Genomic DNA, 56,614 nt, shown 5'->3' on the forward strand with positions numbered 1-56,614 from the left:
TCGTACTGGTCGCGCAGGCGGACCCAGTCCATCGGATAGGGCAGGCCTTCCTCGTGACGGCCGAGCGGGGTGAGATCGAGATATTGATAAGCGGCGTTCATCATGTCGAGGCCGCGGGCGAAGCAGGAATAAGTGTGGAAGATCGCGCCGGCCTCGTCGCGGTAGAACACGCTGATGCCGGGCAGCTCGGGGCCGTAGAGCGGCGTGGTCCCGAAATTGTACATCGGCTTGCCGGTCGCGACCTCCTCCGGCGAGAACGTCACGCCGTAATCGCGGTTGAAATCGTTGCGGCCCGAGGAAACCCAGTCGAAGGTCCAGCCCATCCGCTTCTTGAAGGCCTCGAGCTTTGCGCTCGGCGCCAGCGAGACCGCAACCATGGTGGTGTCGCGCGCGGCCAGGTGCGGCACCATGCGCTCGAACCCGTCGGCCCAGAACGAGCAGCTCTTGCAGGCCGCGTCCCAATCGAGTGCGAACATCACGTGCTGCACGATGAGCTGCGGCCGGCCCTTGAACAGATCGCCCAAGGACACAATACCGTTCGGCCCTTCGAATTCGTACGCCTTGTCGACCTTGACCCAGGGGAGCCGGCGGCGCTCGTCGGCGAGCCGTTCGCGGGCCTGGGTCAACTCCTTCTCATGGGCCAGAAGGGCCTTGCGCGCGACGATCCATTGCTCGCGCGAGACGATCTGATGCTGCTGCATGGCGTACTCCTTGGGGTCAGGTGACGAAGGCATCGAGCTTGTCGAAGAACGAGCTCCAGCCGCGCTGGTGGTTGTCGCGTGCGGTCTCGTCGAAGAACTGGGCGTGGTGGAAGATCATCAAAGTGCCGGCGCCATCAGGCTTCAGCGAGATCGTCACCAGCGATTCACGCTCCGGCGTCGAGTGCCAGGCCCAGGTGAAGACGAGAAGCTGGTTCGGCACCACCTCGCGATAGCGGCCGCCGGCCTCGAAATACTCGCCGTCGTCGCGGGTGAAGCTGATGCGAAACCGGCCGCCGAGGCGAACGTCGAGCTCGGCTTGAAGCGTCGCCGGCTTCATGTTCGGCGGCCCGAACCATTGCGCTAGCTGCGCGGCTTGCGTCCAGGCGGCGTAGACCTTTTGCGGCGGCGCGCGGAGCCGGCGCGTGAGCGTGAGGCTTGGTCGTTCTGCCGGGCGTTCGGCGTTGGCGGCGGCGTTGGCCATGTCTCTTCCTCCACGAAGGCGGCAAGGCGATCGAGATTGTGGGACCAGAACTGCGCATAGCGATTGAGCCAGTTCATCGCCTGCTCCATCGGCTGCGCGGTCAACCGGCAGGCAACCGTGCGCCCGGTCTTCTCGCGCACGATCAGGCCGGCATCCGTGAGCACGTCGAGATGCTTCATGATCGCCGGCAGCGATACCGCAAACGGTGCCGCCAGCTCGCTCACCGACAGGCCGTCCTGCTCGCCGAGGCGCGCCAGCAAGGCGCGCCGCGTCGGGTCTGACAGTGCCGCAAAAGTCCGGTCCAGCGTCTCGTCCTGATACTTAACCATATGGTTTAGTATAGGCGCGCGCGCGACACCGTCAAGCCGGAAGGCGCAGGCGCGGATCCGCACGAGTGCGTGATCGGGTTGCCGGCTCTGGGCTACACCAACCAAGCAGCGCAAAGAAAAAAGCCCTGCCGAACGGCAGGGCTCTCTCCCTCGTCATCACGAGATTTCTACTCGACCTTCAGGCCGGCGAACTCGACGACCTTCTTCCACTTCTCGGTCTCGGCCTTGATCTCCTCGCCGAACGCCTCGGGCGTCTGCACCCGTGGCTCGCCGCCGAGCTCGACCAGGCGCTTGGCCATGTCGGGCTCCTTCAGCACCGCGTTGACCTCGGCGTTGAGCTTGGCGATGATTTCCTTGGGCGTGTTCTTCGGCGCGCCCATGCCGAACAGCGCGCTCGCCTCATAGCCCTTGACGGTGTCGGCGATCGGCTGCACGTCGGGCAGCTGCGGCGATCGTTCCGTGGTGGTGACGCCGATGGCGCGCAAGCTGCCGGAGCGAATGTGTTGGATGATCGAGGGCATGTTGTCGAAGATCACCTGCACCTGACCGGCGAGCATGTCGGTGATCGCGGGCGCGGCGCCGCGATAGGGCACGTGCTGCATCTTGCAGCCGGTCATTGCCATGAACATCTCGCCGGACAGATGCACCGAGGTGCCGTTGCCAGACGAGGCCATGTTCACCTTGCCGGGATTGGCCTTCACGTACTCGATGAACTCGGCGACGTTCTTGGCGGGCACGTCCTTGTTGACGGTCATCACGTTCGGCACGCGCTGGAACGAGGCGACCGGCGCGATGTCGCGCACGAAGTTGAACTTCAGATTGGGATAGAGCGAAGCGTTGATGTAGTTGGCCGGATTGACGAGCTGCAGCGTGTAGCCGTCGGGCTCGGCATTGATGACCGATTCGGTCGCGATGTTGTTCCCGGCACCCGGCTTGTTCTCGATCACGAATTGCTGGCCGAGCTTTTCCGACAGCCGCTGGCCGATCAGCCGTGCCAGGATGTCGGTGGCGCCGCCCGGCGGATAGCCCACCACCCATTTCACCGGACGGGCCGGATAATCGGCGGCAAGGGCCTTCGACAGCGGGGTGGCTGCAAGCGGACTGGCGGCGAGCAGGCCAAGCGCGGTACGGCGAGTGATCATCTCAAGGGTTCTCCCAGTGTTGTTCTTGAAAGTCGGATGGCTTGAAGGCCGCGTCGTTGCGGTTGTAACAAAGCTTGCCGCGTGCGGAAAGTGCGCGGGGCACATCACGACGAAAGGATGAGAACATGCCGGTCAAGGTTCATGCCCTGGATCATCTCGTGATCAATGTCAGCGACGTCGCGGCAAGTGCTGCGTGGTACGGCAAGATTCTCGGCATGGATGTCAAGGTGTTCGATCCCGGCGGCGGCAAAGCGCCGCGGACTTTCCTTGAATTCGGTAACCAGAGGATCAACGTCCGACAGCGCGACGCCGACAAGGTGGAGTGGTTCACCGCGAACCATCCGACGGCGGGCAGCGAAGACCTGTGCTTTCTCACCTCGGCTACGCCAGACGAGGTGGTGGCGCATTTGCGAGCACATGGCGTCGCGATCGAGGAAGGCCCGGGCCCGAGGCAAGGTGCCCGCGGCACGCTGCGCTCGGTCTATTGCCGGGATCCCGATGGCAGCCTGATCGAGATATCGTCGTACGAGGATTGAGGCGATCTGGCTCTGGCGCCAGCCCACCGTCATTGCGAGCGGAGCGAAGCAATCCAGACTGTGTCCGCGGAACCAGTCTGGATTGCTTCGTCGCAAGGGCTCCTCGCAATGACGGAAGGGAGAGCGCGAGCTTCCGGATACTGCCCGATTTGCGTCCCGCGTCATCCAATGGCAGGAAGACGCAATAATCAAAAGGCAGCCGCCAGCAGGATGCAGGCTGCTCGGGAGGTCGCCATGCCACTTCAACAGACCACAGCTGGAATCGTCGGCCCGTTCGACGGGCTCGACGTGCCCTGGCTCTTGAGGATGCGCGCCGAGGTCCGGCGTGATCATCCGTTCCTGATCTGGGCGCCTTTCGACGCGCCGGCGCGGCGCTGGAGCTACGGCGAATTTCACGAGCGCGTCGGCGCACTCGCGGCCGGGCTCGCCAGGCGCGGCATCAAGCCCGGCGAATATGTGCTCATCCATCTCGACAATTGCATCGAGGCAATGCTGGCCTGGTTCGCCTGCGTCGAGCTCGGGGCCGTCGCGGTCACCACCAATACGCGTTCGGCGCCGGCCGAGGTCGCGTATTTCGCCGATCATTGCGGCGCGGTCGCCGCGATCACGCAGCCGGCCTATGCGGAAGCCGTCGCGCAGAACTGCCGCAACATAAGCTGGCTGGCGGTGACCTCGCACGATGCGGGCGCGGCGCCCGCGCGGGGCGTCTCGCGCGGCGACAGCTTCGAATCCCTGTTCGCCGACAGTGCCGATCGCCCCAAGCGCGCGACCGATCCGCTCGCGCCGTGCAGCGTGCAATATACCTCGGGCACGACGTCGCGGCCGAAGGCGGTGCTGTGGACCCACGCCAACGCGCTGTGGGGCGCCAAGATCAACGCCGCGCACGAGGACCTTCACGCCGGCGACGTGCACCAGGCGTACCTGCCGCTGTTCCACACCAATGCCCTCGCCTACTCCATGCTGGCGACGCTGTGGGTCGGGGCGACTTGCGTGATCCAGCCGCGCTTCTCCGCGAGCAGATTCTGGGGCGTCGCGCGCGAGCATGGCGCGACCTGGACCTCGACCATCCCGTTCTGCATGAAGGCGCTGCTCGAGCAGGAGATCCCGAAGGACCACAAGTTCCGCCTGTGGGGCACCGCCATCAACGAGCCGCCGGCCTTTGCCGCCTTCGGCGTCAAGATGATCGGCTGGTGGGGCATGACCGAGACCATCACCCACGGCATCGTCGGCGAGGTCGATCAGCCCAACATCCCGATGTCGATCGGCCGCGCCGCGCCCGAATACCAGATCCGCATCACCGACGACGAGGGACGGCCGACGGAGGTCGGCGACACCGGCAATCTCGCGATCAAGGGCATCCCCGGCCTGTCGCTGTTCGCCGAGTACCTGCACAACGAGAAGGCGACGCGCGAGAGCTTCGACGAGCACGGCTTCTTCCTCACCGGCGACCGCGTCGAGCGGCTTCAGAACGGCTTCATCAAGTTCGGCGACCGCGCCAAGGACATGCTGAAGGTGGGCGGCGAGAACGTTGCGGCCTCCGAGATCGAGCAGGTGATCGCGCTCGTGCCGGGCGTGCGCGAGGCCGCGGTGGTGGCGAAGAAGCATCCGATGCTGGACGAGGTGCCGGTGGTCTTCATCATCCCGCAGGGCGGCGTCGCGGGCGCTGCGCCCGACCTGCATGATCGCGTGATGGAAGCCTGCCGCAAGGGCCTCGCCGACTTCAAGCTGCCGCGCGAGATCAGGCTCGTCGACGACATGCCGCGCTCGACGCTGGAGAAGGTAGCGAAGGCGGAATTGCGGAAAATGGTGGGGTAGCCACAGTCGTTCCGGGGCGGTGCAAAGCACCGAACCCGGAACCTCGAGATTCCGGGTTCGCGCTTCGCGCGCCCCGGAATGACGGCGAGATTGCTAGAACGACCCCAGCGCCACCGGGCGGAACGCCTGCAGCAGCTGCTGGTCGAGCTTGCCGCCCATGCCTTCCATCATCGTGAAGGCGCGGGAGTGGGTGAAGGGCATGCGGTAGGCGCGCTTCTCGACGAGCGCGGCGTAGATGTCGACGATCGTCGTCAGGCGCACGATGTCGCTGATCTGGTTCGACGACAAGCCGTTCGGATAGCCGGAGCCGTCGAGGAATTCGTGGTGATGCAGCACCACGTCCAGCATCTCCGGCGGGAAGCCGCCTTGGGCGGCGAGCGCCTCGTAGCCGCGGCGCGGATGCTGGCGGACCTCCGCCATCTCCTCGTCGGTGAGCCTGCCGGGCTTGTCGAGCAGCCAGGCCGGAACGAAGGCCTTGCCGACATCGTGCAGCAGCGCGGCGCGAGTCAGACGGCGCTGGTCGTCCTCGCGCATGCCGAGATGCTGGGCGAAGGCGACGGCGAAGCCGGTGACGAACAGGCAATGGCGGTAGCTGCCGACATGATGACAGCCGACCGTGGTGAGCCATTCGCGCAGCGAGGAATGCTTGATCGCCTTCAGGATCTTGCTCTCGGCGGCGATGACGTCGTCGAAGGTCAGGGGCACGCCGAGCGGCAGCTTCTCGAACATCTTGGTCAGCACCGCATGCGCCGCCTCGACGCCGCGGTTGAGCGTCTTGCCGCGATCGGTCGCGTCATAGGCCGCGGTGTCCGGGAAGGCGGCGCGAATGCGCTGCAGGATGGCCTCGGCCTGGAGCGGCCGTGAGATGGTATCGGTAGCACCGAGCGCCCAGGCCTGCATGGTGCCGTGATGCAGGGCGTCCGCGAGCACGAACAGCCGCGGCATCGAACGATAGGCATCGCCGCGCAGCTTGTTGCGGACCCGCTGCACGCTCTCGGGCGAGCGCAGGTTGATGTCGACCACGAGCCCGGAGAGATCGCGCGACGGCTGGGCGGGGATCTCCTCCGTCTTCACCGTGGAGACGTCGCCGACTGCCTTCAAGATGCTGGCGAGCTCGCTGCTCCCGTCGCTCCGATCGGAGGCGAGCAGAAGCCGGCGTTTGGCGACGGGTTTGGCTGAGGCGTTCATGGCTTCCCCACAAGTACCGGGAACTCGGGCGTATTGGCCCGTCAGCCTAAGCCGGTTCAGGTTCTCTGGCCCTTAAGAGGCGTACTCAATGGAGCCTTGGGGAATTGCACGCAATTTTAGAGATGCGGCTTCGGGGAGGGGAACTTCAAAATCGGCGAAAACAACCCCATGCACAGTAGAATGGGCATTGATCAATAAGGGGAATTTTGGACGCTTCCCCTCCGTTGTCGTCGCCCGGCTTGACCGGGCGACCCATTACCACGAGACGGCGCGGCCAGGGCTGAGAAGCCGCGGCGTACTGGATGCCCCGGTCAAGCCGGGGCATGACAAGTGGGGTGTGGGAGATGGCTTCCCAAACAAATCCGCCGGAGGTTGCTCTCCGGCGGATCGGCTCATTTGGCAATCGCGGCTCGGCTTACGCCTTCATGCTCGCCTTCACGGCCTCCGCCGTGATCGGCAGGGCGCGGACGCGGGCGCCGCAGGCATTGAAGATGGCGTTGCCGATGGCCGGCGCGACCACGGTGACCGCCGGCTCGCCGACGCCGGTGGCCTTCTCGCCATTGGCGATCACGGCGATCGCGACCTCGGGCGTCTGGCTCATGCGCAAGGGCGTGTAGCTGTCGAAGTTGGTCTGCTCGATGCCACCGTCCTTCAGCGTCGCCTTCTCGTACATCGCCAGCGACAGGCCCCACAGCGCCGCACCCTCGACCTGGGCGCGGATATTGTCGGGATGCACCTGCGTGCCGACGTCGGTAGCGACCGTCAGCTTCTTCACGGTCACCTCCCCCGATGGCGCGACGGCGACGTGAGCCACACACGCCGTCCAGCTCGCGGTCGCGCGCTCCTGCGACGACACGCAGGCGACGCCCATGCCCTCGCCTTTCGGCAATTGCTTAGTGCCGTAGCCCGACAGTCCCATCGCGGCGAGCAGCGTGTTGCGCAAGCGCTGCGCGCCGCCATCGTTCTTGCCGGCGCCGTCGAGCAGCGAGATGCGGAACTGCGCGGGATCCTTGCCCGTCGCCGCCGCGATCTCGTCGATCATGCTTTCGACCGCCCAGAAGGTCCAGCCCGGCGCCACCGAGCGAAGCTGGCCGGAGGGCGTAGCGTTGTGCGCGAGCTCGTTCTTGATCGCGCGCACATAATGGTTGGGCACGGTGTAGAAGAAGTCCGCCCCGTTCACCGTGAAGGAATCGAGCGGGCCCTTCTTGTCGACCGAGGGCGTCAGGAAATCGGGGATTCCCCAGCGCGCGGTCGGCCAGGCCGAGACCACGTCGTGGCTGATCGCAATGAGCTTGCCATCGCCGTCCACGCCGGCCTTGACCTTCTGATAGGTGAGCGGACGCGAGAAATCCATCGTCATGTCGTTCTCGCGCGAATAGATCACTTTCACCGGCTTGCCGACGGCCTTGGCCGCCTGCACCGCCGGAATCATCATGTCGGCATCGAGACGCCGGCCGAAGCCGCCGCCCAGCCACATCTGGTGCATGACCACGAACTTCGGATCGATCCCGGCCGCGCCTGCCGCGATCGCGCCGGAGCGCGTCGCGAACTGGTTGCCGGAATAGATGTGCAGGATGTCGCCCTTGAACTCCGCGGTGGCGTTCATCGGCTCCAGCGGCGCGTGGATGTTGATGCTGGTGGTGTATTCCGCCTCCACCACCTTGGCCGCCGAGCCGAAGGCCGCATTGGGATCGCCGTCCTTGACGAAGAACTGGCCGGAATCCTCCAGGCCCTGGAGCCGCTTGGCCTCGTCGAGCAGCGATTGACTCGACAGCTTCGCGTTCGGACCCGAATCATAGGCGATCTTCAGCGCCTGTGCCGCCTTCTTGGCGTTGGCATAGGTGCTGGCGACGGCGACGACCCAGCCCGACGTCGTTGCGGTCTTGTCATCGAGCGTGACGGCCTTGATGAAGCCCGGCACCTTTTTTGCCGCGCTGTCATCGACCGATTTCACCGTGGCGCCGAAGCGCACCGGCGGTGTGACGATCGCGCCATAGACCATGCCCGGCAACATCACGTCGATGCCGTACTTGGCCGTGCCGTTGGTCTTGGAGGGGATGTCGAGCTGCGGCACCGAGACGCCGATCATCGTGTATTGATCGGGCGTTTTCAGCGTGATCGCCTTGAGCTCGTCAGGCGTGAAGGTTTTCGTCGCCTTGCCACTTTTCACGACATCGGCGAACGACATCAGCTTCTTCGACTTCGGATGCACGATCATGGAATCGCGCACCACCAGCTCCGATGCCGGCACGCCCATGGCGGCGGCGGCACCTTCGGTCAATGCGATCCGCCCGGCCGCACCGGCCCGGCTCATCGCCTCGAAGTTCATCATGGTCGACCAGCTGCCGCCGGTGATCTGCGCGCCGAGCACGGGATCGTTGAACTTGGGATCGTTGGAGGCGAGCTGCACGCGCATGTCGCTCCATTTCGCGCCCAGTTCCTCGCAGACGATCTGCGCCATGGTGGAGGCGATGTGCTGGCCCATGTCGGCCTTGCCGCAAGTCACGGTGACGAGCCCGTCCGGCGAGATCGCGTACCAGACGCTCGGCTCGAAATTGGCGGGTGCGGCGGCTGCCGATCCGATGCCGGGCACGCCTGCATAGCCGAGCACGAGGCCGGTCGCGGCGGTGCCGACGAGGAAGGAGCGGCGGCTGAGATCCGTCGTCTCAGGTGTCACGTTCTTCACATGCTCGTTCATGTGGGCCTCCGCTCGCTGGAGGTGGCCGAGGCGGTACGCATCTCGGATGCGGCGCGCATGATCGCCTTCTGGATCCGCGAATAGGTCATGCAACGGCAGAGATTGCCGTCCATATGTGCGACCACTTCTTCCTTGGTCGGATTGGGATTCTTGGCGAGCAGCGACGCCGCCTGCATGATCTGCCCGGACTGGCAATAGCCGCATTGCGGCACCTGCTCGGCGATCCAGGCCTTCTGCAAGGGATGATCGCCCTTGGCGGAAAGGCCTTCGATCGTGGTGATCTTCTTGCCGGCGACTTCGCCGACCATGGTCTGGCACGAGCGCACGGCTTCGCCGTTGACGTGCACGGTGCAGGCACCGCACAGCCCGGCACCGCAACCGAACTTGGTGCCGGTCATCTGCAATTGCTCGCGGATCGCCCAGAGGAGCGGCGTGTCGTTCGCCGCATCCACGGACAGACTCCGCCCGTTGATGGTGAGTGTTGGCATAGGCGTCTTCCCCTGCCGGTGCATGAAGCCGCTTACGGCGGCAACTTGAATGGCGGACGCCCACCGGGCTGGCGTCAGCCTTGCCGGCGAGAATGATCGCGTTCCGGCGCGGAGGCAAATGCAATTTGGAACGAGTCGAAAAAACGATCGCCACACTCGCTCGTTGTGCGCCGCGCCAAGGGCGGCGCCGCAGCCACTGGACGCAACAGCGCGTGCGTCCGGCATGCGTGCCATTGCATTCAGGCAGTTTCTTCGAGGTAACTTGGCGAGCTAAGGTGCAGGCGCACGGAAACCCTCAACCCTCCCCTCGGGGGGTCGATCGCGCGCAGCGCGAGCGGGGTGGGGTGATCTCTGCGCACGGACATTGTTGGACGATGATGGACCGTCACCCCACCCCGTCTCACATTGCGCTTCGCTTCATGTGAGCCGACCCACGGGCGAGCTACGCTCGTCCCGACCCCTCCAGGGGAGGGTGAAGCACCGAGTTAGCGGCAAGAAGAAAGAAAGGGTGGGAACAATGCCGAAGATCGACCGGGACGGCGTCAACATCTACTACGAAGTTCATGGCAACGGGCCGCCGCTGCTGCTCACGCACGGCTATTCCTCGACGTCGGCGATGTGGCATGGACAGGTCGACGCGCTGGCGAAGGACCACAGGCTGATCCTGTGGGACATGCGCGGCCATGGCCAGTCCGATTACCCCGACGATCCCAAGGCCTATAGCGAAGACCTCACGGTCGGCGACATGGCGGCGATCCTCGATGCGGTCGGCGCGGAGCGCGCCATCATCGGCGGGCTTTCGCTCGGCGGCTACATGTCGCTCGCGTTCTATCGCGCACATCCGGAGCGGGCCCGCGCGCTGCTGATCATCGACACCGGCCCCGGTTTCAAGAAGGACGATGCGCGCGAAGCCTGGAACGCGCGGGCGCTTGCCACCGCCGACCGGCTCGACCGCGAAGGCCTCGATGTCTTGAAATCGGCGACGCGCGAGCGCGCCACCGCGAGCCATCGCAACGCCAGAGGGCTGGCGCTCGCCGCGCGCGGCATGCTGACCCAGCGCGATGCGCGCGTGATGGAGCTGTTGCCCGAGATCAAGGTGCCCAGCCTGATCGTGGTCGGCGCCGACGACACGCCGTTCCTCGCGGCGTCCGACTACATGGCGGCAAAGATCCCCGGCGCACAAAAGGTCGTGATCCCCGCGGCCGGACACGCCGTCAACATCGATCAGCCCCAGGCTTTTGTTGACGCGGTCGCGCCTTTCCTGAAGAACTTGCCGGTATAGGCTGATCGAGCAGGGACACAGGCGATGAAGATAGTGCTGGCTGCGGGCACGATGTTGCTGTCGCTATCCGCGCAGGCCGAGCCGATCGGCGCCGTGCCGCCGCGCCAGCCCTTCGTCGCGACCTTGTCGAACAACATTCCGCTCGCCTTCGGCATGGATGCCGAACAGACCGCGCGCGCGCTCGGGCAGCCGCTGCAATATGTGCGGGGCCGTCCCGGCCACGAGATCTATCTCGCTTTGCGCAACATCGGCGGCAGCGGCCTGATCCCCTATCGCCACCGCCTGTTCCTGCAATTCCGTCACGGACGGCTGGCCGGATGGAAGGAGGATTACGGCGAGAACTGGATGTGGGAATGAGGGCAGTTCTTCGTGACGCAAAGTGATCGGATCTACGCCGTCAAGCGCTGATATTGCCAAGATCGTCATGGCCGGGCTTGTCCCGGCCATCCACGATCTTTCGGGCGGCACCAAGAACGTGGATGCCCGGGACAAGCCCGGGCATGACGAGTTTGTGGAGCGAGCAGAATTCCCAATCAAATAGCAACCAAGAAGGACAACCCGCGTGGGACAAGACATCAAGCTGACGGCCTCGGACAATTTCCAGCTCGGCGCCTATCGCGCTGACCCCACCGGCACGCCGAAGGGCGCGGTGGTGGTGATCCAGGAGATCTTTGGGGTCAATCACCACATCCGCTCGGTCTGCGACCGCCTGGCCGGGGAAGGCTATGTCGCGATCGCGCCGTCGATCTTCGACCGGACGACGCCGAACTTCCAGTCGGGCTATTCGCCCGACGAGATCGCGGAAGCGCGCAAGTTCGTGGCCAATCCGGACTGGGCCGCGATGCTGCGCGACACGCAAGCTGCGATCGGTGCGGTGAAGAGCATCGGGCCCGTGGGCATCATCGGCTTTTGCTTAGGCGGCAGCATCGCTTTCGTCGCGGCGACGCGATTGACCGGCCTGAAGGCGGCGATCGGCTATTACGGCGGCGCCGTGGTGCGCTTCGCCGACGAGACGCCGAAGGTGCCGACCCAGCTGCATTTCGGCGAGAAGGATGCCGGCATTCCGCTCGCCGACGTCGAGACCATCAAGGCCAAGCGGCCCGAGGTCGAAATCCATATTTATCCGGGTGCCCAGCACGGCTTCCATTGCGACGAGCGCGCCAGCTACGACAAGGCCAGCGCCGAGATCGCCTGGCCGCGCAGCATGGCGTTCTTCGCGAAGCATTTGGCCTGACGGCATAGGCGTCATTCCGGGGCGACGCGGCAGCGTCGAGCCCGGAATCCATCGGGCAGCTGTCCGTGAAGCGAAATGGATTCCGGGTTCGCGCTACGCGCGCCCCGGAATGACAAGTGACGAGAGCAGGAATCGGGTGGCTGCATTCCACCGCCCGGCGATAGAGCAGGCCGGTCACGCCAACTCACGCCGGGAGATCGCCATGCAGCAGGCCATCACGCACCTCATCATCCGCAATCCGTTCGGAACCATGGATGTTCCCTCCCCCAACGATTCCGAGGTGAAGGATTATGCCGCATCGGCGTCGCTGTCCGGCGATGCTGCCGATGTCAACGCGCCGGCATGGGCATCCATCGCGGCGCCCTCCGATCCGCTCGAAGGCGAGTGGCAGAGCCGCTGGAATGGCGGCGCCGATCCCACCATCGCCGGCGATACGCCGGACAAGTGGAAGCAGGGCCGCGCGGAGATCCGCGCCTCGGGCGGCCGGATCTATCTGCGCTTCGACTGGGACAATGGCCGCCGGCATGGATTGATCGACGCGGCGCGCGACGGCTTAGATCGCCTGGTCGGAAAATACATCAACCTGACCACACCGGCGATCACCCGGCCCTGGGTCGGGCGCGTGGTCGATGCGAACAGGATCGACGGATGTTTTCCGAACGGGCGGCTGGATTTTCGAAGGTGATCCGCCGTCATTCCGGGGCGCGCGTAGCGCGAGCCCCGAATCCATCGTGCGTCAGCGTTGGTGGATGAATGGATTCTCAGGTGCGCAATTGCGCACCATAGCTCGCGACTTCGTCGCGCCCCGGAATGACAGAAGGAGAGAGCCTCAGAACCAGCGCTCGCCGACGAACACGGTGTCGCCGGGCGCGAGCGGCGTGCCGAGCGGCACCACGGCGCGCATGGCGCCGCCGTTCTCGCTGTGCGTGACGGTGACGAGGTCGCGCTTGGCGCGCGGGGAGAAGCCGCCGGCGATGGCGACCGCGCTCTCGACCGTCATGTTCGGCACGTAAGGATATTGGCCGGGCGCGAGGACCTCGCCGAGGATGAAGAACGGACGATAGGTCTCGATCTCGACCGCCACCGAAGGCTCGCGGATGTAGCCGTTGCGCAGGCGTGCGGCGATCTCGCCGGCCAGTCCCGCCGTGGTGCGGCCGCGGGCCGGCACCGCGCCGATCAGCGGCATGGTGATGGAGCCGCCGGCGTCGATCGCATAGCTGTTGGTGAGACCTTCCTGGCCGTAGACCACGACGCGAAGCTTGTCGCCGGCGTCGAGATGGTAGGAGGCGCCGTTGCGCACCGGCACCGCCATCGGCGCGGCGTAGCCGACCGGCATCGGCGCGGGCGAAGCAGCGAAGGAATTGCTGAGCGCCGCGATGGCACCGCCGCCATTGTTGGCCACGACGACCGGCTGCGGCGCATTATAGGGCTGGCCATAGGCCATGGAATCGAGATCGGGACGAGGCTGCACCATCGCGACGGGGGTTGCGGTCTGCATGCAGCCGCCCAGGGCGAGCGCGGCGGACGCTGCCAAGGACGCCAAGTTCGACCATCGAAACGCGCGTGCAACCGGCACCGGACCCATCCCTCGAAACGAGACAGCTCCTGTGATGCACCCGTTATGGTTAATAAAGCGTTGAGTGTCTTACCCTCCCCTGGAGGGGTCCGGGACGAGCGTAGCTCGCCCGTGGTCGATCGCGCGCAGCGCGAGCGGGGTGGGGTGACGGCCCCTCCGCGGCGAACAGTGCCCGAGTGGAGAGATCACCCCACCCCGTCACGCAATCTCGCTTCGCTCGATCGCGTGCCGTCCCTCCCCCTCCAGGGGAGGGTAAGCGAGACCTCGTCTGCGGCGAACTTACGCGCTCACGCCGACCTCAATCCCGGGAATAGCCGATCAAGGGCTTGCGCGGGCGGAACAGGATCATCAGGAGGATGCCCAGAATGCCGAGGACGGCGAAGACCGGCTGCTCCAGCACCAGGCGGATCACCGAGGTCCAGAGCCAGGGCGCCTTGGCTTCGACCCAGGTGCGGAAGGCCGATTGGCTGGCCTGATTGATGTCGTTCCAGAACTGGCCGAAGCGGGTGAATTTGAGGGTCTGGTCGGCCACCCAGCGGGCGCCGTCATAGACCATGAAGATGAACCCGCCGGCGAGCAGCAACAGCCCAATCAGTCGGAAAAAGCCGCGGATCATGCCTCACCTACGATGGCCGTCCGAGCGGACGACCTTGCGGAACGATGCCAGCCAATAGCCGGGCGACGGCAGAAATTCAACCTCTTCAGGGCGTTACGGCACAAATCCAGGCTGCCAAAGGCGCGTTTCCGCCCCCGAAAGCGTTGACGGTGCGAAAGACCGTCTCTATAAGGGCGCCAACTGGCGGTGGGCGCAATCCCGCCGCCGCTGTTCTTTGAGCAGTTGCAGGCACCCTGGGCTTCAGGACTCGTTCGAGCCTGAAAGCACCGTGGAGCCTCAGAGACAGCCGCAAGGCGGTCGCTCATGCTCCGGGAACGGCCCAGTAACCGAACACCCTAAATCCGAGCGTCGATTACGCGGTCAAGCAAGCCGGCGCTACCCGACCAAGACGCGACCGGTACCCGCAAAGGACATTGAGACCATGGCCAATACCACTTCCGCCAAGAAAGCGACGCGCAAGATCGCCCGCCGCACCGCCATCAACAAGTCGCGCCGCACCCAGATGCGTGGCGCCGTGCGCAACGTCGAGGAAGCCATCAAGAGCGGCGATCGCGCCGCTGCCGTGAAGGCGCTCGCGACTGCCGAGCCCGCCCTGATGCGCGCCGCCCAGCGCAACATCATTCACAAGAACAACGCCAGCCGCAAAGTCTCGCGCCTCACCGCGCAGATCGCCAAGCTCGCGAAGTAATCTTAGCGACATCGTCAGATCGGTCGATCCGGTCAGCGCATCAAAAGCCCGGCTTCGCGTCGGGCTTTTTTGTTGGCTGTCATATTCACGCAAGCAATCGCGCGAGGCTCACGCGTCGCTTGGACGATTTGTATCGTCTGCATTAGTCTTCGTTCCGTAGTTCTACCTGCCGATGTTTTGCAACGGAGGACACTCTTCACCGCGTTGCAAAAAACCCCTGTGAGGCGGGCGCGAATTGAATCGGTGGCGGACGAGAGTTCTGCACACCGTAGATTCACAGGAATGCGTGTGGCGGTGGAGTTACCCTGTGAAACGAGACTCAAAAAACGATGTCTCGATAATCACTTATCGACATAGCGACCGCAAGCATTTGGAAAATTCGGCCCGCGCGTCGAACGCGTGACAAATTTGTAAAAAAAATCGGCGGTGGCGAAGAATTGTCACATGAGGCCCGGCATTTTCGATTCTGTGCGCGAATCCAAAAACTTGCTCCGAGCCTGTGCACAACCCACGTGCGACGTTAACTGACGTCAAGTTTTTTTGCTGGCTCAAGTGTGAATCAATTCGTTGCGAGTCTTTCCGCTTAGTGTATTCCTTAGGTCGTCAGCGGCGCCCACGATCTTGAGACCAGCGCGGTATCGGAAACGGGGCGAGCGTGCAAATCGGCGGCGATGTGCACGTAGGCGACGCTTCAACAAGTGATTGTCGGACGGACCTACAGCAATGTGGGAACGGTAGCTCTTTGTCTGAATGTCTCCAAGCGGGATCTTATCCATCCCGTCGCGCCAAGGCGTACAAGAGAGATGTGGCGAAGCTATCCCGACGCGCATGAGGGCGAAGTCGAGCGGACACTAGTAAGAGGGCGGGCATCCGGGACGTCAGTTGTCACGGTTGTTATTTGGACACGCAGGACCTTGTCGTGGGCGATCACGGCAGGACGGGGAGGTATCATGTCTTACGGACTCAACGCGGTATTGCAGCACGTTTCCTTTTCCAACGATGCCGTTTCAGCTCCGTCCGATCTCCAGCCTCCCGCGCGTTATAGAGCGCCGAGTACGCGCTGACCTCGCGACCCATCCATCTCTGACATCGCTGATCTGACCCGCGGCGTTCGCGCCGAACGGTCGAGCCATGCCCGACGATGGACTCGCTCGAGGTCGCGCCACTTCAGGGACAGTGGCAGGAACCCTGCATGGCGCTCACAAACGCAACTATATCTCTCAAGAGAAGTTTTCTGACGATGACAATGGAACAGGATCGCTGGTCACGCGTGAAGGGTCGGCTGCGCTCGAGCGTTGGCGAGGACGTTTACACGAGCTGGTTTGCACGCATGGATCTGGAAGGCGTGCAGGACGAGAGCGTGCGGCTCTCGGTGCCGACGCGGTTCCTGAAGAGCTGGATCCAGGCCCATTATGCCGAGCGCGTGCTGTCGTGCTGGCAGGCCGAGATGCCGGAAGTGCATCGCATCGACCTCACGGTGCGGTCCGCCGTGCGCCCCTCGGCGCAGCCGAAGGAAGCGCCCGCGCCAGTCGAGGCGCGCCGCGCGCCCACGCCGGAATTGCGCTCGACCGCGACCGCGCCGGTCTCGGCCAGCCACGACGCGCTCGGCGGCTCGCCGCTCGATCCGCGCCTGACCTTCGCGAGCTTCGTCGTCGGCCGCTCGAACACGCTGGCTCATGCGGCCGCGCGCCAGGTCGCCGAAGGGCGTCGCGGCGATCCCGTGATGTTCAACCCGCTCTACATCCATGCCGGCGTCGGCCTCGGCAAGACGCATCTGCTCCAGGCGGTGACCTGGGCCGGCAATTCCGGCAACGAGCGCAAGGTGCTGTATCTCACGGCCGAAAAATTCATGTACGGCTTCGTCGCCGCGCTCAAGACGCAGACGGCGCTGGCCTTCAAGGAAGCGCTGCGCGGCATCGACGTGCTGGTCATCGACGACCTCCAGTTCCTGCAGGGCAAGTCGACCCAGGCCGAGTTCTGCCACACGCTGAACGCGCTGATCGACGCCGGCCGCCAGGTCGTGATCGCGGCGGACCGTCCGCCGTCGGACCTCGAAAGCCTCGACGATCGCGTGCGCTCGCGGCTCGCCGGCGGGCTCGTGGTCGAGATGGGATCGCTCGGCGAGGAGCTGCGCCACGGCATCCTGAAGTCGCGCGTCGCGGCGGCCCGCGCCCATCACGCCACCTTCGAGGTGCCCGAGGAGGTGCTGCATTATCTGGCGCGCACCATCACCCATAACGGCCGCGATCTCGAAGGCGCGATCAACCGCCTGCTCGCGCATTCCAAGCTCAACAACCGGCCGGTGACGCTGGAGATGGCCGAGCACGAGGTCCGCGACCTGGTGCGGCCGCAGGAGCCCAAGCGGATCAAGATCGAGGACATCCAGCGCGTGGTGGCGCGGCAGTATAATGTCAGCCGCTCCGACCTCTTGTCCTCGCGCCGCACGGCCAACGTGGTGCGCCCGCGCCAGGTGGCGATGTATCTCGCCAAGACGCTGACGCTGCGCTCGCTGCCCGAGATCGGCCGCCGCTTCGGCGGGCGCGACCACACCACGGTGCTGCACGCGGTGCGCAAGATCGAGGCGCTGGTCTCCAAGGACACCGCACTGTCGGAGGAAGTGGAATCGCTGAAGCGCCAGCTTCAGGAATAAAGGCCTAGGGCTTCCTTTCACCTCTCCCCGCTTGCGGGGAGAGGTCGAATTCGATCGCAGATCGAATTCGGGTGAGGGGGTACAGGTCCAACGGCAGGCTCACCCGCGGAGAGAGGCCCCTCACCCCAACCCTCTCAGGGCGAGCGAAGCTCGTCCCGGCCCCGTAAGAACGGGGCGAGGGAGCGCACCTGTGCCGGGGGGCGGCGGTCTTCGTTTTGGGCGGTAAATCGTGGGGAACTGGCTCCAATCCCTTGAATCCGGGGGCCATCCGCGCCACCTTGCGCGACCCAGGCGGCTTTGGTCATATCGGCAGGAATGATCCGGCCTTGCGGGGTCTTCGGTGCCGTGGCGCGCGTCCCGCCGCCCGGCCTTCTCAACGCTGTGTTTTCCTAAGGGATCGGGCGAGTAGTGCAATGAAGGTTACGGTCGAACGCGCGCAATTGCTGAAGTCGCTGGGCCATGTCCACCGCGTGGTCGAGCGCCGCAACACGATCCCGATCCTCGGCAACGTGCTGGTGCGCGCCGAGAACGCGAAATTGTCGCTGAAGGCGACCGACCTCGACCTCGAAGTGACCGAGACGCTGCCGGCGGAAACCGCGACTGCCGGCTCCACCACCGTGCCGGCGCACATGTTCTACGACATCGTGCGCAAGCTGCCGGACGGCTCGCAGATCGTGCTGGAGGCCGACGGCGACCGTGCCGTGCTCGCCATCCGCGCCGGCCGCTCGCGCTTCACGCTGCAGACGCTCCCCGAGAATGATTTCCCCGATCTGGCGGCCGGCGACATGTCGCATTCGTTCTCGCTCGCCGCCAAGGACGTCAAGCGGCTGATCGACCGCACCCAGTTCGCGATCTCGACCGAGGAGACGCGCTATTACCTCAACGGCATCTATCTGCATGCCGCCGGCACGCCCAAGGCCGCCACCTTGCGCGGTGTCGCCACCGACGGCCACCGCCTCGCCCAGCTCGACCTGGTGCAGCCCAAGGGCGCCGAAGGCATGCCCGGCGTGATCGTGCCGCGCAAGACGGTCGGCGAGGTGCAGCGCCTGATCGAGGACACCGAGGCTGAGATGACGATCGAGCTGTCGCAGGCCAAGATCCGCTTCACTATCGGCAACGTCGTGCTGACCTCGAAGCTGATCGACGGCACCTTCCCCGATTACGGCCGCGTCATTCCGCAGAACAACGACAAGGAGCTCGTCGTCGACAAGAAGGATTTCGAGAACGCGGTCGACCGCGTCTCCACCATCTCCAGCGAACGCGGCCGCGCGGTCAAACTGTCGCTGTCGGCGGGCAAGCTGGTGCTCTCGGTGACCAACCCGGATTCCGGCAGCGCGACCGAGGAGCTCGAGGTCGAATACGCCTCCGATGCGCTCGATATCGGCTTCAACTCCCGCTATCTGCTCGACATCGCCGCCCAGATCGAAGGCGACGTCGCAACGCTCCGCCTCGCCGACCCCGGCTCGCCGACGCTGGTGCAGGACCGCGACGACAAGAGCGCGCTCTACGTGCTGATGCCGATGCGGGTGTGAGGGGCGTGGTCCCTCGCCAGCGCACCCCGCTTCTTGTGCCAAACGCGATGCCCGTTGCTGCGCCCTCTCCCCTTGCGGGAGAGGGCAGCTCCGCTAGCAGCCACAACCTCACTCGGGTGAGGGGTCCTCTCGCCGCACCTTCACTGTGGAGACAACCCCTCACCCGCCGCCGCTACGCGTCGGCACCCTCTCCCGCAAGGGGAGAGGGTGAAAGCACCGCGCGTCAACGACATTCGGAATGAACGCCGATGCCGCAAGATCCGCACCATCGGCCAACGGCCAGGCATCTTCGCCAGTTCGCCAAGAAAATGCGACACGAGCCGACCGATGCTGAAGCTGCGATGTGGCGCTTGCTGAGGGATCGCCGTCTGTCCGCGTTCAAGTTCCGCCGGCAGGTCCCATTCAAGAATTTCATTCTCGATTTCGTCTGCTTCGAGAAGCGTCTGGTGATCGAGATCGACGGAAGCCAGCACGCGTAATCGCGGCGTGACGCAGTTCGCGAAGCCGCGCTATCCGCAGAGGGGTTTTCGATCGCGCGCTACTGGAACAATGACGTGCTGCAGCAGCCCACCTCTGTGTTGGAGGATATCCTTGCAAAGCTTGCAGGGCGGTAAGATACCCCTCACCCGTCGCCTCACTTCGTGAGGCGCCACCCTCTCCCACAGGGGGAGAGGGGAAGAACCGCGTCCATGACAAAGAACTGATGACCCCCTCGCGCATTCATCGCCTGACGCTGACGCATTTTCGCAATTACCGGGCGGCTGGGCTCGAGACGGCGGCTGATCTGGTGGTGCTGGTCGGGCCGAATGGGGCGGGTAAGACCAATTGCATCGAGGCGATCTCGTTTCTGTCGCCGGGCCGCGGCCTGCGTCGGGCGACGCTGGAGGATGTCGCCGACAACCAGGGCGACGGCTCCTGGGCGGTGTCGGCGCAGGTCGAGGGCGCGCTGGGGCTGGCCACGCTCGGCACCGGCATCGATGCGCCGCGCGCGGACGCCGCCGTCACCCGGCGCTGCCGCATCGACCGCGAGCCGGTGGGCTCGGCGGCAGCGTTCGGCGATCACATCCGGATGGTGTGGCTGACGCCGGCCATGGACGGGCTGTTCATGGGCGCGGCCTCGGAGCGCCGGCGCTTCTTCGATCGTCTCGTGCTCGCCATCGACAGCGAGCATTCCAGCCGGATCAACGCGCTCGAGCGCTCCTTGCGCTCCCGCAACCGCCTCTTGGAGACGCGCAATTACGACGACCATTGGTGCGACGCGATCGAGCGCGAGACGGCCGAGCTCGCAGTCGCGGTGGCGGCCACGCGCGGCCAGACCGCGGCAAGGCTCACCGGCATGCTCAACGCGCGCGCGCAAGGATCCGCATTTCCGTCCGCTCAAATCGCGCTCGACGGCTGGATGGAGAATGCGCTGCTCGAGGAGACCGCAACCTCGGTCGAGGACCGCTATCGCCAGATCCTGCGCGACAACCGCCCGCGCGATGCGATCGCCGGCCGCACCACCGACGGCCCGCATCTCACCGACCTTGCGGTCGTCTACGCGCCGAAGAGCATGCCGGCGCGCGATGCCTCGACGGGCGAGCAGAAGGCGCTGCTGATCGGCCTCGTGCTGGCGCATGCGAGCCTGGTCGCCGAGATGACGGGCATCGTGCCGCTGTTGCTGCTCGACGAGGTGGTTGCGCATCTCGATCCGAACCGCCGGGCGGCGCTGTTCGACGAGCTGAAGACGCTCGGCGCGCAGGTGTGGCTGACCGGCGCCGATCCTGCCGCCTTCGCCGAGATCGGCGCGGGGGGCGAAGTGTTTGACGTCGAGAGCGGACGAGTCTCGGCCCGCAGCTAGGCCGCCGCATTGAACCCGCTTGTTTGCGGCCACGACTAGCTGCTTGTGGCCGCAAGAGGCGGCCATCGCGCGGGATTTCACAACTGGCGCGATATCCTTGGAGCATGAGCATGGCGAGTGTGGGGCGCAGGGCACAAGCTCCGGCACGATGGCAGTTGTTTGCGTGCGGCTTCGCCCTGCTTGCGATGTGCATGCTCGCGGCCAGCGCCGGTGCCTCGCTGCCGCATCTGTTTCCGACGACGCTCACGCTGGATTCCGATGCCAAGCTGCCCGCACCGACCCGCTACACTTACAGAGGGATCCACACCACGCTGATGCAGGGCGTCGACGCGCCGCTCCGCGTCAGGCTGGAGACCACCGTGCCCGCGGGGCTCAGCGACGTGCTCGCCTTCTACCGGACCGAGCTTCGCAAGCTCGGCTGGCAAGAGCAGCATGATGGCGCCGTGATCAACGCCGATCACGTCCGGCTCGCCTTCGTCTCGCCGCTGGGGCCGGCCGCGCTGAGGCTCGACCGCAAGGATTCCGGCACCTCGGTTCATCTGGTGCAGAAGAACACGGACACGGCGACCAGAGCGAACGTGCTGCCCGAGCCCGGCCAGGCGAAGCTGGTGTTCAGCAATATCGGCGACAAGGAAGCGGTCCTCACCATCAACGAGCGGACCATCCCGCGCCCGGCCGGCGCGAATGCCGTCGCGCTGGACCTCGCGCCGGGCGAATATTCGTACAGGCTGGGCGTCCCGGGCCAACCCGCCACCACGAACATCCTCACCGTCGCCGCCGGCGACACTTGGGAGCTCACGGTCGGGCGCGACGGTGACGCCTGGCCGCCGCTCCAGCTGTACTGAGCCTGTTGAACCTCTCCGGTTCCCGGCGCGACTTCTCGTCTGAAGCCGCGCCGACGGCGCCGCAGCCCGCCAATGCGCAAGGGCATGACGATCCGCGCGACATCCAGGAGTTTTTTGACGATGCCGATGATCCGGCGCGGGGCGCAAGTCCCGGCAAGATGGCTGCTGCTTGCCTGCGGCATTCTCGCAATAGTGATCCCCTCGCGTCCCGCCGGCGCGGCAGACGATGGCATCGTCGACGTCCATACGCTGCCGCGGCTCGACGGCGCGGTGGAGGACACTTCGCGTCCCGACACCTATCGCGTGATCTACACCGTGCCGACCCCGCTTGCCGCCACGTCGGACGCCACCAGGAAGCTGCTGAGCGCCGACGGCTGGGTGCCCTATGTGTATCCGCTGGATGAGAAAAGCACAGCGTTGACTTTCAAGAAGGGACGGCAGGGGCTGCGCGTTTCCTTCACACAGGCGCGCGGGCGACCCGATCAGTCCGCGGTGTTCTACACGCCGAACCGGATCTACGCGAACGTGCCCTTTCCGGGAGACGCGATCGATCTCGTGTTCGACGAAACCCGGCCCTATCTCAGCTGCATTGCGCCCGGCGTGCTCGATGCGACCGCAGCATTCTTTACGAAGGACATGGCGGCGATGGGATGGCGCAAGCTTAACCCCGATACGGCATCGCGCTGGCCGAACGCCGATCTTGCCGCGGCCGTTCCGAACGGCGTTCGCATCTTCTACGACCACCCCGATCGCGACGCGACGCACGTCTACCAGAAGCCGGTGATGCTGACCCTGACGCGCCGCGACGATGGCCGCACCAATGTCGAGATCCGGGTGGCGCCGTTCGCACTTCCGGAGGTGCTCGAGGCCGACAGCGAGATGGCCGGCCTGCCGCGGCCAAAGCCGACCAAATCTGCGCGGAGCCTCGGCAGCGCCGACTCCAACAAGCGCGAGATCTCGGCGGCCGCAATGGCCGAGCTCCCCGCCGTGCTCGCCTTCTACCAGCGCGAGCTCGCCGCGCGCGGCTGGCAGGAGGATGGCCGCGCGCCGCTCCTGCCCGGCGACGAGATCGCGATCAAGATCTCCAACACTGATGAAACCGGTGTGCTGCGGCTCGGCCGCAAATATGATTTCACCATGGTCAGCCTGGCCACGCAGGTGAAGGAATCCGCACTCGCCGCCCGCGCCAAGGCGAAGAAGGAAGCCGACGCGAGATTCCTGAGCGATGCCTTGGGTACGGCTCAGCAGCTCATTGCTGCCGATGATATCAGGCGCAAGACGCAGGCCGCCTCTCTGTCGGACGCCCCGCTCAATGCGCTCGCTGACAGCAAGACGCCGGTGCCGCTGCCCGAAAACGCCGAAGGCGTGACATTCGAAGGTGGCGACGGCCGGCTGGAATTCTCGTCGGCATCGAGCGTGAAGGCGCTCAGCAGCTTCTATCGGACCGCGCTGAAGAGCTCGGGCTGGAAGGAGCAGCGCTCCGTCATCAACCAGCCGAACATGGCGGTGATGGCGTTCTCGAAAGGCGGCAAGTCGATCTCGATGACCGTGATGCAGATGGGCCCGAAGGTGAATGTCCGCGCCGACGGATCGGGCCTGGTGACGGAAGCGGCCAAGCCTGCGGCCGGCGCGGAGGTCGAGGTTCAGGCCAAATCCGCCGAGCCGCTCAAGCCCGATCCTGAGTCGCCGCTGCCAGTGCCGACGCAGCGTTCGTCGAAATCGCTCGCCACCACGAAGATGCCCGGGGGCGAAGCGCCGCTCCGCCGCGAGCTGGAGGCCAGCATCCCCGCTTCGCTCGAGGAGGTCCTCGCCTTCTACCGGGCCGAGCTTGCAAAGCTGGGCTGGCAGGAGAGGGCCGACGGCGCGGCCGTGTCCGCGGAACGCGCGCAGATCGACTTCACCTCGCCGCAAGGTCCCGCCGTGCTCAAGCTCGGCCGCGCCAAGGGCGAGACCACGGTCAGCCTGGCGCAGAAGAATGCCGATGCCGCGGCCAAGGCCGAGATCATGCCGAAGGCGGGACAAGCGCGGCTCATGCTCGGAAACATGGCAGCGAACGAGGTCGCGCTGACGATCAACAAGCAGACGGTGAAGATTGCAGCCGGCGCCGGCGGCCCGCAATCACCGAAAGGCCCGATGCTCGATCTGCCGCCCGGCAAATACGAGTACGCGTTGCGCCTGCCCGGCCGCCCTGCGCGTAGCGAGTCCCTGACCGTTGCCGCCGGCGAGGCCTGGGGTCTCCTGGTGGGCCCGCGCGGCGACGTGCTGCCGCTGCAGATGTACTGATCTCATGTCCGCGGGTGTATCGGCCTGGTTGAACCCGTCCAGTTCGCGGGGCGACTAGTCGTCGAGAAGGCGGCGGCCCTGTCGCAGCCGCTGCATCGCGCGAAGGCCGCGGTATTCCTGGAGAGTAGACATGACGACGGCATGGCGCGGGACGAAGGTCCCGTCACGGTGGTGGCTGTTGATGTGCGGCCTTACTCTTCTTGCAGGCTGCTCGCCGGAGCCACTTACCGCAGCAGATCCCCGCGCCGACATGCCCGTGCCGACGCGAGCCAGTCACGCAAGCTTCGGCACCACGCACGCCTCCGGCATCGATGTCCCGTTCCGGCTCGAACTCAAAGCCCATGTACCCGCAGAGCTCAGCGACGTACTGGCCTTCTACCGCGCGGAACTCGGAAAGCGCGGCTGGCAGGAGAAGCCTGATGGCGCGATGGTCGAGGCCGATCACGCGCTGCTCGTCTTCGCCTCCCCGAAGGGGCCGGGCATGCTGACACTCGACCGCGCCAATGGCGAGACCACAGTCGACCTCGTGCAACGAAATACCGCGGTCGCGGCCAAGGCCAACTTCCTGCCGAGAGCAGGACACGCGCGGCTGATCTTCGGTTATCTTGTACCTGATGTCGCCTCGCTCGCGATCAACGACCAGACCATCGAGATCGCGGGCGGCGTCAACCATCCACAAATGCTGGATCTGCCGCCCGGCACGTACTCCTACGCGCTGCTCGTGTCGGGCCGTCGGATGCGCACCGACACCATTACTGTGGCTGCCGGCGAAACGTGGAGCCTCAGGTTGGATGACGACGACAGGAAGCCGGATCAGATCTACTGACCAGCGGCCGTTTCCGAGCGCCGCGGTGCCTCGGAACAGGCATCCACATCACCGCAAAAACCACGCCTTAGAAGGCCCCAAGCAGCCCCTCGAATCACGCTTTTTGCAGCGCCCAAAAACGCCCTGCAAGAGCCTTGAAAGCCGGCCAAAAAACCCTATCTTCTCAAGAGGTTGTCGGAGGATACTTTGCGCTAGGCGCAAGCGGTCTTTCATGGCACAAATAGCCCCGCAAATCAGCGCCTTTGCGCCGCTGATTCGGGCGACATCTCGAAGGCCTCTCATGACAGAACCTGCTCGGCAGCACGCTGCCGAAAACGAGCCCTCCAACGCGAGCGATTACGGCGCGGAATCGATCCGCGTGCTCAAGGGACTCGATGCCGTCCGCAAGCGCCCCGGCATGTATATCGGCGACACCGACGACGGCTCGGGCCTGCACCACATGGTCTACGAGGTCGTCGACAACGCCATCGACGAGGCGCTCGCCGGCCATGCCACGCGCGTCGACGTCATCCTCAATCCCGACAATTCCGTCACTGTGCGCGACGACGGCCGCGGCATTCCCGTCGACATCCACAAGGGCGAGGGCATCTCGGCGGCCGAGGTCATCATGACCCAGCTGCACGCGGGCGGAAAGTTCGACCAGAACTCCTACAAGGTCTCCGGCGGCCTGCACGGCGTCGGCGTCTCCGTGGTCAACGCGCTGTCGAGCAAGCTGATGCTTCGCATCTGGCGCGACAACAAGGAGCATTATATCGAGTTCGCGCATGGCGATGCCGTCGCACCGCTGAAGGTCGTCGGCGATGCCCCGGGCAAGCGCGGCACCGAAGTGACGTTCCTGGCCTCGACCGAGACCTTCAAGAATGTCGAATACGACTTCGCCACGCTCGAGCACCGGCTGCGCGAGCTCGCCTTCCTCAATTCAGGCGTCAACATCGTGCTCTCCGACATGCGCCACGCGGTCGAGAAGCGCGAGGAGATGCACTATTCCGGCGGCGTCGAGGAATTCGTCAAATATCTCGACCGCAACAAGAAGGCCCTGGTGCCGGCGCCGATCATGGTACGTTCGGAAGCCAATGGCATCGGCGTCGAGGCGGCGCTGTGGTGGAACGACAGCTACCACGAGAACGTGCTGTGCTTCACCAACAACATCCCGCAGCGTGACGGCGGCACCCACCTCGCCGGCTTCCGCGGCGCGTTGACGCGCCAGGTCAACGGCTATGCCGAGGCGAATGCCAAGAAGGAAAAGATCGCGCTGACTGGCGACGATTGCCGCGAAGGTCTCACCGCCGTTCTCTCGGTGAAGGTTCCCGATCCGAAATTTTCGTCGCAGACCAAGGACAAGCTGGTGTCCTCGGAAGTGCGCCCGGCGGTGGAGAACGTCCTCAACGAGGCGCTCCAAGCCTGGTTCGAGGAGCACCCGAGCGAAGCCAAGATGATCGTCGGCAAGGTGATCCAGGCCGCGGCGGCCCGTGAAGCTGCGCGAAAGGCGCGCGAGCTGACACGCAAGAGCCCGCTCTCGGTCTCCTCGCTGCCGGGCAAGCTCGCGGACTGCCAGGAAAAGGATCCGGCCAAGTCCGAGCTCTTCATCGTCGAGGGCGACTCGGCAGGTGGCAGCGCCAAGCAGGGCCGCAACCGCGAATTCCAGGCCGTCTTGCCGCTCCGTGGCAAGATCCTGAACGTCGAGCGCGTGCGTCCCGACAAGATGCTGTCGTCAGAGCAGATCGGCACGCTGATCACCGCGCTCGGCACCGGCATCAGCGACGAGTTCTCGGTCGAGAAGCTGCGCTATCACAAGATCATCGTGATGACGGACGCCGACGTCGACGGCGCCCACATCCGCACGCTGCTGCTGACGTTCTTCTATCGGCAGATGCGCGACATCATCGACGGCGGCTATCTCTATATCGCCCAGCCGCCGCTCTATAAGGTCTCACGCGGAAAGTCCGAGCAGTACCTGAAAGACGAGCGGGCGCTGGAAGACTATCTCATCGACGCTGGCCTCGATGATTGCGTGTACATGCCCGGCACCGGCGGCGACCGCTCCGGACGCGATCTGCGCGCGCTCGTCGACGATGCCCGCGTGGTCCGCAGCATCCTGCGCAACCTGCACAGCCGCTATAACCGCAAGGTGGTCGAACAGGCCGCCATCACCGGCGTGCTGAACAAGGAGATCTACGGCGATCCCGAGAAGGCGGCGGCCGCTGCGCAATATATCGCGAGCCGGCTGGACAACCAGGCCGAGGAGGTCGAGCGCGGCTGGGTCGGACAATTCGTCGAGGGCCAGGGCTTCCTGTTCGAGCGCACCGTGCGCGGCGTCAAGGAAGCCGCTGTCATCGACGACGCGCTGCTCGGCTCGGCCGAGGCCCGCAAGCTCGACGAGTACACGACCAGGCTCCAGGACGTTTACGCCCGCTCCGGCAAGCTGCGGCGCAAGGATTCAGAGCACGTGGTCCACGGCCCGGTCGACCTGTTCGAGGCCGTGACCGACGCGGGCCGCAAGGGCATCACCCTGCAGCGCTACAAAGGCCTCGGCGAGATGAACCCGGAGCAGCTCTGGGAGACGACGCTGGACACCGAGGCGCGCTCGCTGCTGCAAGTGAAGGTCAAGGAGGTCGACGAGGCCGACGACATCTTCACCAAGCTGATGGGCGACGTGGTCGAGCCGCGCCGCGATTTCATCCAGGAACACTCGCTGAGCGCGACGATCGATATTTGAGGCCGGCGTCGCATTGGGGCCGATCGGCCAGCCAAGCACTCGCTGCACTTCTCCCGCTTGCGAGGTCGTCACGCTCGCAGATCGTGACGGGTGAGGGCTTTTTCCTTGGGGGATTGTCCCATTGCGGAGATAGCCCTCTCCCCCGCCCTCCCCCGCAAGCGGGGGAGGGAGCGCACCACCATCTTGGCGACACCGCCCTGAACCTCTCCGCTCTTGATCACGACGAAACGGCATGAACCCGTTGGCCCACTCCGACCGGGAAGCCTCGCGTCATGACCGCTACTGCAACGCCTCCCTCCGCTGCGCCCTCACGCCGCCTCGGCATCATCGGCAGCATTGTCGGCGTGCTGGCGCTGATGGCGGCGGTGTTGCCGCATTGGGTCGTGCCGATCGTGTTTCCGCCGCCGCCGGCGGACAAGGTGATCGTCGACACCGGACATCGCATCAAGGACCGCATCGTCGCGAAGGTAAAGGGCGTGGAGTATCAGGCTCCGAGGCCAGAGAAGTCGGCTGGACGAAGCTGGAGTGAAACCGCATCGGTTACGGCAATCTCGCTCGGCCTGCTCGCCATCCTGTTCTCGGTGCTCTCCCTGATCTTCCGGGAGGAACGGCTCCTTGCCGCTGTTGCCGCCACACTCGGCACCGGCGCCATCGCCATCGAAATCTCCTTCTTCATGATGGGGGTTCTGATCCTGATCGCGATCCTCTACGTGATCGGGAATATCATCGGGCTGTTCTAAGGTCGGTTTCCTGCCACAAGCACCGGACGGACGGGTGAGAGCCCGCCCACTACAATTGCTCCCGCGCTCAAATCTCTGTAGTTTCCGCCCGAAACAGGCCCTCCCACTCAACAGGACAGCGAGAACCCCGTGGCGCCCATCCAATACATCGTCGAGGGCGGTCACCGGCTCTCGGGCTCGATCGAGCCGTCCGGCAACAAGAATTCGGCGTTGCCGATCATCGCCGCCGCGCTGCTGACCGAACATCCGGTCGTGCTGGAGAACGTTCCGCGGATCCGTGACACCGAGACACTGGTCGAGCTGGTCCGCTCGGTCGGCGCGTCGGCCGAATGGTCCGCGCGCAACACGCTTCACATCCACGCCAAGAGCATCCGCGCCGCCGACCTCGACCCCGAGCTGTGCGTGCGCATTCGCGCTTCGATCCTGCTCGCCGGGCCCCTGCTCGCCCGCTGCGGCGAGGTGATGCTGCCGCCGCCCGGCGGCGACGTCATCGGCCGCCGCCGGCTGGACACGCATGTGCTCGCGCTGGAGCAGCTCGGCGCCAAGGTCATCGCAACCGACCGGCTCGAATTCCGCGCGCCAAAGCTCGCGGGCGCGGACGTGTTCCTGGACGAGCCGAGCGTCACCGCCACCGAGAACGCGCTGGTCGCGGCGGTCGCCGCCGACGGCGTCACCTATTTGCGCAACGCGGCCTCCGAGCCGCATGTGCAGGACCTCGCCAATTTCCTGGTCGCGCTCGGCGCCAGGATCGAAGGCATCGGCACCAACACCATGATCATCCATGGTCAAGCCGCGCTCGGCGGGACGACGTACCGGATCCAGCCCGACCATATCGAGGTCGGCTCGCTGATCGGGCTGGCTGCGGTGACGCGCTCTCCCTTGCGCATCGCCCGCGCGGGCGTCGAGCATCTGCGCTCGATCCGCATGGGCTTCGAGCGGCTTGGCATCGTCTGCCGGATCGAGGGCGACGACCTCATCGTGCCCTCCAACCAGACATTGAAGATCCAGGACGATTTCGGCGGCCATGTGCCGAAGCTGGAGGACCAGCCCTGGCCGGCCTTCCCCGCCGACCTGATGTCGATCGCAATCGTCACCGCGACGCAATGTGAGGGCGTGATCCTGATGTTCGAGAAGATGTTCGAATCCAGGATGTTCTTCGTCGACAAGCTGATCGCGATGGGCGCGCGCATCGTGCTGTGCGATCCGCACCGCGCCATCATCGCCGGCCCCAGCCGCCTGCACGGCGCGACGATGACCTCGCCCGACATCCGCGCCGGCATGGCGATGCTGCTCGCGGCCGTCTGCGCCGAGGGCACATCGACCATCAACAACGCCGACCAGATCGAGCGCGGCTACGAGCGCATCGAGGAGCGGCTGAACGCGCTGGGGGCCAGGATCAAGCGCGTGCCGGAGAGGAAGGGCTGAGGCACTTCTTCCAAGCCTCTCGATCGAACATCGATCTCGTGCCCCGGACGCAGTATCGTAGGGTGGGCAAAACGAAGCGTGCCCACCGCTTCTGTCGCGGTGTTGGACGGATGGTGGGCACGGCGCAAATGCGCCTTTGCCCACCCTAGGATTCTGGGTCCCGGCTCGCGCTTCGCGCGTCCGGGACACTTGGCCATGTTTTCGTCGCCCGGCTGTGCTAATGAGCCGCCATGCTCGACACCGTCCAACATCATGCGCAGCCGCAAGCCGGCGTGCCGCAGAACCGCCTTGCCGAAGAATTCGTCGAGACACTGCGGCTCGCCGTGCCGATGATGCTGACCCAGCTCGGGCAGATCGCGATGATCACGACCGATCTCGCGATGATCGGGCGGCTCGGCGAGGAGGCGGTGGCCGCGGCGGCGCTGGCCCATACTGTCTATTTCGTCAGCTTCACGTTCGGGCTCGGATTGACGTCCGCAGTGTCGCCGCTGGCGGCGCAGGCGTTCGGCGCCGGCGACGTCAGGCGCATTCGCCGCTCGTTGCGCGTCGGGCTGTGGGCCGCCCTGCTGATCTCGCTGCCGATGATGGCCTCGCCGCTCTATGGCGAGCAGATCCTGCTCGCGCTCGGTCAAATGCCGCGAGCGGCCGCGCTGGCGCAGCACTATCTGAATGGCCTTGCCTGGGGCATCGCGCCGGCGCTCGGATTCATCGCGCTGCGCGGCATGATGAGCGCGGTGAACCGGCCGCAGGCCCCGCTGTGGATCACGCTGGCGGCGATCCCGGTCAATGCCGCGCTGGTCTATGCCCTGATCCACGGCCTGTTCGGCCTGCCCGAGCTCGGCCTGTTCGGCGCAGGGCTTGCGACCACGCTGGTCAATCTCGGCACCTTCCTCGCCGCGCTCGCGATTGCCGGGCTGCGCAAGCCGTTCGCGGACTATCATCCGCTCGCCCGCCTCTGGCGGATCGACTGGCCCTTGATGCGCCAGCTGGTCGCGATCGGCGCGCCGATTTCGTTCTCGCTGCTGCTGGAATACGGCCTGTTCTCCTCGGCCGCACTGCTGATGGGCTTGATCTCGACCACCGCGATTGCCGCGCATCAGATCGCGCTCCAGGTCACCGCCGTGCTGTTCATGGTGCCGCTCGGCATTGGCATGGCGGCGACGGTGCGGGTCGGTCATGCCTTCGGCCGTAATGATCCGGCGGCGGTGAAGCGCGCAGGGCTCGTTGCAGCCGTGCTCGGACTCGCGCTGGTCTCCGCGCTGACGATCGCTATCGTGATCGGCCGCTACGAGCTCGGTCGGCTGTTCTTCGGCGCGGGCAGCGAAAGCACCGCGACCGTCGAGCTGACCGGAACGCTGCTGCTGGTCGGGGCCAGCTTCTTCATCGCCGACGGCCTGCAGACTATCATGGGCGGCGCGCTGCGCGGCATCAACGACACCCGAATGACGCTGCTGTTCGCCGCGATCGGCTATTGGGGCGTCGCCTTTCCCATCGGCTGGATGCTGGCGTTCCACACAGGACTAGGCGCGGTCGGCGTCTGGATCGGATTCTCGATCGGCACATTCGTCTATGCCGGGCTCCTGATCTTGCGCTTCCGGATGCTGACGCGCAAAATGGCGGGATGAGAGCAAATGTCCACGAAGTCGCGCCTGAGATCGATCCGCGTGCAGTGCTCGCGGGCGCGCAGTTCGCCGATGCGTTTCGCGTGGAGATCGGCACCGCGGCGGTGAATGCCCGCGAGGCCTGCACCAGGATGGTGCTGCACGGGCCGCGCTGGATCGACGCGCTGCTGCACCTGCGCAACATTCTGGTGAGGCCGTTCGGGCTGAAGACATCGGGCGAAGGCGCGCCGGCGCCGGGCGGCATGATCGGCCTGTTTCCGGTGCTGAGCGAGACGCCGGAGCAGCTGGTCGCAGGCTTCGACGATTCGCACCTCGACTTCCGGATCGTGGTCGACGTTTCAGGCGATGCCGCGAGCCGCCATGTGACCTCGACCACGCTGGTGCGCACGCACAACCTGCTCGGCCGGACCTATCTCGCACTGATCATGCCCTTCCACAAGCTCGTCGTCCGCAACATGATGGGACGGATCGTGGAGCCGGCCCGATGACGCTGTTCGTCGACCTCTTCTACTCCTACCGGAGCCCTTACAGCTATCTGGCGCTGCCCAAGACACTGAAGCTGGTCGAACAGTATGACCTCGCAGTGAACCTTCGTCCGGTCTATCCGCTGGCAATCCGCGAGCCGGGCTTCTTCAAGAAAGCCAATCCGCAATTCATTCGTTATGTGGTGCTCGACAGCACGCGCGTAGCGGAGCACGAGGGCATTCCGTTCCGCTTTCCCCGGCCCAATCCGATCGTGCAGGATCTGACCACGCTCGAGGTCGCGGCGGAGCAGCCTTACATCCATCGCCTCACTCGCCTCGGCGCCATGGCGCAGCTCGAAGGGCGATCGCTTGCATTCACCTACGCGATCGCGCGCGTGTTGTGGGACGGCTCGGTCTCGGGGTGGAACGAAGGCGATCATCTGGCACAGGCCGCCGAACGAGCCGGCTTCGACCTTGCCGCGATGGATGAAGCGATCACCGCTGAGCCGGATCGCTACGAGCAGGTGATTGCAGCGAACGAGAAAGATCACGCCGCGTCAGGCCATTGGGGCGTGCCGACCTTCGTGTTTGAAAACGAGCCGTTCTTCGGCCAGGACCGCATCGATCTCCTGGTCTGGCGCATGCAGGGCAAAGGGCTGACGAAGCGATAGCTCACTCCGCCACCCGCACCGACTTGTCGCTTGCTGCCTCCGACCATTCGCCGACGACGCGATCGAGATCGCCGAGATTCTGGTGCATCTGCTCCAGGGAGAAGCCGAGCGCGAAGAAGCGCTCGGCGGTGTCGCCGGGCTGGCCGCGGATCAGGCCATCCTGACGGACGGACGCCACCGCCTCAGCATAGTGATGGAGCGCGACATGGACAGGATGGATCGGCGGCGCGCCGGCGCCCTCGCGCAAGGCGCTAGCGGCCGAGCGCAGAAAGCGCGCGATCACGGTGGACACTTCCGTCAGCGGAGCAGCCAGCCGCAGCTGCACCTCGACCGGCAACGGCAACACCGTGGCACGGCCGATCATCACGACGTCATGCCGCAGCCGCAGGATCGTTCGCAGCAACGGGCCGGTATCCGGACCGCTCGACAGGCGCGCCGCGCGCTCGCGCTCGGCTTCGGAGCCGATCGCATTCAGGTTGACCATCGCGGTGCCGATGCCGTCCTGGATCCGGTGCAGCGCGTCGTTGTCGCGGCCGCGCGTGAGGCCTGCCAGCAGCTCGGCGAGGGCATCGGCGATCAGCTCGAGAAGAACCGCCGCGCTGGCGCGGATCTGCCGCACCGCGCGCGAGGGCAGCACCAGGAAGGAGACCAGCAATCCCGTGACGGCACCGACACCGACCTCGCTGACCCGATCGATCGCCGAGGTCATGGGATCGGCATGATGCAGGGTCGGAACCAGGAGCACGATCACGGCAGTGACCGTGGCGGCGCTGAGGCTCGGATTGATCGCGGCGATGAAGGCGAGCGGGCCGACGGAGAGGACCAGCAGGCCGAGCAGGCCCGCCTCGCTGGAATAGGGAATCAGGATGGCAATGGCGCCGCCATAGACGGCTCCGCCGATGGTGCCGAGCATGTAATCGCGCGTCGCCTTCAGCGAGCGGCCGACGCTCATCTGGGTCACGATCAGCGAGGTCAGCACCGCCCAGAGCGGCAACAACAGGTGCAGCGCGGTTGCGATCGCGTAAGCCGCGGTCGCGGCGACCGTGACCCGGATCGCCAGCCCCAATTGCGTCCGCCGCGCTCGAACCTGCTCAAACAGCTGCCTTGCGCGCGTCATACGGAATATCCCGATCCACTGGCGCCGAGCAAAAGCATGGCTGATCCCCGCCGGCGCAAGGCCGCTTGAAAGGCCAAATCAGCCCGCCTAACTTGCGCGCCAAAACGAGGAAACACGATGGCTCACGAAACCGCAACGCTCGCCGCCTATGTCTTCTATCTGAAATACCAGGATATTCCGGCGGAAGTGCTGGAGCGCGCCAAGGTGCTGACGCTGGACTTCCTCGGCAGCGCGATCAGGGCGCGGCGCGAGGCGGAATCGACCCCGTCGATGCTGAAGATGCTGGAGGCGCTGGCCCTCGACACCAGGGGCGAATCCACCGTGTTCGGCGATAGCAAAACCTGGACGCCAGCCGTCGCGGCACTGCTCAACGGCGCGCTTGGCCACTCCCTCGATTTCGACGACACCCATGCCGATTCCTCGCTGCATCCGAGCGCACCGGTGGTGCCGGCCGCCTTCGCCGTCGGCGAGATGGTCGGCGCCTCCGGGCGCGACGTGCTGACGGCGATCGTTGCCGGTTACGAGGTGTGCTGCCGGCTCGGCAATGCGCTCGACCCGACCTCGCATTATGCGCGTGGCTTCCACCCGACGGCGACGGCCGGCACCTATGGCGCGACTGCGGCGGCGGGCAAGCTGTTCGGCCTGACCGAGAAGCAGCTGATTGCAGCATTCGGCGTCTCCGGCAGCCAGGCCGCGGGCTCGCTGCAATTCCTGGTCAACGGCGCCTGGAACAAGCGCTACCAGGTCGGCGCCGCCGCGATGAACGGGGTGATCGCCGCGACGCTGGCGCGCAACGATTTCGTCGGTGCGACCGAGTCGGTCGAGGGCAAGCACGGCCTGCTCGCCGGCTACACCGACGATGCGCATCCGGACAAGGCGGTGGCCGAGCTCGGCAAGACCTATGAGACGATGAAGATCGGCGTGAAGCCGTATCCAAGCTGCCGCTACACCCATGCCGCGATCGACGCGCTGATCGCGATGCGGCGCGAGCACAATCTGACGCCGGACCAGGTCAAGCGGGTCGAGATCGGCCTGCACCGCAACGGCATCACGCTGACCGGCGACGCCGCGACCAAGCGGCATCCGCGCTCGATCGTCGGCGGCCAGTTTTCGATGTTCTTCACCGGCGCGCTCGCACTCGACCAAGGTTCATTCGGCTGGGACGATTACAACCGGCTCGGCGACGCCGCCATCGACGCGCTCGCCGACAAGTTCGACGTGGTGCAGGACGATCGCCTCGAGATCGGCCGCAGCCATCCGTTCGGTGCCCGCGTCAGCATCACCACGGACGACGGCGTGCATGAGCGGCTCTATGCCGATCCGTCCGGCGAGCCGAATTCCTTCCCGGACACGAAGGCGATGCAGCAGAAGTTTTTGACGCTGGCCCGTCCCGTGCTGAATGCGCGCGCGGAAAAGTTCGCGGATGCGATCATGACGCTGGAGCGGTTCGACCGCGTGGCGCAGGCGACGGAATTGGGGCGCTAACAGCTCTCGCATGAGAATGCTGCGCCCTCTCCCCTTGTGGGAGAGGTTCGCTTCGCGAAGCGAAGCGGGGTGAGGGGTTCTCTCCGCGAGTCCAACTCTCATTTGAATGCACCGATAGAGACCCCTCATCCGGCGCTTCGCGCCACCTTCTCCCACAAGGAGAGAAGGGAAGAGGAGCTCGCGTTTCATTCCCGTCCCGCCATCTTCCCCTTCTCGCGCGTTGCGGCCACTACATCCCGCACCAGATCGAACACGCCGTCGGCTTGCGGCGGCGCGTTCGGCGAGCGGCCGAGGCGCACGATCACCAGTTGCTCCGACGGGATCACGATGGTGTACTGCCCGATCGTGCCCTTGGCGAAGAAGGCATCGCGCGGCCAGCCGTGCTCCACGCGAAAGTTTGCGCCAAAGCTATCGCCCTGGTTGGTCCAGAAGCCGGCGCCGATGCCGACCCACGCATTCGGCGTGGCTGTCGCCGAATAGTTCACCCACCCTTCCGGCAAGATGCGCTTGCCGCCGGCGACGCCGTCATTGAGGTAGAGCTGGCCGAAGCGCGCCCAGCCGCGGGCGGAGGCGAGCATCTCGCTCGACCCCTCGATCGTGCCGACACCGTCGAGCTGGAGCAGCACATGGCGCATGCCGAGCGGAGCGAACAATTCGCGGCGGGCAAGGCGTAGCGCGTCTAGCGGTGTGCCGCCGGCCGCATCGCGGATCAGATGCGAGAGAATGAGGGTGTTGCCGTCGTGATAATTCCACGCGGTGCCGGGCGCGGTCTGAAGCGGAATGCTCTCGGCATAGGCGGCCATATCCTTTTCCGCGAACTTCATCCGGTTGACCGGCTCGAAGGCGGAGAGAAGCGAAGCCTGCAGCGAGCTGCCGAGCGCAAGGCCCGCGGTGTGACGCAGCAGCTGGTCGACGGTGATGGCATGGCGCGGGTCGTCGGGATCCTTCCAGGCGGCGACCGGTGCGCGACCGTCGAGCTTCAGCTTGCCCTGGCGCACCAGCACGCCGATCAGGGCCGAGATCACCGACTTCGTCATGGAGAAGCCGAGCAGTGGCGTCTCGGGGCCGATGCCGTCGGCGTAGCGTTCGGCGACGACGCGGCCGGCCTTCATCACGACGATGGCGCGGGTGCGGCGGTAAGGCGGCTGCGCGGGCTCGGCGAAGGCCCGGTCGAGCGCGGCGGCGAGCGCGGGGCTCTGCGGCGGCACGATTGCGGGTCCGGCGATCTCGGGCAGCAACGCGGGTCGTTTCTCGTCAGGCGGCAGCTCGACGGCGACGATGCCATCGCCGTGCTCGAGCGTGCAGCCGAGGCCCTCGCGATACACGGCGTGGCTGCGGCCGATGCCGAACAGCGTCACCGTGACATCCTTGCGGACGCGGTCGACCCTGTAGTCCATCGCCCAGCTGATCAGGCTCGCTCCAGGCATGGCATCGGTGGTCTGGGCGAAGTTGCGGCTGGGATCGAGGCCGGAAACGAACGTCTCGGCGCACAGGATGTCGGCGACGAAGCCGGTCGCGACCTTCGGGATGTCGCGGGCCCGGGCCGCGCCGAGCGCGAGGCCGGCTGCGGCGATGGCGGTAGCGAGAAGGACGATTTTGCGGCGGCGAGTCACTTGCTTTCTCCTGATGGGGCCCTTGTCGGGAGGAAGCGGGAGAAGCTGCAGGCGCGCTCGCCGGATTTGAAAGATGGTCTAGCCGAATTCGGACAGCGCTGGTCGATTTCGAAATAATGCTGTAATTACAGCAGCTTGAAATCTAGGCCGCGTTCACCTTGAGCCGCCGATATTCCGTCGGCGTGACGCCGGTGACCGCCTTGAAGGCGCGGTTGAAGGGGCCGAGTGACTGGAAGCCGGCGTCCATGGCGATGGTGATGACGGGGACCTCGGCCTGGCTGGGATCGGCGAGCGCGGCCTTGGCTTCCTCGATGCGGTGGTTGTTCAGGAACACATTGAAGTTGCGATAGCCGAGCCGCTGGTTGATCAGCCGGCGCAGGCGGTATTCGGGGATCTTCAGCCGGGTTGCCAGGACGCCGATGGTGATGTTCTCGTGGCGATAGATCCGCTCGTCCGCCATCAGGCGCATCAGGGCGTCGATGAGCTTCTGGTCGGAGTCCTCGGCCACAGGCTGGACCGGCGCGATCGCCGGTGCGGGCTCTGGCGCAATCGGAAACAGATCGGCGCCATCGACGCGCAACATTGCGTAGGCGATCGCGGCAACGATGCAGGCGAGCACACCTGTGTTGATCGTGTCGACGACATCGCCCGCGCTGAAGGCAACGAGGATCTGCAGAAGCGCATTCAACCCGCCATAGAGTGCGGCGGCGCAGACGATGAAGACGCGCAGGCGGCGGCGACGCTCGACCAGATCGGCGGACCACGATCCAATCGTCTGCGCCACTGCGAGCGCGATGAAGCCGAGCACGATCAGGTTCACTGCCGTCACGGAAAACCGCGCGTTGCCGCCGGGCGCGATCCAGAGACATCCGACCAGGCTGAAGGCGGTCACCGCGGCCCAGATCAAACCATGCCACCAGCGCAACCGAAATTCGTCGTCGAACAGAGCGCGCGTGAACAGCCAGAACACGACGATGTTGCCGGTCGACAGCGCAATCAGCGGCGCGTGCCAGGCCGGAACGAGCGACGACACGCCGATGGAATAGCTCGCGGCGTGCGCCGCCGAGCCGAGCGCGAAGGCCGCGCCGAGGCGGGCCGCGAGCACATTGCGGAACTCGGAGACGAGCGAGGCCGCGAGCACCAGCAGCAGCGCGACGCTGGCGGCGCGGAAGGCGAGCTCGGTTGCGGCAAGGGTCATCGGATGGCCGAACGGTCGCGGTTGAAGGCGTCCGAACATCGTTGGTTGCCGCCATTTTTTCAAGGACCATCCGCGCCACAGGTGTCATCGCCCGGCCTTGACCGGGCGATCCAGTACTCCGAGACGGTTGTGATTGAATCGATGGGCCGCGGAGTACTGGATGCCCCGCTTATGCGGGGCACGACAGCGGAATTTGTCGCGCCGCCTTCGTCGCGACGGCGATGGGAAATCCTGCTACGATCGTACTCAACAAAGCTAAAAGGAGTCCCCCATGAGCTGGCAGCCCTCGAACGATCCCGTGCTCGGCGATCCCATGTCCTGCGATGCGCTCGATCTCGTCATCGTGCCGCGCACGCGCGATCTCGGTGACGGGTTCGCGGTGCGGCGGGCGTTGCCGCACGGCAAGCGGCAGATGGTCGGGCCTTTCATCTTCTTCGACCATTTCGGCCCGGTACAGTTCGTCTCCGGCAAGGGCATGGACGTGCGGCCGCATCCGCATATCGGGCTCGCCACCGTCACCTATCTGTTCGACGGCGCCATCATGCATCGCGACAGCGAGGGCAATGTCCAGGAGATCGCGCCCGGCGCGATGAACCTGATGACGGCCGGACGGGGCATTGCCCATTCCGAGCGCACGCCGGACGCGCAGCGCGCCTCGGGCCAGAAGATGCTCGGCCTGCAAAGCTGGATCGCGCTGCCGGCGGGCTCCGAAGAGATCGCGCCGTCGTTTCAGCATTATGCGGCGGGCGACCTGCCGATGATCTCCGAGCGCGACTTCACCGCGCGGGTGATCGCGGGCTCCACCTTCGGCATCACCTCGCCCGTCTCGATGGTCTCGCCCTGGTTCTACACCGAGGTCACGGCGGCCGCGGGCGCGACTGTGCCGCTCGACCCCGATCATGAGGAGCGGGCGATCTACCTGGTCGACGGCGAGGTCGAGATCGCTAACGAGCACTACGAGGGGCCGCGCCTGCTGATCTTCCGGCCCGGCGACCGCATCACCGTGAAGGCGCTTCAAGCCACGCGGATGATGTTTCTCGGGGGCGATGCGCTGGAAGGCCCGCGCCACATCTGGTGGAATTTCGTCTCGTCCAGCAAGGAGCGGATCGAGCAGGCCAAGCAGGACTGGAAAACCGGGCGCTTCGCGCCAGTTCCGCAGGAGCACGAGTTCATTCCGCTGCCGGAATAGGCTAATCCGGTGTCCGGCCGCGCAACCGAATGCGGCTGGATTCCTTGTGCGAAGGCTTTGCCGATGACCACCATGCTCTCCAGCGACCTGCCGCTCCCCAAGATCGGACGCGGCAAGGTGCGCGATATCTATGCCGTCGACGACGACCGCCTGCTGCTCGTCACCACCGACCGCATCAGCGCCTTCGACGTCGTGATGGGCGAGACCATCCCGATGAAGGGCGCGGTGCTGACGCAGATCAGCGCGTGGTGGTTCAATGAGCTGGAAGGCGTGGTGCCGCACCACATGATCAGCGCGGATAGCGACGAGATCGTTGCGGCCGTACCGGCACTGAAGGCTCATCGCGACCAGATCCTCGGCCGCGCCATGCTGTGCAAACGCACCACTGTGTTTCCGATCGAATGCGTGATCCGCGGCTATCTCTCAGGCTCCGCCTGGAAGGAATATGCCGCGAGTGGCACGCTCGCGGGCGAGAAGCTGAAGCCAGGCCTTGTCGAGAGCGAGAAGCTGGAGCCTGCGATCTTCAGCCCGGCGACCAAGGCCGAGAGCGGCCATGACGAGAACATCACCATCGCGAAGATGCGCGCGGTGGTCGGCGACGACGTCGCCTACACGCTGGAAAGCATGACGCGCGCGATCTACACGCTCGGCGAGGAGCTCGCCCGCGAGCAGGGCATCATCATCGCCGACACCAAGTTCGAGTTCGGTCGCGACAAGGACGGCCGCATCATCCTGATCGACGAGGTGATGACGCCGGATTCGTCGCGCTTCTGGGCAGTGGACGCCTACAAGCCGGGCCAGCCGCAGGCGAGCTTCGACAAGCAGCCCCTGCGCGACTATCTCGACGCCGAGCGCCGCGCCGGCCGCTGGAACGGCGACGCCCCGCCGCCGCCGCTGCCGGCCAGCGTGGTGGACGCGACCAGCAAGCGGTATCTCGAGGCGTATCGGCGCGTGACGGGGAATGAGCTGAAGATTTAGGGTTCGCTACCCCTGCGCGCTCCGTCGTTGCGAGCGTAGCGAAGCAATCCAGAGTCGTTCCGCGGAGGGATTCTGGATTGCTTCGCTGCGCTCGCAATGACGGGGAGAGGCCGGTGGGCCTCTCCGACATCTCCACCTGGCTCACATCGCCAGACAACGGCGGCTCTCACACCCCCGCCATCATCACGTATTTGATCTCGACATATTCTTCCATGCCGTGACGCGAACCTTCGCGGCCGAGGCCACTTTCCTTGACGCCGCCGAAGGGCGCGACCTCGGTGGTGATGAGGCCGGTGTTGACGCCGACCATGCCTGATTCCAGCGCTTCGGCGACGCGCCAGACGCGGCCGATATCGCGGGAATAGAAATACGAGGCAAGGCCGAACGGCGAGGCGTTGCACATCGCGATGACGTCGGCCTCGTCCTTGAAGCGGATCACGGGCGCGAGCGGTCCGAAGGTCTCCTCCTGCGACACCAGCGAGTCCGGCTTGACGTCGGCCAGCACCGTCGGCTCGAAGAAGGAGCGGCCGAGCTCGCTGCGCTTGCCGCCGGTAACCACCTTGGCGCCGCGCTTCACCGCGTCGGCGATGTGCCGCTCGACCTTGTCGACCGCCTTCATGTTGATCAGCGGACCCTGCGTGACGCCACTCTCGGTGCCGTCGCCGAGCTTCATCGCCGCGACCTTCTTCGATAGCTTCTGCACGAACTCGTCGTAGATCTTGTCCTGGGCGTAGATGCGGTTGGCGCAGACGCAGGTCTGGCCCATGTTGCGGTATTTCGAGACGATCGCGCCTTCGACCGCCGCATCGATGTCGGCATCGTCGAACACGATGAAGGGCGCGTTGCCGCCGAGCTCGAGGCCGAGCCGCTTCACGCCGACCGAGGCCTGCTGATAGAGGATCTTGCCAACCGCGGTGGAGCCGGTGAAGCCGACGAAGCGCACCGCCGGATGCTCGCACAGCACCTTGCCGATCGGCGGCGCGTCACCCGTGATGATGTTGAGCACGCCCTTGGGAATGCCGGCCCTCTCGGCGAGCACGGCCAGCGCCAGCGCCGACAACGGCGTCTCGTTGGCGGGCTTGAGCACCACGGTGCAGCCGGCCGCCAGCGCCGGGGACACTTTGCGCGTGATCATCGAGTTCGGGAAATTCCACGGCGTGATCGCACCGCAGACGCCGATCGGCTGCTTGATCGCGAGCAGGCGCGCATCGGCGCGCTGGGTCGGGATGGTCTCGCCATAGACGCGGCGGGCTTCTTCGGCAAAAAACTCGATATAGGCGGCGCCGATATCGACCTCCCCGAGCGCCTCGGTGAGCGGCTTGCCTTGCTCGGAGGTGAGGATCAGCGCGAGATCCTCGCGGTTCGCGGTGATCAGCTCGAACCATTTGCGCAGGATGTTGGAGCGCTGCTTGGCCGTGTGCTTGGCCCAGCCCGGGAACGCGCGCTCGGCGGCTTCGACCGCCCGGGTGGTGTCATGTGCACCAAGCTGCGGCACCTTGGCGAGCTCGACGCCGGTGGCGGGATTGTTGACGGCGAAGACCGGCGTGCCGACCCAGGCGCCGTCGATGTAGCAGGCCTCCTTCAAGAGCGACGGGTCCTTCAACCGGTCGCGCAGGGTGGCGGTGGCTTGCGGGGCGCGTGCGGCGGCGGTCGGTGTCATGGCGTACTCCCTGGGGCGATCGGATCGGCCCGGAATATAGGAGCAAGCGATGTCCAATGCACCGCCCCACAACGCACATCTGCTGGGAGTAAGCCGGGAGCCTCAGGTTACTCACCTCTCCCGACGGGGAGAGGTTGGCCTCGCGATCAAGGAACGGTCAGGCCGCGCCGCTCATATAGGTCTCGCGGCGGCCGATCATGCGCTCGGCCGCGGCCTTGGCGTCCGCCTTGGTGGACGTCGCGCAGGTCCGGTATTCGAGATCGGGAACGTGGGAGGTGTCGCGACGGCCGAACCACGATTTCGAGCCGACTGGCAGCAGCGCCAGCGCCTGCGCCAGATTGTCGACGGCGCCGAAGGAATAGAGAGCGCCGGTACCGGCGACGCGAACCTCGTAAATGCCGGGCGAAATCGGCGCCTCCAGGTTCTCGCCCCGTCCGGGACGGGGATAGCGCTTCCATTCGCTCCAGGTCGAAATCATCTGAGGTCCCCCTCGCGGCCGGCAGCAGCCGCCCATTGGCGTCACGTCTGAACGTCATCGGCCGATTTGGCCGCGTGCTGAAACGCCGCAACGCACAAAATGTTTCAAGTGAATCAAACACGCAAAACATACCGTCGAGGCTTGTCCACGGTCACGGTGGGCTGCGTTCGTCCACCGCAGATTGTGACGGAGTGTTGCAGTTCAGCCGCCCTGTCGTCCTGCGCCGGCCGCAGACCGTCAAGTCACGACATCGCGACCATGGCGGGCATCCGAACGCGCTTGCCGCGCAGGACATGCCGGAGGACAATCGAGCACTTCCAATAATAATCAAACCCGAGGAAACGCCATGCAAAGCCAAGCCCAGATCGATGAGATTCTGCGTCAGAAGTGCGAGACCAAGGAGATTCCGGGCGTCGTCGCCATCGCGGCCAGCGGCCGCGACGTGCTGTATCAGGGCGCGTTCGGCAAGCGCGACCTGTCCAGGCCCGATGCGATGAGTGTTGACAGCGTGTTCTGGATCGCGTCGATGACGAAGGCAGTGACAACAGCGGGCGCGATGCAGCTGGTCGAGCAGGGCAAGCTGTCGCTGGATGCGCCGATCAGCGATGTCTTGCCCGATCTCGCCAATCCGCAAGTGCTCGAAGGCTTTGATGCCAAGGGCGAGGCGAAGCTGCGGCCGGCCAAGGGGCCGATCACGCTGCGCCAGCTCATGACCCACACCGCCGGCTTCTGCTACAACATGTGGAACGGCGATCTCGCGGTCTATCTGGACAAAAACGGCATCCCCGCCATCACCACCTGCCAGAACGCGGCATTGAAGACGCCGATCATGTCCGACCCCGGCACGCGTTGGGAATACGGCACCAATATCGATTTCGTCGGCAAAGCCGTGGAGGCCGCCAGCGGCAAGCGGCTCGACGCGTACCTGCGCGACAATCTGTTCGCGCCGCTCGGCATGCGCGACACCGCTTTCAAGATCACCGACGACATGCGCAAGCGCCTGGTCGGCATGCATGCCCGGGGCGAGGACGGCCAGCTGGCAGCGATCCCGTTCGAGCTGGAGCAGGAGCCGGAATTCCACATGGGCGGCGGCGGCCTCTATTCGACCGCGGGCGACTACATCAAGTTCACCCAGATGATCCTGAACAAGGGCCACGGCAACGGCAACCAGGTGCTGAAAGCCGAGACGGTCGCGACGATGGGACAGAACCACATCGGCGATCTCGCCATGGGCAAGATGACGACGGCGGCGCCGATGTACACCAACGACGTCGATCTCTACCCGGAGCAGGTGAAGAAGTGGGGCCTCAGCTTCATGATCAACACGCAAAAGACCGCCGAGGGCCGCAGCGCCGGCAGCCTCGCCTGGGCGGGCCTCGCGAACACCTATTACTGGATCGACCCGGCGCGCGACGTCACCGGCGTGATCCTGATGCAGCTGCTGCCGTTCGCGGATGCAAAATGCCTGGAGGCGTTCGCTGGCTTCGAGCGCGGCGTTTATGCCGGGCTCGATGCTGCCGGAAGCGGGCAGAAGGCGGCGTGAGGGGGCGCATGGCTCTCACATCCTCAGCCGTATCGCGGTAAGCGACGGCCGAGACACGAACTCCCATCCTCCCCTGGAGGGGAGGATCGGTTCGCATGCAGCGAAGCGGCATGCGAACCGAGGTGGGGTGAAGCCGCGGCAAAGGTCTGGATCGCGAAGCGATGCGGTTTCAGAGAACGCAGAGGCCCCATAAGCACTGAATGTGCCGAGAGACCGTCACCCCACCCCGCTCGCGCTGCGCGCGATCGACCCTCCCCCTCCAGGGGAGGGTAAGAGCTAAGCGGTCAACCCGCGCTGCTCGGCGAGCTCCTTCAGCGACACCAGCGGGCGGGCGCCGATGTGCTGGATGACTTCGGCGGCGGCGAGCGCGCCGAGCTCGCCGCACTGCTTGTAGCCGAAGTTGCGCGCGAGGCCGTAGAGGAAGCCGGCGGCGAAGAGGTCGCCGGCGCCGGTGGTGTCGACCACCTTCTCGACCGGGAAGGCCGGCGCTGCGACGGCGTCTTCCGACGACACCACCATGCAGCCCTTCTCGCTACGGGTGACGACGCCAAGATTGACGTCGTTGCGCAGCTGCTTCAGCGCGGTGTCGAAGTCCGAGGTCATGTAGAGCGAGTGCAGCTCGGATTCGTTGGCGAACACGATGTCGACGGTGCCGCTCCGCATCAATGAGAGAAACTCGTCGCGATAGCGATCGACGCAGAAGGAATCCGATAGCGTCAGCGCCACCTTGCGCTTGGCGTCATGGGCGATCTTGGCCGCCTTGACGAAGGCCTCCTTGGCGTTCTTGGGGTCCCAGAGATAGCCTTCGAGATAGACGATGCCAGCGCCCGCAATCTCGGCCGGGTCGATGTCTGCCGGCGACAGGTCCTGCGCCGCGCCGAGATAGGTGTTCATGGTGCGCTCGCCATCGCCGGTGACCAGGATGTAGGAGCAGCCGGTGGCGGGGCCGTCCTTGGCGGCGGGCGTGTTGAAGACAACGCCGGCGGCGCGGATGTCATGGGCGTAGAGCTTGCCGATCTGGTCATCCTTGACCTTGCCGACATAGGCGGCGCGCGCCCCCAGGCTGCCGATGCCGACGATGGTGTTGGCCGCCGAGCCGCCCGAGACCTCGGTCGCCGGACCCATGTCCTTGTAGATGGCGGCGGCGCGCGCCTCGTCGATCAGCGACATGCTGCCCTTGGTCATGCCATGCTTGGCCAGAAAAGCCTCGTCGGTCCGAACCAGCACGTCGAACAGCGCGTTGCCGATGCCGAGAACGTCATATTTCACGTCAGCCATTCACTTTGATCCTGTTTGCCGGATTGCGATCTAACCGGAAATCCGCTTCCTGTCGGCCTGAAATCCAAGCTCGCGGCCTATCACGACCGGGCCTCGGCGGGCAAGCAACGGTATTTTCGAGAGTAATGATCCGCTCCTTCCTGACCGTCTCGACGGGAACGCTGGCGTCGCGCCTCCTGGGTTTTGCCCGCGATTCCCTGATTGCGGCGCTGCTCGGCACCGGCGCCGTGGCGGACGCGTTTCTGGCGGCGTTCCAGCTCGTCAACGTGGTGCGGCGGCTGCTCAGCGAGGGCGCGCTGAACGCGGCGCTGATCCCGGCCTGGCTGGGTGTGCGGGACCGCGACGGGGGTGCGGAAGCCGCCGCGTTCGCCGGACGCGTGCTCGGCACGGTCAGCGCGGCCCTGATCGCGATCTCGCTCCTGATCGCATTGTTGATGCCGCTGATCATGACGGTGATCGCGCCGGGATTCCTCGGCAGCGGCACGCTCGATCTTGCGGTTCAGAACGCGCGGCTGATGCTGCCTTACCTCGCCTTCGCCGGTCCCGTCACCGTGCTGATGGGGCTGCTCAACGCGCAGGGACGCTTCGCGCTGACGGCCTTCTCGCCGCTATTGTTCAACATTGCGCTGATCGCCGCGATCGCGGTGCTGCTCGTCTGGCGGGCAGAGGCCGGCTTCGCGGCGTGGATCCTGGCGGCAACAATCGGCCTCGCCGGCCTGCTGCAATTGCTGATGCTGCTGTCGCAGCGAAGTGCGCGCCTTGCGACACCGCTGCGCGCCAGTTTCGACAAGGAGATGCGCGGCTTCTTCGCCAAGGCGATCCCCGGCATGATCGCAAGCTCGGGGCCGCAATGGCTCATGGTGGCCGGCACGATCATCGCGTCCGCGACGCCGTCCGCGGTGTCCTGGCTCTATTTCGCCAACCGCCTGATCGAGCTGCCGCTCGGCATCGCCGGCGTCGCCATGGGCACGGTGCTGGTGCCGGAGCTGACGCGCGCCGTCGCTAGCTCCGATCGCGACGCGGTGGCGCATGCTGAATCCCGCGCGCTGGAGCTTGCGACCGGGCTGGCGCTGCCGGCCACATTCGGCCTGATCGTGTTGGCCGAGCCGATCGTGCGCCTATTGTTCGAGCATGGCGCGTTCGGCGCGGAGGACAGCACTGCCACTGCGCGCGCGCTGATGTGGCTGGCGCTGGGGCTGCCGGCGCATGTGCTGATCAAGGCGCTGTCGCCGGCGTTCTATGCCCGCAGCGACACGATGACGCCACTCAAGGCCACCGCCAAAGGTGTTGTGGTCGCGGTCGCCCTCGCGGTTCTGCTCGGACATTTTTTCGGCGCGAGCGGGATCGCGGCGAGCATCGCGGCCGGCGCCTGGAGCAGTGCGCTCTCGCTGCTCCGAAAGGGCGCGGGCGAATTCGGCTTCTCGATCGACGCCAGCGCCCGCACGCGATTGCCGCGGATCGTGCTGGCCGCGATCGCCATGGGCGCCTTGCTCTGGCTGACCACGGGACTGGTGCCGGCCGAGACCCATGACTTCAAGATCCATGGCTTGATCAAATTCGTCGTGCTGGCTTTGCAGATCGCGGCCGGGATCGCCGTCTACGGCCTGCTGCTGCAGATCCTCGGCGCCGCCTCCTGGCGCGAGGCGGTTAACGCGTTGAAACGGCCCGGCTGAACCGCCGGCCCAGCGAAAGACCCTTGACGGGGCAGCGCCGCTGTTGGAAACGACGGCCGAATACCTTTGGGAAGGCTGACCATGCCATTCGTTGAACGGGTCTTTTCGGGCGTCCAGCCGACGGGCAATCTGCACCTCGGCAATTACCTCGGCGCCATCGTCAACTTCGTAAAGATGCAGGAAACCCACAATTGCATCTATTGCGTCGTCGACATGCATGCGATCACGCAGGGGGTGGACGTCTGGGGCGGGCCGGTCGAGCTCGCGCGCAACACCCGCGAGGTGACCGCCGCGTTCATCGCGGCCGGCATCGACCCGAAGAAGCACATCGTGTTCAACCAGAGCCAGGTCTCCGGTCATGCCGAGCTCGCCTGGATCTTCAACTGTGTCGCACGCATGGGCTGGCTCGGCCGCATGACCCAGTTCAAGGAGAAGGCCGGCAAGGACCGCGAGAACGCCTCGGTCGGCCTGTTCGATTATCCCGTGCTGATGGCCGCCGACATTCTGCTCTATCGTGCCACCCACGTTCCCGTGGGCGAGGACCAGAAGCAGCATCTCGAACTCTCGCGCGACATCGCGCAGAAGTTCAACAACGACTTCGGCGACTCGATCCGCGCGCAGGGCACCACTGACGGGCTGTTCTTCCCGCTGCCGGAACCCTTGATCACCGGCCCCGCGACGCGCGTGATGAGCCTGCGCGACGGCACTAAGAAGATGTCGAAGTCGGACGCCTCCGACAATTCGCGCATCAATCTCACCGACGATGCCGACACCATCGCGCAGAAGATCCGCAAGGCGAAGACCGATCCTGAGCCGCTGCCGACCGAAGAGAAGGGCCTGGAAGCGCGGCCCGAGGCCGACAATCTCGTCGGCATCTTCGCGGCGCTCTCCGGCCGTTCCAAGGCGGACGTGCTGCGCGATTTTGGCGGCGGCCAGTTCTCCAGCTTCAAGAACGCGCTGGCGGAGCTGTGCGTGACAAAACTCGCGCCGATCGCCGGCGAGATGAAGCGCCTCGTCGCCGACCCCGGCCATATCGACGCGATCCTGAACGAGGGATCCGACCGGGCGCGCGCGATCGCCGACGAGACGATGAAGCTCTCCAAGGACATCGTCGGCTTCATCCGCCGGCGCTAAGGCGCGCTTCGCAAGACCGGCTGGCGCGACAGCGCCGGCCGCTTCGCCTCTCCCAAACATCGCGGGAGTGTGGCAGCATGCTTCCCGTGCACAATCCGGGACATGCATGACCAGCAAGCGACTTTGCTACGAGCCGGGTCACAAGCCCAAATGCCTCGTCATCGTCGACGACAGCGCCGAATGGGATCGCGCCGTCTATTATGCCAGCCGCTGGGCGATCCGCGCCGGCGGCGGCGTGGTGATGCTGCGCATCATCGAGCCGGAACAGCAGAGCCAGGAATGGCTCGGCGTCGCCGACATCATGCGCGCCGAGGCGCAGGAAGCTGCCGAAGCCGCGCTCGACCGCGCCGCGGGCAGAGCCAACGGCATCGCCGCCATCACGCCGGAGCGGGTGATCCGCGAAGGCGAAGCGTTGGAGCAGCTGCTCGCCGTGATCGACGAGGACGCTGACATCGCCATGCTGGTGCTCGCCGCCAATCCCGGCGCGGAAGGGCCCGGGCCTTTGGTCTCGCTCCTCGCACACGCGCTCGGCACGTTCCCGGTCCCGGTGACGATCATCTCGGGCGCGCTGAGCGACCAGAGCGTGGATTCGCTGTCATAGCGGCGGTGCCTCTTACCCTCCCCTGGAGGGGGAGGGGTCGATCGCGCGCAGCGCGAGCGGGGTGGGGTGATCTCTCCACACGGGCACTGTCGCGTGAGGAGAGACCGTCACCCCACCCCGTCTCACGCCTCGCTTCGCTCGACATGAGCCGACCCTCCCCCTCCAGGGGAGGGTAAGAGCGGCCCTAACTCCCTGATATAATTGCGGAACGCCGTTCCGACCCCTTGATCGTGCGTTCCCCGTCGCCATCTGCTAGGGAGAGAGCACGCGCCGGCCTTGAACCGGCGACGTCTGGAGAAAACCATGTTCATTCAAACCGAAGCCACCCCCAATCCCGCCACGCTGAAGTTCATTCCCGGCCGCATCGTGGTCGACGGCAGCCCGGTGGAGTTTTCGAGCCGCGAGCAGGCCACGCGTTCGCCGCTCGCCGAAAAGCTGTTCGAGGTGCCCGGCGTCACCGGCGTGTTCTATGGATCGGACTTCATCACCGTGACCAAAGCGAGCGGTGAATGGCAGCAGCTCAAGCCGGCAATCCTCGGCGCCATCATGGAGCACTACATGTCGGGCGCGCCGCTGCTTGCCGACGGCACGGCCGCGGGCGAGGCCGATCTCGATGACGAAGACGAGTTCTTCGACGAGGCCGACGCCGAGACCGTCGACATGATCAAGGACCTGATCGAGACCCGGGTGCGGCCGGCGGTCGCCAATGACGGCGGCGACATCACCTTCCGCGGCTTCAAGGACGGTATCGTCTATCTCAACATGAAGGGCGCCTGCTCCGGCTGCCCGTCATCGACGGCGACGCTCCAGCACGGCATCCAGAACCTGCTCAAGCACTTCGTGCCCGACGTGGTCGAAGTCCGGCCGATGTAAGCCGGTTACGCCGCCTTCTGCTTGGCGGTGATCAGCTTGCGGTTGATCAAGACTTCCGCGATCTGGATCGCGTTGAGCGCGGCGCCCTTGCGTAAGTTGTCGGACACGCACCAGAGCACGAGGCCGTTCTCCACCGTCGCGTCCTCGCGGATGCGACTGATGTAAGTCGCGTCCTCGCCGGCCGCCTCATAAGGTGTCGCGTAGCCGCCGGGCTCCTGCTTGTCGATGACGAGGCAGCCCGGCGCCTTGCGCAGGATCTCGCGGGCTTCGTCCGCGCTGATCGGATTCTCGAACTCGATGTTGACGGCCTCGGAATGGCCGACGAACACAGGCACGCGCACGCAGGTGGCGGAGAGCTTGATCTTGGGATCCAGGATCTTCTTGGTCTCCGCCATCATCTTCCACTCTTCCTTGGTGTAGCCGTCCTCCATGAAGACGTCGATGTGGGGGATGACGTTGAAGGCGATGCGCTTGGGGAATTTCTTCGCGACCAGCTCGTCATTGGTGTAGACGGCCTTGGTCTGCGAGAACAATTCGTCCATCGCGTCCTTGCCGGCGCCCGACACCGATTGATAGGTCGAGACCACGACGCGCTTGATCGTCGCCTTGTCGTGCAAGGGCTTGAGCGCGACCACGAGCTGCGCGGTCGAGCAGTTCGGGTTGGCGATGATGTTCTTCTTCTTGAAGCCTTCGGTCGCGGCCGCATTCACCTCGGGTACGATCAGCGGCACATCCGGATCCATGCGCCAGGCCGAGGAATTGTCGATCACCACAGCGCCGGCGGCGCCGATCTTGGGCGACCATTCCTTCGACACCGAGCCGCCCGCCGACATCAGGCAGATGTCGACGTCGGAGAAGTCGTAATGCTCGAGCGCTTTCACCTTCAGGGTACGGTCGCCGTAGGAGACCTCGACGCCGACGCTGCGGCGTGAGGCCAAGGCCACGACCTCGTCCGCGGGGAATTTGCGCTCATCCAGGATGTTGAGCATTTCCCGACCGACATTGCCGGTCGCGCCGACGACTGCGACTTTGTAACCCATCGTTCACTCTCCGATGAAAAAGCCCGTTCCCGAAGCTGACGCTTAAACAGGAAGAGCAGCGCTTCTATGCGAGAACCGGCCTCAAGACAACGTTAAGACCATGCCTGAAGGCCGTGGATGCAGTCGCCTGAGGCCGGCACGGCCGTTAGCCCTACCCAGATCCAGCTGACGCTCTTGGCCGTCGCCGACGAGATCGTCGGCACGCTGGCGCATCTGGTCGCCTATGTGGGGGCGCTTGCCCTGTTTGCCATCCTCGCCCTCGCAGACCTCGGACAGCTGCCTGACCTGCGGGGCGATGGTCCTGCGGACAGACCGGGCTGGAGCATCGCCAACCGCTCGCATCCGGCCTTCGCCGTCAGTCGGATCGATTCATCAGAGAAACCAGCCTCTTACATCATCTTTCGGCATCCCGAAGGCGGCCGCAGGGACGTGCTGCGCTGGACCGACATGGCGGACAAGCCGGTGGCCGAGCTCGAGATCTACCGCCAAGGCGCCGAATTCGACGTGACACGGCTGGCGGCCGCGAGTCTGGCCGCTCGGATGGGTTTGGATACAGATGCCCCGTTCGAGCAGGCTGGCCTGATCGACACCAAATTCGGCCCCGTTGCCCTGTTCCGGCCGGTCGGCGCGGCGGAGGGGACGCAGGCCTGCCTCGGCTATCTCAAGCGCTACGAGGAGCCGGGCTTGCAGATCTCCGGCTTCTCCTGCCAGGGCGACAGCTTGCCCGCCCGCCGCGCGGCGATCGCCTGCACGTTGAACCGGCTGACGCTGCTGGCCTCGGGCAACGAGCCGAGGCTGGCGGACTTGTTCGCCCATGCCGAGCTCAGGCGCCGTGGCTGCGACCTAAAGGGTTCGCCGGACTGGCTGCTGGGCGCTGCGAACGCGCAATTGCGCGGAGCGCTTTGACCTGCATCAAGGATTCTGCATCAAGCTCAAGTGGCTGGTTTGCATGCAACTTTTGCCGGCGCGCTCGATTATTCCGAGCTGGTGTGACCCAATTGACCTAGTTGCGTCCGCCCCGGCCGGGCTAGTATGGGGTGAAATCGACTGGCGGCCTGCCGCCTGAAGGGGACGTGATGAGCTTGAAATTTTCTGCCGCGAACAAACTGGCGACATTGCTTGCGGCGGGCGCCGCAATTGCCATCGCGTTCGCGACCCCGGCTTCCGCCGAAACCAGGACCAAGCAGCGCTACGACGAGCGCGGCCGGCCCTATTACGGCCCGAGCGGCCCCAACGCGGTCTACCAGCAGGGCCGCACCCGCATCTATGTGAGCAAGCGCTCGTGGCTGGACGGCGGCACCGAGGTCAATCCGGGCGACCGCAAGTTCACCGACTACGCCTTCCCGCCGGCCGTGGGCTATCCGTCCTTCGCCCGCGAGAACCTCAACCGGCCGATCGACCGCCAGCCGCTCTCGCCGCCGCTGGATGTCGGCGGCTATCCGCAGAACTTCCCGCTGTACTGAGGCGGGCAGCGATCTGAATCAAAATGGCCAGGCTTACGCTCGGCCATTTTTGTTTTCGGGGCGGTGCCGTGGGGCCCTCCCGCTTCTCCATCGTCATTGCGAGCGCAGCGAAGCAATCCAGAATCCCTCCGCGGAGAAATTCTGGATTGCTTCGTCGCCAGCGCAAAATTGCTTCGCAATTTTGTCGCGGGCTCCTCGCAATGACGGCTGAGGCTACGTGTTAGCGCCAAACGCGGGGTCATAGCGCCGGCAAAATTCGTCGATGGCCTCGGAGCGGAAATCACCGAGACGCTCGAAGATCAGCGCATCCGGCCAATCCCACCAGGCAATGCGGCGCAGGCTTGCGGAAACGGTCTCGTCGAAGCGCTTGCGGATCGGACGGGCGGGAACGCCACCGACGATGGTATAAGGCTCGACATCGCGGCTGACGACGGCGCCGGCGGCGATCACTGCGCCGTCGCCGACGCTCACGCCCGGCAGCAGGATGGCGGCGTGGCCGATCCAGACGTCGTTGCCGACGATCACCCGGTCGCTGCGCCTACCTGCGAAGAAGTCGCGGTCGCGCGTCGCGCTCGCCTCGTAATATTCGGGGACATAGGTGAAGCGGTGCTGGGAGGGACGTCCCATCGGGTGGTTCGGCGCACCGATCCGCACCGAGTTGGCGATCGCCGTGAACTTGCCGATCGCGGCATCGGCGACGTCGCAATTTTCGCCAAGATAGGAATAGTCGCCGAGCGAGGCATATTCGATGCGTGTGCCCGCGAGCACCTCGCAGCGGCGCCCGATCTGCGCCTCGCGCAGGCGCACCGTCTCGTGGATGATGGTTTCCGCAATCTTGGGGCGGGGTGAGGCATCCATGAGGCGGCTCCGAGAACAGTTGCGTAGGGTGGGTTAGCGCAGCGTAACCCACCACTCTGGTTTCCGCGGAGAACAGAAGAGGTGGGTTAGCATACAGTCTGCGCTTCGCGCAGCCCGCATGGCTAACCCACCCTACGATTCTGTGCTTGCCGCCTTACGCGTGCAGCTTCTGCAATTCCTTCAGGATCGCTTCGCCCATCTGCGTGGTCGAGGCCGACGTGGTGCCTTCCGACTTGATATCGGCGGTGCGAAGGCCGCTGGCCAGCACGGCGGCGATCGCCTGGTCGACCTTGTCGGCGAGATCGCCCATATCGAAGGAATAGCGCAGCGCCATGCCGAAGGACGAGATCATCGCGATGGGATTGGCGAGGCCCTTGCCGGCGATATCGGGGGCCGAGCCGTGCACGGGCTCGTACAGCGCCTTGCGCTTCTTCGTCTTGACGTCGACCTCGCCGAGCGAGGCCGAGGGCAGCATGCCGAGCGAGCCGGTGAGCATCGCCGCGATGTCGGAGAGCATGTCGCCGAACAGATTGTCCGTGACGATGACGTCGAACTGCTTGGGCCATTTCACCAGCATCATGCCGCCGGAATCGGCGAGCTGATGCTCGAGCGTGACGTCGGGATACTCGCGCTTGTGGACCTGAGTCATGACCTCGTTCCAGAGCACGCCCGACTTCATGACGTTGCGCTTCTCCATCGACGTCACCTTGTTCTTGCGCTTCCTGGCAAGCTCGAAGGCGACGCGGCCGATGCGCTCGATCTCATAGGTGTCGTAGACCTGGGTATCGATGGCGCGCTTCTGGCCGTTACCAAGATCGGTGATGGTCTTGGGTTCGCCGAAATAGACGCCGCCGGTGAGCTCGCGCACGATGACGATGTCGAGGCCCTCGACCGCCTCGCGCTTCAGGCTCGAGGCATCCGCCAGCGCCGGGTAGCACACGGCGGGACGGAGGTTGGCGAACAGCGCGAGATCCTTGCGCAGGCGCAAGAGGCCGGCTTCCGGGCGCACCTCGTAAGGCACGGCATCCCACTTCGGGCCGCCGACCGCGCCGAAGATCACGGCGTCGGCGTCCTTGGCCTTGGCCATGTCGCCTTCGGAGATCGACACCTTGTGCGCGTCATAGGCGGAGCCGCCGACGAGGCCGGTGTCGGTCTCGAACCTGGCGATCCCGGCCGAATTGAGCCAGTCGATCAGCCGCTTCACCTCGCCCATCACCTCGGGGCCGATACCGTCGCCGGGGAGCAGCAGCAGTTTGTGGGTCGCCATGGTCGTCACCTCAGATTTTTTCGTCATTGCCGGGCTTGACCCGGCAATCCAGCTTTTTTGAAGGATGGATGCCCTAGCCCGGGCATGACGAGCGGGATGAATTTCGGCCGGAGTGCTAGAGCGGCGTTGCGCGCTTGGCAAGACACCATTGCCGGGGTGCGGCTGTGCAAGGCGGGCGGGGCCTGCCACACTGGACAGGCCGGAGTATCCCTTTGCACGCACCTGACCGCGCCCCGTCCTACGCGCATCCCGCACGGCTGATCCTAACCCTGTCGCTCGCCGCCACCGTCGGTCTCGGCATCGGCCGCTTCGCCTATGCGCTGGTGCTGCCGGACATGCGGGAGGACCTCGGCTGGTCCTACTCAGCGGCCGGTTTCATGAACACGATCAACGCCGTCGGCTATCTCGTCGGCGCGCTGGTGGCGTCCCGCCTGATCCAGCGCGTCGGCTGGGCCGCCGCAATCCGCGGTGGAACCGTCGCCTGCGTCGTCGCGCTCGCCACCTGCGCGCTGACGGGGAATTTCGTCGCGCTGAGCCTGGCGCGCCTGGTGCTGGGCCTGGGCGCGGCGGCCGGCTTCGTCGCCGGCGGCGCGCTTGCCGCCACCATCGCCCAGTCGCGGCCCGAACGCGCCAATTTCCTGCTGAGCCTGTTCTATGCCGGACCCGGCATCGGCATCCTGTCCTCGGGGCTGATCGCCCCGTTCACGCTCCAATATTTTGGGCCAGGTTCGTGGTGGATCGTGTGGTGGGCGCTGACGCTGCTGTCGGTCGCGATGACGATCCCGCTGTTTCTGATCCGCATCGAGAGCAGTGTCCGCTTTTCGGAAGCCGGTCACGGCGCGTTCGCGATCCTCCCCGTGCTGATCTATCTCGCCGCCTACTTCCTTTTCGGCGCCGGCTACATCGCCTACATGACCTTCATGATCGCATATGTGCGCGACGGCGGCGGCGGGGCCGCGGCGCAGGCTGCGTTCTGGGGCCTGATTGGTCTATCCGCGTTCGTGACGCCCTGGGCCTGGCGCAGCGTGCTGGCGCTCGATCGCGGCGGACTTGCCACCGCCATCATCCTCGGCACCAACGCAGCTGGCGCAGCCTTGCCGATGCTCGGGCATTCGCCGGCCTGGCTCGCGGTCTCCGCGATCGTGTTCGGCGTCGCCTTCTTCGCCGTGGTCGGCTCGACAACCGCCTTCGTCCGCTTCAACTATCCGCCGCCTGCGTGGCCGACCGCGATCGCGGCGATGACGATCTCGTTCGGCATCGGCCAGACGCTCGGGCCGATCGTGGTCGGCGCGATCACGGATGCGTTGGGGAGCTTGAGCTACGCGCTGAATGTGTCGGCGGCGCTGCTGGCGCTCGGGGCTCTGGCGGCGTTGTGCCAGCGGAAGGTGGGGCCGACCAAGCAATCGGTGCCGTAGGGTGGATTAGCGAAGCGTAATCCACCAACTTCGCTCGGCAACTGCGGAAGTATGGTGGATTACGCCCACCGACTGCGCTTCGCGCAGCCGCTCGGCTAATCCACCCTACGACAGCGGAGCTAGCTTCCACTGAACGAATTATACCCCTGGTCTTCCCAATAGCCGCCCTTGTAGTCGTTGGTGACTTCCATCGAGACCACGTATTTCGGGTTCTTGAAGCCGAGCTTGGTCGGTACGCGGATCTTCATCGGGAAGCCGTAGGCGCGCGGCAGGATCTCATTGGCGTATTTGAATGTCATCTGGGTCTGCGGATGCAGCGCGCTGCGCATGTCCAAGGGCGAGTTGTAGCCGTCCTTGTCGGCGCACTGGAACCAGACATATTTCGCCCGCGTGTCGGCACCGATCAGTTTCAAGAAATCGCGCATGGGCGTGCCGGTCCAGCTGCCGATCGCGCTCCAGCCCTCGACGCAGATGTGACGCGTGATCTGCGTGACCTGGGGCAACTTGTAGAGCTCCTCCAACGTCCAGGACTTCTTGTTGTCGACGAGGCCGCGCACCTCGAGCTTCCAGTCCGCGGCCGAGATGTCAGGCGCATCGTCGAGATCGTAATAGGCGTTGAACGGGAACGGCTTGGTGATCGCGCTTTCGGGGAAGGTCGGCGCCAGCGCGTCGGGATTGAAAATGAAGGCCTGCACCGCGTCGTTGAATTTCGAGACGCTCTTCAGCATCTCCTCGGCCGAGGAGGAATCGACGACGTCGCAGCCGGTGAGCAGCGTCAGCGCGCCCAAGCTGGCGCCGCCCGCGATGAAGCGGCGGCGGGTGACGTCAGGCATGGTCTTGATGGAGTCCTTGATCAGCAATCGTTTGTCGACGCCGGGGATCAGGAAGGGACGCTTGGCCATGATAATTCTCCTAATCAGCGGCCAATGATCATCGCGCGCAGGCTCTTCGGCACCAGCAGCGCAAGCAGGACGTGAATGACGAGGAAGGCGCAGATCGCGGCCATGCAGAAGAAGTGGACATAGCGCGCGGCCGGATAATCGCCGAACAGCATCACGAGATAATAGAGCTGCACGGGCTTCCACATCGCAAGGCCCGACAGCACGATCAGCACGCCGACCACGATGATGCCGGCATAGAGCAGCCGCTGCACGTAATTGTAGACGGTGAGATCGTCATGGCCGAGCTTGAAGGTCAGCGCAGCCCTGACGTCATGGAGCACGCCGGATGCCGTGATCGGCAGCAGCTTCTTGCGGAAGCGGCCGGTGGCAAAGCCCGTGACGAGATACGCGAGGCCGTTGATCATCAGCAGCCACATCGCCGCAAAATGCCAGAGCAGGCCGCCGCCGAGCCAGCCGCCGAG

At 65.4% G+C, this 56,614-nt stretch carries 49 protein-coding genes and 2 pseudogenes (2 of these 51 only partly in view); 31 read left to right on the forward strand and 20 right to left on the reverse strand.

What is annotated here, in order from left to right; genetic code table 11:
- The 4 genes and pseudogenes from HZZ16_RS22585 to HZZ16_RS22595 form a co-directional block, all read right to left on the reverse strand.
- Positions 1 to 701: the 5' portion of a DUF899 domain-containing protein gene (locus HZZ16_RS22585; protein ID WP_197951844.1), read on the reverse strand. Its footprint begins 37 nt before the window's first position; only the first 701 of its 738 coding nucleotides appear in the window; the start codon lies at positions 699 to 701; the stop codon falls past the left edge of the window.
- Between the two features lie 16 nt (positions 702 to 717).
- Positions 718 to 1,053 (reverse strand): annotated as a pseudogene (locus HZZ16_RS22590) (SRPBCC family protein); the annotation flags it as partial.
- 8 nt (positions 1,054 to 1,061) lie between these two features.
- The gene (locus tag HZZ16_RS37285; protein ID WP_246510309.1) at positions 1,062 to 1,511 is read right to left on the reverse strand and encodes an ArsR/SmtB family transcription factor; all 450 of its coding nucleotides are present in this window, start codon (positions 1,509 to 1,511) and stop codon (positions 1,062 to 1,064) included.
- Between the two features lie 167 nt (positions 1,512 to 1,678).
- The gene (locus HZZ16_RS22595) at positions 1,679 to 2,653 is read right to left on the reverse strand and encodes a Bug family tripartite tricarboxylate transporter substrate binding protein (RefSeq protein WP_197951848.1); all 975 of its coding nucleotides are present in this window, start codon (positions 2,651 to 2,653) and stop codon (positions 1,679 to 1,681) included.
- Between the two features lie 125 nt (positions 2,654 to 2,778).
- On the opposite strand from HZZ16_RS22595, the gene HZZ16_RS22600 reads away from it, so the two are divergent.
- Positions 2,779 to 3,189, forward strand: coding sequence for a VOC family protein (locus HZZ16_RS22600; protein WP_197951850.1), 411 nt, complete (start codon positions 2,779 to 2,781; stop codon positions 3,187 to 3,189).
- A 234-nt stretch (positions 3,190 to 3,423) separates the two neighbouring features.
- The gene (locus tag HZZ16_RS22605) at positions 3,424 to 5,004 is read left to right on the forward strand and encodes an AMP-binding protein (protein WP_197951852.1); all 1,581 of its coding nucleotides are present in this window, start codon (positions 3,424 to 3,426) and stop codon (positions 5,002 to 5,004) included.
- 93 nt (positions 5,005 to 5,097) lie between these two features.
- Here HZZ16_RS22605 and HZZ16_RS22610 read toward each other — a convergent pair whose 3' ends face one another.
- The 3 genes from HZZ16_RS22610 to HZZ16_RS22620 form a co-directional block, all read right to left on the reverse strand.
- Positions 5,098 to 6,192, reverse strand: coding sequence for an HD-GYP domain-containing protein (locus HZZ16_RS22610; RefSeq protein ID WP_197951854.1), 1,095 nt, complete (start codon positions 6,190 to 6,192; stop codon positions 5,098 to 5,100).
- 415 nt (positions 6,193 to 6,607) lie between these two features.
- Positions 6,608 to 8,890: a xanthine dehydrogenase family protein molybdopterin-binding subunit gene (locus HZZ16_RS22615; protein ID WP_197951856.1), complete on the reverse strand. Its 2,283-nt coding sequence runs from the start codon at positions 8,888 to 8,890 to the stop codon at positions 6,608 to 6,610.
- Complete coding sequence (locus HZZ16_RS22620; protein ID WP_197951858.1) at positions 8,887 to 9,378, reverse strand: (2Fe-2S)-binding protein; 492 nt, start codon at positions 9,376 to 9,378, stop codon at positions 8,887 to 8,889. Before HZZ16_RS22620 ends, HZZ16_RS22615 begins: the two co-directional genes overlap by 4 nt.
- A gap of 517 nt (positions 9,379 to 9,895) precedes the next feature.
- Here HZZ16_RS22620 and HZZ16_RS22625 point away from each other — a divergent pair.
- From HZZ16_RS22625 to HZZ16_RS22640, 4 genes are all read left to right on the forward strand, one after another.
- A complete protein-coding gene (locus tag HZZ16_RS22625; protein ID WP_197951860.1) occupies positions 9,896 to 10,660 on the forward strand; it encodes an alpha/beta fold hydrolase in 765 nt (254 codons plus the stop codon).
- Positions 10,661 to 10,684: 24 nt separating this feature from the next.
- The gene (locus HZZ16_RS22630) at positions 10,685 to 11,017 is read left to right on the forward strand and encodes a hypothetical protein (protein WP_197951862.1); all 333 of its coding nucleotides are present in this window, start codon (positions 10,685 to 10,687) and stop codon (positions 11,015 to 11,017) included.
- A 205-nt stretch (positions 11,018 to 11,222) separates the two neighbouring features.
- Positions 11,223 to 11,894, forward strand: coding sequence for a dienelactone hydrolase family protein (locus tag HZZ16_RS22635; RefSeq protein WP_197951864.1), 672 nt, complete (start codon positions 11,223 to 11,225; stop codon positions 11,892 to 11,894).
- A 202-nt stretch (positions 11,895 to 12,096) separates the two neighbouring features.
- Entirely contained in the window at positions 12,097 to 12,579 is a 483-nt protein-coding gene (locus HZZ16_RS22640) for a hypothetical protein (RefSeq protein ID WP_197951866.1), read from the forward strand.
- 144 nt (positions 12,580 to 12,723) lie between these two features.
- Here HZZ16_RS22640 and HZZ16_RS22645 read toward each other — a convergent pair whose 3' ends face one another.
- On the reverse strand, positions 12,724 to 13,470 hold the full coding sequence (locus tag HZZ16_RS22645) for a polysaccharide biosynthesis/export family protein (RefSeq protein WP_197951868.1): 747 nt from the start codon (positions 13,468 to 13,470) through the stop codon (positions 12,724 to 12,726).
- A 298-nt stretch (positions 13,471 to 13,768) separates the two neighbouring features.
- A complete protein-coding gene (locus tag HZZ16_RS22650; protein ID WP_025033220.1) occupies positions 13,769 to 14,086 on the reverse strand; it encodes a hypothetical protein in 318 nt (105 codons plus the stop codon).
- A 421-nt stretch (positions 14,087 to 14,507) separates the two neighbouring features.
- On the opposite strand from HZZ16_RS22650, the gene rpsT reads away from it, so the two are divergent.
- From rpsT to HZZ16_RS22720, 14 genes and pseudogenes are all read left to right on the forward strand, one after another.
- Positions 14,508 to 14,774, forward strand: coding sequence for a 30S ribosomal protein S20 (gene rpsT, locus HZZ16_RS22655; RefSeq protein ID WP_197951870.1), 267 nt, complete (start codon positions 14,508 to 14,510; stop codon positions 14,772 to 14,774).
- Between the two features lie 1,240 nt (positions 14,775 to 16,014).
- Complete coding sequence (gene dnaA, locus HZZ16_RS22660; protein WP_197951872.1) at positions 16,015 to 17,424, forward strand: chromosomal replication initiator protein DnaA; 1,410 nt, start codon at positions 16,015 to 16,017, stop codon at positions 17,422 to 17,424.
- 413 nt (positions 17,425 to 17,837) lie between these two features.
- Positions 17,838 to 18,956: a DNA polymerase III subunit beta gene (gene dnaN, locus HZZ16_RS22665; RefSeq protein ID WP_036002613.1), complete on the forward strand. Its 1,119-nt coding sequence runs from the start codon at positions 17,838 to 17,840 to the stop codon at positions 18,954 to 18,956.
- A gap of 248 nt (positions 18,957 to 19,204) precedes the next feature.
- Positions 19,205 to 19,570, forward strand: a pseudogene (locus HZZ16_RS22670) (endonuclease domain-containing protein).
- An 89-nt stretch (positions 19,571 to 19,659) separates the two neighbouring features.
- Positions 19,660 to 20,796 (forward strand): DNA replication/repair protein RecF, encoded by a 1,137-nt coding sequence (recF, locus tag HZZ16_RS22675; protein WP_197951874.1) that lies wholly within the window; start codon positions 19,660 to 19,662, stop codon positions 20,794 to 20,796.
- A gap of 185 nt (positions 20,797 to 20,981) precedes the next feature.
- Positions 20,982 to 21,641, forward strand: a complete 660-nt coding sequence (locus HZZ16_RS22680) for a hypothetical protein (RefSeq protein WP_376707581.1) — start codon at positions 20,982 to 20,984, stop codon at positions 21,639 to 21,641.
- Between the two features lie 120 nt (positions 21,642 to 21,761).
- On the forward strand, positions 21,762 to 23,924 hold the full coding sequence (locus HZZ16_RS22685; RefSeq protein ID WP_197951878.1) for a hypothetical protein: 2,163 nt from the start codon (positions 21,762 to 21,764) through the stop codon (positions 23,922 to 23,924).
- 130 nt (positions 23,925 to 24,054) lie between these two features.
- Complete coding sequence (locus HZZ16_RS22690) at positions 24,055 to 24,750, forward strand: hypothetical protein (protein WP_246510310.1); 696 nt, start codon at positions 24,055 to 24,057, stop codon at positions 24,748 to 24,750.
- Positions 24,751 to 25,030: 280 nt separating this feature from the next.
- Complete coding sequence (gene gyrB, locus HZZ16_RS22695; protein WP_197951880.1) at positions 25,031 to 27,466, forward strand: DNA topoisomerase (ATP-hydrolyzing) subunit B; 2,436 nt, start codon at positions 25,031 to 25,033, stop codon at positions 27,464 to 27,466.
- A 272-nt stretch (positions 27,467 to 27,738) separates the two neighbouring features.
- A complete protein-coding gene (gene yidI, locus HZZ16_RS22700) occupies positions 27,739 to 28,206 on the forward strand; it encodes an inner membrane protein YidI (RefSeq protein WP_197951882.1) in 468 nt (155 codons plus the stop codon).
- A 129-nt stretch (positions 28,207 to 28,335) separates the two neighbouring features.
- Positions 28,336 to 29,631, forward strand: a complete 1,296-nt coding sequence (gene murA / locus HZZ16_RS22705) for a UDP-N-acetylglucosamine 1-carboxyvinyltransferase (RefSeq protein WP_197951884.1) — start codon at positions 28,336 to 28,338, stop codon at positions 29,629 to 29,631.
- A gap of 230 nt (positions 29,632 to 29,861) precedes the next feature.
- Positions 29,862 to 31,256, forward strand: coding sequence for an MATE family efflux transporter (locus tag HZZ16_RS22710; protein WP_197951886.1), 1,395 nt, complete (start codon positions 29,862 to 29,864; stop codon positions 31,254 to 31,256).
- Positions 31,253 to 31,741: a DUF2867 domain-containing protein gene (locus HZZ16_RS22715; protein WP_197951888.1), complete on the forward strand. Its 489-nt coding sequence runs from the start codon at positions 31,253 to 31,255 to the stop codon at positions 31,739 to 31,741. The genes HZZ16_RS22710 and HZZ16_RS22715 overlap by 4 nt, the downstream gene beginning before the upstream one ends.
- Positions 31,738 to 32,388: a 2-hydroxychromene-2-carboxylate isomerase gene (locus tag HZZ16_RS22720; protein ID WP_197951890.1), complete on the forward strand. Its 651-nt coding sequence runs from the start codon at positions 31,738 to 31,740 to the stop codon at positions 32,386 to 32,388. Before HZZ16_RS22715 ends, HZZ16_RS22720 begins: the two co-directional genes overlap by 4 nt.
- 1 nt (position 32,389) lies before the next feature.
- Here the strand turns inward: HZZ16_RS22720 and HZZ16_RS22725 are convergent, their stop codons facing one another.
- A complete protein-coding gene (locus HZZ16_RS22725) occupies positions 32,390 to 33,505 on the reverse strand; it encodes an FUSC family protein (RefSeq protein ID WP_197951892.1) in 1,116 nt (371 codons plus the stop codon).
- A 117-nt stretch (positions 33,506 to 33,622) separates the two neighbouring features.
- On the opposite strand from HZZ16_RS22725, the gene HZZ16_RS22730 reads away from it, so the two are divergent.
- The gene (locus HZZ16_RS22730) at positions 33,623 to 34,990 is read left to right on the forward strand and encodes an MmgE/PrpD family protein (protein WP_197951894.1); all 1,368 of its coding nucleotides are present in this window, start codon (positions 33,623 to 33,625) and stop codon (positions 34,988 to 34,990) included.
- A 185-nt stretch (positions 34,991 to 35,175) separates the two neighbouring features.
- On the opposite strand, the gene HZZ16_RS22735 is transcribed toward HZZ16_RS22730, so the two are convergent.
- A complete protein-coding gene (locus HZZ16_RS22735) occupies positions 35,176 to 36,603 on the reverse strand; it encodes a serine hydrolase domain-containing protein (protein WP_197951896.1) in 1,428 nt (475 codons plus the stop codon).
- A 142-nt stretch (positions 36,604 to 36,745) separates the two neighbouring features.
- The gene (locus HZZ16_RS22740) at positions 36,746 to 37,801 is read right to left on the reverse strand and encodes a helix-turn-helix domain-containing protein (protein ID WP_197951965.1); all 1,056 of its coding nucleotides are present in this window, start codon (positions 37,799 to 37,801) and stop codon (positions 36,746 to 36,748) included.
- A gap of 271 nt (positions 37,802 to 38,072) precedes the next feature.
- On the opposite strand from HZZ16_RS22740, the gene HZZ16_RS22745 reads away from it, so the two are divergent.
- A complete protein-coding gene (locus tag HZZ16_RS22745) occupies positions 38,073 to 38,990 on the forward strand; it encodes a pirin family protein (RefSeq protein WP_197951898.1) in 918 nt (305 codons plus the stop codon).
- Positions 38,991 to 39,053: 63 nt separating this feature from the next.
- The gene (locus HZZ16_RS22750; RefSeq protein WP_197951900.1) at positions 39,054 to 39,968 is read left to right on the forward strand and encodes a phosphoribosylaminoimidazolesuccinocarboxamide synthase; all 915 of its coding nucleotides are present in this window, start codon (positions 39,054 to 39,056) and stop codon (positions 39,966 to 39,968) included.
- Positions 39,969 to 40,134: 166 nt separating this feature from the next.
- Here the strand turns inward: HZZ16_RS22750 and HZZ16_RS22755 are convergent, their stop codons facing one another.
- Positions 40,135 to 41,628 carry an NAD-dependent succinate-semialdehyde dehydrogenase gene (locus HZZ16_RS22755; protein ID WP_197951902.1) on the reverse strand — a complete coding sequence of 498 codons (1,494 nt, stop codon included), beginning with the start codon at positions 41,626 to 41,628 and terminating at the stop codon, positions 40,135 to 40,137.
- A 157-nt stretch (positions 41,629 to 41,785) separates the two neighbouring features.
- Entirely contained in the window at positions 41,786 to 42,106 is a 321-nt protein-coding gene (locus HZZ16_RS22760; RefSeq protein ID WP_027572396.1) for a hypothetical protein, read from the reverse strand.
- 346 nt (positions 42,107 to 42,452) lie between these two features.
- Between HZZ16_RS22760 and HZZ16_RS22765 the strand changes: the two genes are divergently transcribed.
- Positions 42,453 to 43,649: a serine hydrolase domain-containing protein gene (locus HZZ16_RS22765; protein ID WP_197951904.1), complete on the forward strand. Its 1,197-nt coding sequence runs from the start codon at positions 42,453 to 42,455 to the stop codon at positions 43,647 to 43,649.
- A 276-nt stretch (positions 43,650 to 43,925) separates the two neighbouring features.
- Here the strand turns inward: HZZ16_RS22765 and HZZ16_RS22770 are convergent, their stop codons facing one another.
- Positions 43,926 to 44,927 (reverse strand): adenosine kinase, encoded by a 1,002-nt coding sequence (locus HZZ16_RS22770; protein WP_197951906.1) that lies wholly within the window; start codon positions 44,925 to 44,927, stop codon positions 43,926 to 43,928.
- Positions 44,928 to 45,052: 125 nt separating this feature from the next.
- Here HZZ16_RS22770 and murJ point away from each other — a divergent pair, with 125 nt between their 5' ends.
- From murJ to HZZ16_RS22790, 4 genes are all read left to right on the forward strand, one after another.
- On the forward strand, positions 45,053 to 46,600 hold the full coding sequence (gene murJ, locus HZZ16_RS22775; protein ID WP_197951908.1) for a murein biosynthesis integral membrane protein MurJ: 1,548 nt from the start codon (positions 45,053 to 45,055) through the stop codon (positions 46,598 to 46,600).
- A gap of 81 nt (positions 46,601 to 46,681) precedes the next feature.
- The gene (gene trpS, locus HZZ16_RS22780; RefSeq protein WP_197951911.1) at positions 46,682 to 47,734 is read left to right on the forward strand and encodes a tryptophan--tRNA ligase; all 1,053 of its coding nucleotides are present in this window, start codon (positions 46,682 to 46,684) and stop codon (positions 47,732 to 47,734) included.
- 106 nt (positions 47,735 to 47,840) lie between these two features.
- Positions 47,841 to 48,335 carry a universal stress protein gene (locus HZZ16_RS22785; protein ID WP_197951913.1) on the forward strand — a complete coding sequence of 165 codons (495 nt, stop codon included), beginning with the start codon at positions 47,841 to 47,843 and terminating at the stop codon, positions 48,333 to 48,335.
- Positions 48,336 to 48,638: 303 nt separating this feature from the next.
- Positions 48,639 to 49,208 carry a NifU family protein gene (locus tag HZZ16_RS22790; RefSeq protein ID WP_197951915.1) on the forward strand — a complete coding sequence of 190 codons (570 nt, stop codon included), beginning with the start codon at positions 48,639 to 48,641 and terminating at the stop codon, positions 49,206 to 49,208.
- Positions 49,209 to 49,213: 5 nt separating this feature from the next.
- On the opposite strand, the gene HZZ16_RS22795 is transcribed toward HZZ16_RS22790, so the two are convergent.
- Complete coding sequence (locus HZZ16_RS22795; RefSeq protein ID WP_197951917.1) at positions 49,214 to 50,248, reverse strand: aspartate-semialdehyde dehydrogenase; 1,035 nt, start codon at positions 50,246 to 50,248, stop codon at positions 49,214 to 49,216.
- A 117-nt stretch (positions 50,249 to 50,365) separates the two neighbouring features.
- On the opposite strand from HZZ16_RS22795, the gene HZZ16_RS22800 reads away from it, so the two are divergent.
- Together HZZ16_RS22800 and HZZ16_RS22805 are read left to right on the forward strand one after the other, a co-directional pair.
- A complete protein-coding gene (locus HZZ16_RS22800) occupies positions 50,366 to 51,154 on the forward strand; it encodes a hypothetical protein (protein WP_197951919.1) in 789 nt (262 codons plus the stop codon).
- A 170-nt stretch (positions 51,155 to 51,324) separates the two neighbouring features.
- Positions 51,325 to 51,711, forward strand: coding sequence for a hypothetical protein (locus tag HZZ16_RS22805; protein WP_197951921.1), 387 nt, complete (start codon positions 51,325 to 51,327; stop codon positions 51,709 to 51,711).
- Between the two features lie 213 nt (positions 51,712 to 51,924).
- Here the strand turns inward: HZZ16_RS22805 and HZZ16_RS22810 are convergent, their stop codons facing one another.
- Together HZZ16_RS22810 and leuB are read right to left on the reverse strand one after the other, a co-directional pair.
- Positions 51,925 to 52,569: a DapH/DapD/GlmU-related protein gene (locus HZZ16_RS22810; protein WP_197951923.1), complete on the reverse strand. Its 645-nt coding sequence runs from the start codon at positions 52,567 to 52,569 to the stop codon at positions 51,925 to 51,927.
- Positions 52,570 to 52,723: 154 nt separating this feature from the next.
- A complete protein-coding gene (leuB, locus tag HZZ16_RS22815) occupies positions 52,724 to 53,836 on the reverse strand; it encodes a 3-isopropylmalate dehydrogenase (protein WP_197951925.1) in 1,113 nt (370 codons plus the stop codon).
- A 212-nt stretch (positions 53,837 to 54,048) separates the two neighbouring features.
- On the opposite strand from leuB, the gene HZZ16_RS22820 reads away from it, so the two are divergent.
- The gene (locus HZZ16_RS22820) at positions 54,049 to 55,251 is read left to right on the forward strand and encodes a YbfB/YjiJ family MFS transporter (protein ID WP_197951927.1); all 1,203 of its coding nucleotides are present in this window, start codon (positions 54,049 to 54,051) and stop codon (positions 55,249 to 55,251) included.
- A gap of 119 nt (positions 55,252 to 55,370) precedes the next feature.
- On the opposite strand, the gene HZZ16_RS22825 is transcribed toward HZZ16_RS22820, so the two are convergent.
- The gene (locus HZZ16_RS22825; RefSeq protein ID WP_197951929.1) at positions 55,371 to 56,153 is read right to left on the reverse strand and encodes a molybdopterin-binding protein; all 783 of its coding nucleotides are present in this window, start codon (positions 56,151 to 56,153) and stop codon (positions 55,371 to 55,373) included.
- A 14-nt stretch (positions 56,154 to 56,167) separates the two neighbouring features.
- Positions 56,168 to 56,614, reverse strand: partial view of a cytochrome b/b6 domain-containing protein gene (locus tag HZZ16_RS22830; protein WP_197951931.1) — the 3' portion only. 183 nt of this gene lie beyond the right edge of the window; only the last 447 of its 630 coding nucleotides appear in the window; its start codon lies off the right edge, out of view — the gene reads right to left on this strand; the stop codon is at positions 56,168 to 56,170.

Origin of the sequence: Bradyrhizobium glycinis (assembly GCF_016031655.1) — a bacterium.
GTDB lineage: Bacteria > Pseudomonadota > Alphaproteobacteria > Rhizobiales > Xanthobacteraceae > Bradyrhizobium > Bradyrhizobium glycinis.

Excerpts from the sequence above, each read along its gene's own strand:
- HZZ16_RS22750 (WP_197951900.1), top strand. The coding sequence starts at position 39,054 with ATGACCACCATGCTCTCCAGCGACCTGCCGCTCCCCAAGATCGGACGC.
- HZZ16_RS22825 (WP_197951929.1), bottom strand. The coding sequence starts at position 56,153 with ATGGCCAAGCGTCCCTTCCTGATCCCCGGCGTCGACAAACGATTGCTG.
- HZZ16_RS22630 (WP_197951862.1), top strand. The coding sequence starts at position 10,685 with ATGAAGATAGTGCTGGCTGCGGGCACGATGTTGCTGTCGCTATCCGCG.
- HZZ16_RS22615 (WP_197951856.1), bottom strand. The coding sequence starts at position 8,890 with ATGAACGAGCATGTGAAGAACGTGACACCTGAGACGACGGATCTCAGC.
- HZZ16_RS22740 (WP_197951965.1), bottom strand. The coding sequence starts at position 37,801 with ATGACCCTTGCCGCAACCGAGCTCGCCTTCCGCGCCGCCAGCGTCGCG.
- HZZ16_RS22715 (WP_197951888.1), top strand. The coding sequence starts at position 31,253 with ATGAGAGCAAATGTCCACGAAGTCGCGCCTGAGATCGATCCGCGTGCA.
- HZZ16_RS22730 (WP_197951894.1), top strand. The coding sequence starts at position 33,623 with ATGGCTCACGAAACCGCAACGCTCGCCGCCTATGTCTTCTATCTGAAA.
- HZZ16_RS22795 (WP_197951917.1), bottom strand. The coding sequence starts at position 50,248 with ATGGGTTACAAAGTCGCAGTCGTCGGCGCGACCGGCAATGTCGGTCGG.
- HZZ16_RS22725 (WP_197951892.1), bottom strand. The coding sequence starts at position 33,505 with ATGACGCGCGCAAGGCAGCTGTTTGAGCAGGTTCGAGCGCGGCGGACG.
- HZZ16_RS22760 (WP_027572396.1), bottom strand. The coding sequence starts at position 42,106 with ATGATTTCGACCTGGAGCGAATGGAAGCGCTATCCCCGTCCCGGACGG.
- HZZ16_RS22610 (WP_197951854.1), bottom strand. The coding sequence starts at position 6,192 with ATGAACGCCTCAGCCAAACCCGTCGCCAAACGCCGGCTTCTGCTCGCC.
- HZZ16_RS22790 (WP_197951915.1), top strand. The coding sequence starts at position 48,639 with ATGTTCATTCAAACCGAAGCCACCCCCAATCCCGCCACGCTGAAGTTC.
- HZZ16_RS22720 (WP_197951890.1), top strand. The coding sequence starts at position 31,738 with ATGACGCTGTTCGTCGACCTCTTCTACTCCTACCGGAGCCCTTACAGC.
- HZZ16_RS22710 (WP_197951886.1), top strand. The coding sequence starts at position 29,862 with ATGCTCGACACCGTCCAACATCATGCGCAGCCGCAAGCCGGCGTGCCG.
- recF (WP_197951874.1), top strand. The coding sequence starts at position 19,660 with ATGACCCCCTCGCGCATTCATCGCCTGACGCTGACGCATTTTCGCAAT.
- HZZ16_RS22800 (WP_197951919.1), top strand. The coding sequence starts at position 50,366 with ATGCAGTCGCCTGAGGCCGGCACGGCCGTTAGCCCTACCCAGATCCAG.
- HZZ16_RS22625 (WP_197951860.1), top strand. The coding sequence starts at position 9,896 with ATGCCGAAGATCGACCGGGACGGCGTCAACATCTACTACGAAGTTCAT.
- yidI (WP_197951882.1), top strand. The coding sequence starts at position 27,739 with ATGACCGCTACTGCAACGCCTCCCTCCGCTGCGCCCTCACGCCGCCTC.
- leuB (WP_197951925.1), bottom strand. The coding sequence starts at position 53,836 with ATGGCGACCCACAAACTGCTGCTGCTCCCCGGCGACGGTATCGGCCCC.
- HZZ16_RS22600 (WP_197951850.1), top strand. The coding sequence starts at position 2,779 with ATGCCGGTCAAGGTTCATGCCCTGGATCATCTCGTGATCAATGTCAGC.
- dnaN (WP_036002613.1), top strand. The coding sequence starts at position 17,838 with ATGAAGGTTACGGTCGAACGCGCGCAATTGCTGAAGTCGCTGGGCCAT.
- HZZ16_RS22595 (WP_197951848.1), bottom strand. The coding sequence starts at position 2,653 with ATGATCACTCGCCGTACCGCGCTTGGCCTGCTCGCCGCCAGTCCGCTT.
- gyrB (WP_197951880.1), top strand. The coding sequence starts at position 25,031 with ATGACAGAACCTGCTCGGCAGCACGCTGCCGAAAACGAGCCCTCCAAC.
- HZZ16_RS22680 (WP_376707581.1), top strand. The coding sequence starts at position 20,982 with ATGTGCATGCTCGCGGCCAGCGCCGGTGCCTCGCTGCCGCATCTGTTT.
- HZZ16_RS22690 (WP_246510310.1), top strand. The coding sequence starts at position 24,055 with ATGACGACGGCATGGCGCGGGACGAAGGTCCCGTCACGGTGGTGGCTG.
- rpsT (WP_197951870.1), top strand. The coding sequence starts at position 14,508 with ATGGCCAATACCACTTCCGCCAAGAAAGCGACGCGCAAGATCGCCCGC.
- HZZ16_RS37285 (WP_246510309.1), bottom strand. The coding sequence starts at position 1,511 with ATGGTTAAGTATCAGGACGAGACGCTGGACCGGACTTTTGCGGCACTG.
- HZZ16_RS22755 (WP_197951902.1), bottom strand. The coding sequence starts at position 41,628 with ATGACACCGACCGCCGCCGCACGCGCCCCGCAAGCCACCGCCACCCTG.
- HZZ16_RS22765 (WP_197951904.1), top strand. The coding sequence starts at position 42,453 with ATGCAAAGCCAAGCCCAGATCGATGAGATTCTGCGTCAGAAGTGCGAG.
- HZZ16_RS22785 (WP_197951913.1), top strand. The coding sequence starts at position 47,841 with ATGACCAGCAAGCGACTTTGCTACGAGCCGGGTCACAAGCCCAAATGC.
- murJ (WP_197951908.1), top strand. The coding sequence starts at position 45,053 with ATGATCCGCTCCTTCCTGACCGTCTCGACGGGAACGCTGGCGTCGCGC.
- HZZ16_RS22650 (WP_025033220.1), bottom strand. The coding sequence starts at position 14,086 with ATGATCCGCGGCTTTTTCCGACTGATTGGGCTGTTGCTGCTCGCCGGC.
- trpS (WP_197951911.1), top strand. The coding sequence starts at position 46,682 with ATGCCATTCGTTGAACGGGTCTTTTCGGGCGTCCAGCCGACGGGCAAT.
- dnaA (WP_197951872.1), top strand. The coding sequence starts at position 16,015 with ATGACAATGGAACAGGATCGCTGGTCACGCGTGAAGGGTCGGCTGCGC.
- HZZ16_RS22770 (WP_197951906.1), bottom strand. The coding sequence starts at position 44,927 with ATGGCTGACGTGAAATATGACGTTCTCGGCATCGGCAACGCGCTGTTC.
- HZZ16_RS22640 (WP_197951866.1), top strand. The coding sequence starts at position 12,097 with ATGCAGCAGGCCATCACGCACCTCATCATCCGCAATCCGTTCGGAACC.
- HZZ16_RS22745 (WP_197951898.1), top strand. The coding sequence starts at position 38,073 with ATGAGCTGGCAGCCCTCGAACGATCCCGTGCTCGGCGATCCCATGTCC.
- HZZ16_RS22805 (WP_197951921.1), top strand. The coding sequence starts at position 51,325 with ATGAGCTTGAAATTTTCTGCCGCGAACAAACTGGCGACATTGCTTGCG.
- HZZ16_RS22620 (WP_197951858.1), bottom strand. The coding sequence starts at position 9,378 with ATGCCAACACTCACCATCAACGGGCGGAGTCTGTCCGTGGATGCGGCG.
- HZZ16_RS22605 (WP_197951852.1), top strand. The coding sequence starts at position 3,424 with ATGCCACTTCAACAGACCACAGCTGGAATCGTCGGCCCGTTCGACGGG.
- HZZ16_RS22685 (WP_197951878.1), top strand. The coding sequence starts at position 21,762 with ATGCCGATGATCCGGCGCGGGGCGCAAGTCCCGGCAAGATGGCTGCTG.
- HZZ16_RS22810 (WP_197951923.1), bottom strand. The coding sequence starts at position 52,569 with ATGGATGCCTCACCCCGCCCCAAGATTGCGGAAACCATCATCCACGAG.